Origin of the sequence: Pseudomonas sp. UYEF17 (assembly GCF_040546125.1) — a bacterium.
Lineage (GTDB): Bacteria > Pseudomonadota > Gammaproteobacteria > Pseudomonadales > Pseudomonadaceae > Aquipseudomonas > Aquipseudomonas putida_Z.
Window position 1 is genome coordinate 1 of record NZ_JBEPNE010000001.1, and the last position, 57671, is coordinate 57671.

Below are 57671 nucleotides of genomic sequence, written 5' to 3' on the forward strand. Positions count from 1 at the left end.
TGAATTCTTCGGGGTAACGCTGACGACTCATGGCACCTCCTATTTGGGCCTCATTATGAGGCTTGGAGGTGTCTAGGAAACCAGGGGCGATTCAGTTGGACGGTTCATTGGTAAAGATCCAATAGGACTGAACGGGTGCCTAAATATATATACCTACGCACCAAATCCAATAAGCTGGATTGACCGCCTTGGTTTGAAAAAAAGCAAATGCGTATGCCTCACCGGTCCGGAGTGCAAGGCGCTATTAGATAAAATCAATAGAAAAGCAATCGGTCAAAAAAGTAGCGATGGAGGGCGAGGGCTTCTTGAGCGAATCGCTCACTTAAGGCAAGATGAATATAACCTATACGATGACGCTTATGACATTCCAGCCAATTCAGGGCCAGCAGAAGGAAAAGGTATGTATAAAGGTCATATTGATGCGGCAACGGACCTGAAGCGCGGACTCAATCGTGATATAGATTCTTACCACCGTGGAAAGTGCAAAGGTTACGCAAAAATAAGCATGACTGTTCTGCAGGCTTCGTCCGCACCAATCCCCCAAAAGCCAGATGGACGATAACAAGATGATAGATAAATTTTTGCTATTCTTAAGTCTAGAGTGCTTTGCGACCTGCATTTTCCCTTTAGCCAACAAATCAGTCTTACAAATAATCTGTAAGTGCGCACAGAATGAGGCATCCAAGATACTCAAAAGCAAAGCTGGCTATTATGAGAGGGATATGAGTAACGCCAGAATAGCCAACTCCAAATCCAGCTTACTTACTTCGCTTAGAAAGCAGGGTTTGCCGAACACGGGAATAGTCTACATTTCATATCTTTGGGACTTATTTGACCACAACACAGCAGAGCGTAAAATAATTAGCTTAACTTTCGACAGTCACATTGATCGATTACTCACACTTGACGTCCTACAACCCAGCATAACTCTTTGCGATGCTGTACAAAAATTTCATTCTGAAAACATATTTTCCTCCCATCAGAACATTGGCTCGCTGATAGAGGACTCATTTAGCAACAACACAAGCGCCTGGCTTGCAAAATTGCAGGATCCGAAACTATTCGATGGAGTAGAAGACGCAATCCAAGAATTCTCACATGAAGTACTAGAAGGCTATACAGCCTTCCCATTTTTTTGCTTGGTTGCGAAGCTATGCAGCAGGGATGAAGCAACTCAAATAATAGCAAGCTTGTCCGATAGTTTTTTGCACCATGAAGCCTCGACTACAAACCTAGTCGAGATAGTAATCCCCGGATTAAACACCCAGTGTGTTCTAACGTAAATTAATCGAGAGTTCACTTACCCGGCAAGTCGGCCCGGCATGGGACATACAACACTACGACGAGTGCCGGAATCTGGAAGGCAAAGCCACGCCACTCACTATTTTTCGAGTCCGGGACCTTTGTCTGCCACCTACTCAAATCTTGAGCGCCTGAATCGCCCCGATGAAAAGTGAGGTTACAATGCACTCGAATTTTTTAACATTCGTTGAAGAAATTTCTCAAGCACTCGACAAGCAACAGCTTTTACGCGTAGAGCCCACGCATAAAAAAGAAATCTTATCAAAAATTCAATCCACCTTTATAAAAGGCAACCCACGCGCTTGGTGGACATCATTGCGATCAAAGCCCAACATACAAAATTTTGATGACAACACCGGACATCTTCACTTATGCGAATTACCCCCAAACCCACTGGAAGATGTATGGCTGATAGCGGACGAAGACAACAAAGAAAAGCTCCTCTTTAGCCTGCCACTTAAAAATATACCTTCAATACTTGATAATTGCAGATACTTCGAATACTACATAGTTGACAAACAATTAAGCTGGATGATAGCTGAAAACGATCATGGTGATCTGATCTTCTGCAGGGCACCTGAAACAAAGCATGATTAGACGGACTGAGTTACGCCTGAGATCGGCACCATGATCCGCTGGCGGGAGGGATTCGTTAGGATACGCGTACAGTCAATACTTATCTACATACGCTTACAGCCCATACAGTAGCTAGACCCATACGAATTAGCAAACCAAAGGACGTATACAAGCGCAGGGCGCAAGGCTAGAGGATTCGGCCGTTTGTAACCAAGACCAACCATAAACGTCGCAGACGGAAAGAAAAATGCCATCCAAACTAAGAGGAAGACTGAGCGCTTGAGATTTAAATAACCGGACCAAAGCGTTTGAAAAGGACCGAACGCTATATAAACGACACTTGCAAATGCGGCGGAATCAGTACGCAAGTGAGCAGATCGTTCAAGGTAAAGGACACCAAAGGCGAGCGCGTTGATATTGAGATCATTACTGGAAGTGCATTTGAGGAGTAACCACTAATGCATGACGACTACTTGACCAACCCGAAAACCTACATGGCGCTCGAGCAGTTATTTCTTGATGCATTTATGAAAATTATTAGCACCCGCAAGAACCAGGAAGAGTACACCGCACCTTTTTACAGAACCACATACAACAACGGACAGCCTTTTGGCGATGCAAACCCAATATTCTCAGCCAGAAATGCAAAACACAAAAAAATAATTCGCATCATCATAGACGAGGACGAAAGCGAGATTTCTACAGCGTACAAAAATACCGAACATGGAGTCGAGACCATAGTATTCGGCGGGATATCAAACCTCCCGGAACTTATAGCCTCCCTAGACAAGTGGGCTAAACAACCTTAGAAATTAACAGCAAACACAAGTTGCAACTCATTGCTCTCATCACGAAATATTACGCTATAACCATGAGCGCGCAGATATTGAAATAATTTTAGACCGTACCTTCACGGAGAAATTATGTTTAAAGATTACCTTAGCAACCCAGACGCATACCAAAAACTGGAGTTATTTTTCACTTCAGCGCTCAATGAACACCTTTGCTCCAAAAAAATCAACCCAGCCAAATACCGCACACCTTACTACAACACCACATGCGTTGACGGGACACGACTAATGGAGGCCAACCCGATATTTTCTGTCCGCAACACAAGCACTCAGAATATTCTGAGAGTAGTAATCCATGAAGCCGTCAAAAGTTACTCCATAACTCACAATAAAAGAGATGGAGCCAAAGAACTATGCTTGATTATTAAGATCTCCGATTTAGTTCACGCAACTAACGATATAAATAAATGGATAGATGAGCAAGAAAACCAGGGGGTAACATAAAACAAGGGCGATGCGACAGAGTAATACTCATTAGTTATCCAGCGACAACCGCACCGACATATATTGCCCTTTAAAGCCATGTTGAATATTTTAAGCAAACGACATCATCGACCGACTGGTGAAAAGCCATGGCGGCCAGCGCGGTGGCAAGGAGAGAGAAAGCGCAACACCCGCGAGCATCAGCACTTCTTATGCGGTTTTCAAATCCACAAGTCATGTAAAAACCTGACAGAGCTTACAGGAACTGCAAAAGATATTCTTGGAGAAAAAGGATTCAATCTATGATCAAGCTCAACAACATGAGAGCATGGGGCACCGAAGTCGGTAGCGATGAAACTTTGAGGCTCGATGAGATTTCATTACTTACAACGCCAGCCATGATTCGTACCTTGGGTGTATTTTTGATAACCGCAGCTTACGAAATGGAGGAAAACGATGCTGAGCATATACATCTTCAAGATCTATCTTCTAACTTCTCGCACAAAAAACATGTTGATATGGTTTTGGTTAATCAGAATAAATTTAAAAATAGATAAGACACCAACTAAGGAGCGACATGTCGGTTCTTCCCCAGCGCTGCTGGAGCGCAGTACGGATGATGGCTGCATAGGTCGATACCGAAGGTATTCAAGGAGCCATTCAAGCACTGAGGGAGTACTGGACGTATTGGATTCCGAAACTGGCGTGCGAACCATCCGAGAGGTCATAAATAAGTCATGAAGAAAGAATCTACAAAAAAAATCTTTCAGCGAGTTGCCGCCAAGTTTGGCCTTCGCGGGAGAGACAAAACCTTTTTCATGAGACATGGCGACGCTTACTTAATAGTCAATTTGCAAAAAGCTTCCGGCACCTGCAGCTTTTACATCAATGGCGGGCTAAGCTATATAGACCTGCTTTCAAGCAGTGATTTAGTGTGCTCTCCATTTTCAGCCTACAACAACCAATCCACTCAATTCCCAATCCATGTAGACTTTAGAGCAGAAAACGTTCCCAATAGCCCCATTACGCAAGCTGGAATTGATGCCGCTGCATCTAGCCACGATGCCATAGCAATAGAAAATATAATCTTTATCGCATTAGAATCCATGATACTTTTCGCCCGCAATCATGGAGACAGAAAAGAAGTCCGCAGACTAAAGCAAGCCAAACTCTTTCCAGCAATAATAAAAAAAGAGGTTTGACGCCCTTCGATTAAACTTGTATCAAAAACCAAAACTGACAGAATCGGCACGCTTTCAAAGAAATATTTATCAGCAGAATGCAATAAAACCTGGTGTCGCCCAGGCGAACTCCACTGAAGCAACAGCGCCATACTAAATATTAATTGCGTAACTGCCTAAGATTACCTCACGGGCGACAGCAATCGTGAAGAGCTCTCAATAGCCGTCATAGCTCGTAAAAATAACCGACCACTAACACTCACCCAAAAATTCCAATGAAAATTGCAAACATAAATTATATTCACCACCTATATTACCCGCTAATCTCGATGACAGACGAAGAAATTAGCAAATTCGAAATAAACAACAGGAAAGATAGATACAGACTCTTCCGCCTAATGAGCGCACTATTGAAAACATTCGGACCAATTGCAGCAGAAAATATTTCAGACTGCCTTGAGTACGTAATCTTTACGCGGAGCTACGAAAATTACTGGCGAGATCTAATACCGCACGAAATACCTTTAGACGACGTAGATGACAAAGAAGAGTACATAAACGAACTATTTTTTGCGCTTTTTCAGCGCCCACCATTACGCCAAGAAAGTGGAAGCATAACGATTTCACAGCAAGTACCGCCTCAAGGTTTGAAAACGAACGAATAGAGGTTTATCACTCGATGCTGCAAAATAATGGCACGGGCTGTGCCCGTGTTCGCGGGATCGCCCGCTCTCGTAGAACAACACATGACTCATTGGTTCAGCGAGGTTCTGTAGGAGCAGCCTTGTGCTGCGAAGAGGCCGGTACAGCCAATAGACAGGCTTTGTCAGTACCGGCCTCTTCGCAGCACAAGGCTGCTCCTACAAAGAGCGATATTTGTTCTCTGCGCGACAGCGCAGCCCAAATGGGCTGGGCAATCTCCCTCATTGCGCCCGACAGTTTCTCCCGCAGAGGCACGCACAAGCTTTCTAGCGCTTGCCCAATACCTCCGCTCAATCACGTCCGGCTTTCAGCCAACCCCACCAACGCACTGTCGCCATGAACAAATCTTCATTTTGCTGGCGAGCGCCCTGATTGCGGGCGTGGCAGCCCTCTTCGCTTCTGCAGCCGCAGGCCTTCACCTTGAGGGGGCTCACTACCTTGCGTAGCATCACCGCCCCCCGGGGCCGCTGCGCGGCCCATTCGCGGGCACGCCCGCTCCCACAGGCGCGTGCCCACAGCGCTCACACCTCACCCAGCCACACCATCAGCAGACAGAACACCGATGCCGCAACCCATACCCCTGAAGGACCACGAAAAGGAAAAGCACCTGGTCAACCGCCGGCTTCTGGCCTGCGCCGCCCTGGTCTTCAGCCTGGTCGCCGTCCTGGTGGGCCGGCTCTATGTGCTGCAGGTGCTGCAGCACGACCAGCAGACCGCCGTATCGGAAAACAACCGCGTGCACGTGCTGCCCATCGCCCCCGAGCGCGGGCTGATCTACGACCGCAACGGCGTGGTGCTGGCCGACAACAAGCCCAGCTTCGACCTGACCATGACCCGCGAGCGGGCCGGCGGTGACACGGCCAAGGTGCTCGATACCCTGGCCCAGGTGCTGAGCCTGACCGACGACGACCGCAAGCAGTTCGACAAGGACCTGCGCCGTGGCCGCAAGCCGTTCGAGCCGGTGACCCTGATGGTCGGCCTGAGCGAAGAGCAGATCGCCCTGGTGGCGGTGAACCAGTTCCGCCTGCCAGGCCTGGAGGTGGAACCACAGTTCATCCGCGAGTACCCGCTGGCCGAGCATTTCGCCCACTCGGTGGGCTATGTGGGGCGCATCAACGAGAAAGAGGCCAAGACCCTCGACAGCACCGAATACCGGGGCACCCAGTCGATCGGCAAGACCGGCATCGAGCACTTCTACGAAAGCCAGCTGCACGGCCACGTGGGCTACGAGGAGGTCGAGACCAACGCCCAGGGCCGGGTGATGCGTGTGCTCAACCACAAGGCCCCGACCCCGGGCCAGGACATCGTCCTGACCCTGGACGCCCACCTGCAACTGGCCGCGGAAAAGGCCCTGGGTGACCGCCGCGGCTCGGTGGTGGTGCTCGACCCGGCCAATGGCGACGTGCTGGCGATGGTCAGCAACCCCAGCTTCGACCCCAACTTGTTCGTCAAGGGCATCAGCTTCAAACAGTACGCCGCCCTGCGCGATTCCATCGACCGCCCGCTGTTCAACCGCGTGCTGCGCGGCCTGTATGCGCCCGGTTCGACGGTGAAGCCGGAGGTGGCCATCGCCGGCCTCGACAGCGGCGTGATCACCCCGGGCAGCCGGGTGTTCGACCCGGGCTACTACGAGCTGCCCAACTACGACCACAAGTACCGCAACTGGAACCGCAGCGGCGATGGCTGGGTGGATATGTACACCGCCATCATGCGTTCCAACGACACCTACTTCTACGACCTGGCGCACAAGCTGGGCATCGACCGCCTGCACGACTACATGGCCGAGTTCGGCCTGGGCCAGAAGGTGTCGCTGGACATGTTCGAGGAAGCGTCCGGGCTGATGCCGTCGGCCGAGTGGAAGCGCGCCACCCGGCGCCAGGCCTGGTTCCCGGGCGAGACGCTGATCCTGGGCATCGGCCAGGGCTACATGCAGGTCACCCCGCTGCAGCTGGCCCAGGCCACCAGCCTGCTGGCGAGCAAGGGCGTGTGGCACCGCCCGCACCTGGCCATGACCGTGGGCGGCGATGCGCCGGTAGACCCCAACCCGATGCCCAATATCGTGCTGCACGACAGGCACGCCTGGGACCAGGTCAGCCAGGGCATGCAGATGGTCATGCACGACCCGCGCGGCATCGCCCGCGCTGCCGCAGCCGGTGCGCAATACCGGATTGCCGGCAAGAGCGGCACCGCGCAGGTGGTGGCGATCAAGCAGGGCGAACGCTACAACCGCGACAAGACCCTGGAGCGGCACCGCGACAATGCCCTGTTCGTCGGCTTTGCCCCGGCTGATCACCCGAGTGTGGTGGTGGCGGTGATGATCGAGAACGGTGAAGCCGGCGGGCGGGTGGCAGGGCCGGTGGTGCGGGAGGTGATGGATGCCTATCTGCTGGATGAGCAGGGGCATCTGAAGCCGGAGTATGCGGGTGGGGTAGTGCCTCGCAGCGTGCCGCACACTTAGGGTCTTTGGTGCCGCTTTGCGCCCCATCGCGACACAAGGCCGCTCCTACAAGAGACCGCGTCCGCCTGTAGGAGCGGCCTTGTGTCGCGATGGGCCGCAGAGCGGCCCCTGGTTCTCAATCCCCGTACACCGCCCTCCCCGCCATACCCACCCGCCGCCGCGTCACGCACACCAGCAGAATGAATACCGTCACTCCAGCAGTCATGAGTGCTTCATAGCGGTAAGCATCACTAAGCAGCATGTACCCCAGCACCATCAGGATGGCGCCGATAACCAGCCATGTCAGCCACGGGAACAGCCACATTTTCAGCTCCAGCTGCACACCGTCGCGTTCTGCCCGTGCCCGCATGCGCAGCTGCGAAATTGCAATCACCAGATACACCAGCAAGGCAATCGCGCCTGTGGTGGACAGCAGGAAGCTGAACACCTTGCCGGGGAACACGTAGTTGACCAGGCAGCCGGCAAACCCGGCCAGGGTCGACATCAGTACCGCCACCACCGGAACACCATTCGCGGTCACCCGCCGGGTAATGGGCAGCGCCTCGCCACGCGCCCCCAGTGAATGGAGCATGCGCGAAGCGGTATAGAGCCCCGAGTTCATGCAACTGGTCACCGCCACCAGCACCACCACATCCACCACCAGCTTGGCGCCCGGCACGTTGAGCACCTCCAGCACCCGCTGGAACGAACCCACCGCGACCAACGCGGGGTCATTCCAGGCCACCAGCGACACGACCAGAAAGATTGACGCCAGGTAGAAAACGGCGATGCGATACACCACCAGGTTGGTGGCGCGGCGGATCTTGGCCTGCGGGTTGGCGGTTTCGTCAGCAGCGATGGTGACGATCTCGGCACCAAAGAACGAGAAGATGGTGATCAGCACCCCACCCAGCACCGCACCCCAGCCATTGGGCGCGAAACCGCCATTGGCCCACAGGTGGCTCACGCCTGAGGCCTCGGCCAGTGGCCAGACACCAAACAACGCCATGCCACCGATGACGATGAAGGCCAGGATGGCTATCACCTTGACCAGGGCGAACCAGAACTCGAACTCACCGAAGTTCTTCACGCTGACCAGATTGCTGGTGGCCAGTACCGCCATGATCAGGAAGGCGAACAACCAGGATGGAACCGCCGGGAACCACGCGTGCAGGATATCGGCGCCGGCAATGGCCTCGACGGGAATGATCAGCACCCAGAACCACCAGTACAACCAGCCGATGGTGAAGCCGGCCCAGGGGCCGATGGCTTCGGCGGCATAGGTGGAAAAGGAGCCGCTGGTGGGGTTGGCCACGGCCATTTCGCCGAGCATGCGCATGACCAGCAGCACCAGCAGGCCGGTCATGGCGTAGGACACGAGAATGGCCGGGCCGGCCGAGGCGATGGCCTTGGACGAACCTATGAACAGGCCGGCGCCGATGATGCCAGCGATGGAAATCATGGAAACCTGGCGCGAGGTCAGGCCGTGTTGCAGGGATACTTGCGACATCGTTAAAACCTTTGGGGGGACCTGGCCGGGGCGGACATCGGGTATGGCCTTACCGGCCTCTTCGCGGGCAAGCCCGCTCCCACAGGTACTGCACAGGTCCCAAGGGCTGTGAAATACCTGTGGGAGCGGGCTTGCTCGCGAAGAGGCCGGCAAGACAAACACCACACCCCAGGGCAGATCCTCTTGTCATTGTGAATGGATCATTCGCCCAGGTAGGCCTTCTTCACCTGGTCGTCATGCAGCAAGGTCTTGGCACAGCCTTCCAGGCTGATGCGTCCGCCATCTATCACATAGGCGCGCTGGCAGGTCTGCAGTGCCAGCCGGGCGTTCTGCTCCACCAGCAGCAATGTCACCCCGTCCTTGACCACCTCGACGATTGTCTCGAAGATCTTCTGCACGATGATCGGCGCCAGGCCCATGGACGGTTCGTCCAGCAACAGCAGCTTGGGCCGCCCCATCAGCGCCCGGGAAATGGCCAGCATCTGTTGCTCGCCACCCGACATGGTGCCGGCCAACTGGAAAGCGCGCTCCTTCAGGCGCGGGAAGATGCCATACATGCGTTCGATATCGGCGCCGATGGCATCCTTGCCGTCACGCCGGCTGAAGGCTCCCATCTCGAGGTTTTCGTGCACAGTCAGCTTGGGAAAGATGCCCCGCCCCTCCGGCACCAGCGCCAGCCCTTCGCGGATCAGGTCATGGCCCTTGATCGCCGCATGCGCCTTGCCATCGAAGGTAATGCTACCGGCGCTAGGTTTCAGCAACCCGGCCAAGGTTTTCAGGGTGGTGGTCTTGCCTGCACCGTTCGCGCCAATCAGCGCCACCATCTCGCCCTCGCCCACTGTCAGGTCGATGCCCTTGATGGCCTGGATGGCGCCATAGCTCACCTTGAGGTCGTTCACTTGCAGAATGTTTTTCATGCCACTGCCTCCGCACCGAGGTAGGCCTCGATCACTCGTGGGTCCTTGCGCACGTCGGCCGGCAGGCCGTCGGCGATCTTGCGGCCGAATTCCAGCACGGTGATGTGGTCGCACAGGCCCATCACCAGCTTTACGTCGTGCTCGATCAACAGCACCGTCTTGCCGTCCGCCTGCATCTTGCACATCAGCTGGCGCAGGCCTTCGGTTTCCGAGGCATTCATGCCCGCCGCCGGTTCGTCGAGGGCGATCAGCTTGGGCTCGGTGGCCAGCGCCCGGGCGATTTCCAGGCGACGCTGGTCGCCATAGGAAAGGCTCTTGGCCAGCTCCCCGGCCAGGTGGCCGATGCCGACGTAGTTCAACCAGTGGCGGGCGGCCTGCCGGATTTCGCGCTCTTCACGCACGCAGGCCGGGGTACGCAGGATGGCGCCGAACACACCGCTGCGAGTGCGCACATGGCGGCCGATCATCACGTTTTCCAGGGCGGTCATGTTGTGGAACAGGCGGATGTTCTGGAAGGTGCGCGAAATGCCAGCTTCCACCACCTTGTGCGGCTTGCTGATACGCAGCGGTTTGCCGTCGAACATCACCCGCCCCTGCTCGGCCCGGTACAACCCGGTGAGCACGTTGAACAGGGTGGTCTTGCCGGCGCCGTTGGGGCCCAGCAGGCCGCGGATCTCGCCACGACGAATGCTCAAGTCGATGCCATGCAGGGCCTGCAGGCCACCGAAGAACTTGCTGACCTGATGCAGCTCGAGAAGGATGTCGCTCATGCCTTGTCCGCCTCTTTGATCGGGAGTTCGAAGGATGCTTCACTGGCCGGAGCATGCACTGCGGTGCTGAGCGCCGCAGGCACCGGCTCCGCCTCTGGGTCACCATCGTGCAGTTCGGCACGGCGGCGGTCAGACGGCCAAAGGCCTTCGGGGCGAAAACGCATCACCAGGATCAACGCCAGGCCGAACACCAGCATGCGCAGCGTCGAGGCATCCAGTACGTTGCGCAGGATGTCGCGGCTGATGAAAGTGACATTGTCCATCACCCATGGCTGGACCCAGTTGACCAGGTCGCGGAACAACTCCGGCATCACCGACAGGATCAGCGCGCCCAGCACCACGCCACGGATCGAACCCATGCCACCGAGCACCACCATGGCCAGGACCATGATCGACTCCATCAGGGTGAACGACTCGGGGCTGACAAAGCCCTGGTAGCTGGAGAACAGCACGCCGGACACGCCGCCGAAAGTGGCGCCCATGGCGAACGCCAGCAGCTTGAGGTTGCGCTTGTTCAGCCCCATGGCCTCGGCAGCCACTTCGTCCTCGCGCAGGGCCATCCAGGCACGGCCGATACGCGATACTTCCAGGCGTTTGGACAGCACGATGCTGAGGATGACGATGGCCAGGAAGAACAGGTAGTAGCTGATCACCGGCGACACTTGCAGACCGAACAGGCTCCAGCTCTGCTGCAGCGACAGCAGCGGCGCTGCACCCTCCCCCGGGGCATGCGCCCATGCTGCGCCATCCACGTGCAGCGGAGCGATGTTGCTGATGCCCTGGGGGCCATTGGTGAGGTTCACCGGTTGGTCCAGGTTGTTCATGAAAATGCGGATGATCTCGCCGAAGCCCAAGGTGACGATCGCCAGGTAATCACCGCGCAGCTTGAGCACCGGCGCGCCGATCAACACCCCACAGATGGCCGCGGCTACTGCCGCCAGCGGGATGATCACCCATACCGGCCAGTCCAGCACGCCTTCGACCAGGCCGGCCATCTGCAGGTGCGGCGAGGCAAGCAAGGCGTACAGGTAGGCACCGATGGCGTAAAAGCCGATGTAGCCCATGTCGAGCAAGCCGGCGTAGCCGATGACGATGTTCAGGCCCAACGCCAGCAACACGTAGAGCATGGCGAAGCCCAGGATGCGCACCCAGGTCGGGCCGAGCATGGGGATGGCCTCGACCAGGAACGGCAAGGCAATGAAGCCGAGGATCAACAGCAAGTATTGGCTCTTGAGGTTTTTCATGGCCGACTCCTTACGCCCGGTCAGCCTGGCGTTCGCCAAGCAGGCCGTTCGGGCGGAACAGCAGCACCAGGATCAGCACCGCGAAGGCGAAGATGTCCTGATAGTTGGCACCGAGGAAGCCACCGGTGATCTGCCCGGTGTAGCCCGCTGCCAGCGACTCGATCAGCCCCAGCAACAGGCCGCCGGCCATGGCCCCGAAAAGGTTGCCAATGCCGCCGAGCACTGCCGCCGAGAATGCCTTCAGGCCCAGCAGCAGGCCCATGTAGGCATCGGCCTGGCCGTAGTTGACCGCGCGCATTACCCCGGCGATGGCGCCCAGGCTGGCACCGATGAGGAAGGTGGCGCTGATCACCCGGTTGATGTTGATGCCCATCAGCCCGGCCACCTCCTGGTTCTGGGCGGTGGCACGCATGGCCTTGCCCAGACGGGTCTTGTCCACCAGCAGCCATAGGCCGAGCATGATCACCACCGCAATCAGCATGATCGACAGCTGCACGTTGGTAATGGTGGCGCCGAACACGTCCACCGGCTGGGTCTCGACCACCTCGGGGAAGGTCTTGTAGCCGCGCCCCCAGATCATCATCGCCAGGTTCTGCAGGGCGATGGAAATGCCGATGGCGAGAATCAGCGGGGTCAGCCGCGGGGCTTTGCGCAAGGGCCGGTAGGCGTACTTTTCCATGCCCTGGGCCAGCAGCATGCACACCACCACCGCAGCCATGATCGCCAGCAGCAAGGTGATGATGCCTGGGGCAAAACCTGCGCCCGCGAGCATCGTCAGTACCGAAATGGTCACCATGGCGCCGACCATCACCACCTCGCCATGGGCGAAGTTGATCAGGCCGATGATGCCGTAGACCATGGTGTAGCCCAAGGCTACCAGGGCATAGATGCTGCCCAGCACCAGGCCGTTGAGGACCTGTTGCAACAAGATATCGAAATTACCGTCCACGCGCTGAATCCTCGAAACTGCGTTGTCGTCGGCGCGCGGCGGCTCAGCGCCACACGCCGACAGGCCTGGCAGGTGGGAAAAGTCTTCTTGTTATGTGGCAGGCCGGCGCCTGCTTGTTATGGGGGTGGCGCTCAGTCGCGCTGGACCGACAGGGTTTTCCAGCCGCCGTCGGCGAACTGGAACACGGTAGCCGCCGGGTTCTTCAGGTTGCCTTGATCATCGAAGGCGATGGTGCCGGTGACGCCTTCGTAGCTCTGGCTCTTGAGCACTGGCAGGTACACTTTGGGGTCGTCGGAGCCGGCCTTGACCATGGCGTTGATCGCTGCCCAGGTGGCGTCATACGCGGCTGGCGACGACTGCACTACGCCCACGCCGAACTTGTCCTTGAGCTTCTGCTCGAAGGCCGCGCCCTTGGGCATGTCCAGCAGCGGCGTGCCGTAGTTCCAGGCGTAGGTGCCCTCGGCGGCGCTGCCGGCCATCTGCCTGAACGAGTCGTTGGGCAGGTTGCCGATGTTCATGAAGCGCGCCTTCAGGCCAAGATTCTTCATCTGCTTGGCCATCGGTGCGGCCTGGTAGTCGAGGGCGGCGAAGAACACCGCATCGGCCTTCTGTGCCTTGGCGGTGGTGAGAATGGCGTTGAAGTCGGTGGACTTGTCGTTGGTGTACTCGCGCACCACCACATTACCGCCGGCAGCCTTGACTGCCTTGGTCACCTCGTCGGCCAGGCCCTGGCCGTAAGCGGTGCGGTCATCGAAAATGGCGATGCGCTGGGCCTTGAGCTGGCTGACCAGGTAGTTGCCAGCGTAGCGGCCCAGGGTGGCATCGTCGTTGACGGTACGGAACACCGAAGGGATGCCCTGGCGGGTCAAGGTGGGGTTGGTGGCCGAGGGCGAGATCTGCGGGATGCCGGCGGCGGCGTAAATCTTCGAGGCGGGGATACTGGTGCCGGAGTTGTAATGGCCGATCACCACCGCCACTTTCGAGTCCACCAGGCGTTGCGCGACCGCCGTGCCGGTGCGCGGGTCGGCGACATCGTCTTCGGAGACCAGTTTGAACCGGGCGACCTTGTCGCCGATCTTCAGTTGCTGTTCGTTGGCTTCATCAACGGCAATCTGGATGCCGTGCTCGACATCCTGTCCCTGGTGCGCCGAAGGGCCGGTCAGGGGGCCGGCGAAGCCGATCCTGACGATTTCACTGTCTGCTGCGTTTGCCGTCCCCATGGCCATCAGCAACGTTACCGCGGTCGCGAGGGCTGCACGCCCTCCCTTGTTGTTATTCATGCTCAGCTCCCAGTAGTGATTGGACGAACCTCGACATCGCTTACCGCATGCGAATTGGCCGGAACGCCATCGCACTTGTAAGATAACAGTCAGCAGGCAACTGTCAATGGGTGTATGCTTGAGCCGTGGTTAAAATTTACAGGCATGCGTGGAGACCTGTTCGGGGGGAAGCCCGCTCCTACAGATCAGATGTTTGATAACATATGCCTACAACATCACCGCTGGTTGGCTACGGATCCCGCCGCAAGGGGCATGAGGGCTGCGCGCAACCTGCCGGAGAATCAACCGTGATGAGCCAATCAGTTTCAGGAGCAACTCTTTTATGAATGCGTCGTTAGGCACGCGTCGCGCCAATCTGGCGGAAACCGTGATCCAGGAGCTTTCCGGCCGGATCGACAACGGCACCTACGGCCCGGGCGACAAGCTGCCGTCCGAACAGGAGCTGTGCAAGGAATTCAACGTCAGCCGCCCGGTCATCCGTGAGGCGGTAGCCTCGCTGCGCCTGGGTGGGCGCCTGATCGCCCGCCAGGGCGTGGGCGTTTTCGTGGTCGAGCAGGACGTGAAACGCATCGGCTTTGCCATCGACAGCGTGGTTGATGACGTGCGTGCCGCCGCGCAGATCCTGGAACTGCGCCTGGGGATCGAAACCGAGTCGGTGGCCCGCGCAGCGGAGCGCCGCAGCCCGGCCAGCATGGCGGCAATCACCGAGGCATTCGACCGTTTCAACTCACTGGACGGTGCCACGCAGGAGGAAGAAGCCAGGGCCGACTTCGAATTCCACCTGGCAATTGCCCGTGCCACCAACAACCCGCACTTCACCCAGCTGCTGGAAGCGTTGGGCCCGGACATCATCCTCGACCTGAACCTCAAGCATGGGCAGGTGACGGGCAAGAACCGCCAGGCGCACATCAAGAAGATCGGCCGAGAGCACGGGGCGATCCTCTCGGCAATCAGCATGGGCGATGTGGCCAGTGCGCGCACGGCGCTGCGCAAGCACCTGGAAGAAAGCTTGTCGCGGTATCAGCGGTTGCTCGACAGCAAGGCCTGATGGCTATCCTGTACCGGCCGCTGCGCGGCCAAGGCCGCTCCCACAGGGATCACGCATTACCTGAAGGAGCGGCCTTGGCCGCGCAGAGGCCAGCACAGGCAGCATCAGCGGCCCGGAATCACCTCAAAGCCCCAGGCACACATACTTGACCTCGAGGTAATCCTCGATCCCGTAGCGCGACCCTTCCCTACCCAAGCCCGAAGCCTTCACCCCACCAAACGGCGCCACCTCGGTCGCCACCACGCCGACGTTGACCCCGACCATCCCATACTCCAACGCCTCGGACACCCGCCAGATTCGCCCGACATCCCGCGCATACAGGTAGCAGGCGAGGCCGAACTCGGTGTCGTTGGCCTGGGCAATCACCTCCTCCTCGCTACCGAAGCGGAAGATCGGCGCCACCGGCCCGAAGATCTCCTCGCGTGCCACGCGCATGTCCGGCGTCACATCCGCCAGCAAGGTCGGCTCGAAAAACGCCTCGCCCAGCGCATGCCGGCGCCCACCGGCCAGCACCCGTGCCCCGGCCTCCACCGCTTCACCCACCAGCCGCTCGACACCACTGGCAGCACGCCCGTCGATCATAGGCCCGACCTGGGTCCCGGGCGCATCGCCCCGCCCCACCACCAGCTCAGCCACGCGCTCGGCAAAGCGCGCCACGAAGCGCTCGTAGATACCACCCTGAACATAGAACCGGTTGGCGCACACGCAGGTCTGCCCGCTGTTGCGGAACTTGGCGATCAGCGCCCCCTCCACGGCTTTTTCCAGGTCGGCATCATCGAACACGATGAACGGCGCATTGCCACCCAGCTCCATGGTCACCTTCTTCACCGTCGCCGCCGACTGCTGCAGCAACTGGATGCCGATGGGCGTGGAGCCGGTGAACGACAACTTGCGCACCACCGGGCTGGCCGTCAGCTCCCCGCCGATGGCCGCCGAGTCACCAGTCACCACGCCTAGCACGCCCGCAGGGATACCAGCGCGTTCGGCCAGCACGCACAGCGCCAGCGCGCTGAACGGAGTTTGCGAGGCCGGCTTGAGCACCAGCGTGCAACCCGCCGCCAAAGCCGGCGCCGCCTTACGGGTGATCATCGCCGCCGGAAAATTCCATGGCGTAATCGCCGCGCAGACGCCAATCGGCTCTTTGGTGACGATCAACCGACGATCAGCGCTCGGCGAAGGAATTACATCACCATAAATGCGCTTGCCCTCTTCTGCATAAAACTCCACATAGGCTGCCGCAAAGGCAATCTCGCCACGGGACTCGGCTAGCGGCTTGCCCTGTTCGGCCGTCATGATGCACGCCAGGTCCTCCTGGTGGGCGAGGATTTCGCGGAACCAGGCCTGCAGCCGGGCAGCACGCTCCTTGGCAGCAAGCGCCCGCCAAGCCGGCAAGGCACGTTCGGCAGCGGCGATGGCGCGACGGGTTTCATCCGCCCCCATGCGCGGCACATGGCCGAGCACTTCGCCGCTGGCCGGGTTGGTCACGGCAATGCGCTGACCACTGTCGGCCGCCAGCCATTTTCCGTCGATATAGCAAACTTCACGCAGCAGATCACGATCGGCAAGGTTCATGTCGATTGACTCGTTCGAAAAAGGAAAAAAGGTGGGGCCGTACCGCGCCCCACCTGAGGCGAATCAGCGCTTGGCTTGCATGGCCTTGTCGCGGATCTGGCTGAGGGTCATGCGCGGGGTCAGGGCTTCGGGGTCGACCTGCACTTCGATCAGCGCCGGCTTGCCAGAAGCCTGGCAACGCTCGAAAGCGGCAGCGAAGTCCTCGGTGCGGGTGACGGTTTCACCGTGCAGCCCATAGGCACGCGCCAGGGCGGCGAAGTCTGGGTTGTGCAGCTCGGTGCCGGACACCCGCCCCGGGTAGCTGCGCTCCTGGTGCATGCGGATAGTGCCGTACATGCCGTTGTTGACCACCACGGTGATCAGGCGGGCGTCGTAGTGCGCCGCCGTGGCCAGCTCCTGGCCATTCATCAGGAAGCAGCCGTCACCGGCAAATGCCACCACAGTACGTTGCGGATAGGTCAGCTTGGCTGCCACCGCCGCCGGCACGCCATACCCCATGGACCCGTTGGTTGGCCCGAGCAACGTGCGGAACACACGGTGCTGGTAACCGCGATGCACCCAGCCGGTGTAGTTGCCGGCACCGCAGGTGAGAATGCTGTCGGCCGGCAGGGTCTTGTTCAGCCAGGCAATCACTTCGCTCATCTGCACATCGCCCGGCGAGCGTGGCGTTTCGAAGTTGCCACGGTAGCCGCTGTTCAGGCTCGCGACCCAGTCGGCGAACGCCTCGGGGCGCGCGGCTGGCAACGCAGCCGCCTGGCTCAGGAAGCTGGCCGGCCCGGCATTGATGCCCAAGGTCGGCTGGTACACCCTGCCGATTTCCTCGGCACTGGCGTGCACATGCACCAGCGCCTGTTTCGGCGTCGGAATGTCGACAAGCGCATAACCGCCTGTGGTCATCTCGCCCAGGCGCGCGCCCACCACGATCAGCAGGTCCGACTGCTTCACCGCCTCGACCAGTACCGGCCCGGCAGCCAGCCCGAGGTCGCCGGCATAGTGCGAGTCGGTGTTGTCGAACAGGTCCTGGCAACGGAACGAAGCTGCCAGCGGCAGGTTCTGCACCTGCACGAAGCGCTTCAGGTCGGCCACCGCCTGGTCGTTCCAGCCGCCACCACCGGCAATCACCAGCGGCTTGCTGGCGTTGCCCAGCAGGGCCTGCAGCTCGCCCAGCGCCTGTGGCGCCGGGGCGGCTTCGACGCGTCGCGCCGGACGCGCATCGGCCACCTGCACCAGGTCGGTCAGCATGTCCTCCGGCAAGGCGATCACCACCGGGCCGGGGCGGCCGCTGATGGCACGCTGAAAGGCCTGGTTGACCAGCTCGGGAATGCGCGCGGCATCGTCGATCTGCACCACCCACTTGGCCATCTGGCCGAACATGCGTCGGTAGTCCACTTCCTGGAAGGCTTCGCGCTCGATCTGGTCGCGGGCCACCTGGCCGATGAACAGCAGCATCGGCGTAGAGTCCTGAAACGCCGTGTGCAAGCCCACCGAGGCATTGGTGGCGCCGGGGCCACGGGTGACGAAGCAGATGCCCGGCTTGCCGGTCAGCTTGCCGTAGGCCTCGGCCATGTATGCCGCACCACCCTCCTGGCGACAAACGATCAGGTCGATTTCATCCTGCACATCGTGCAACGCATCCAGCACTGCCAGGTAACTCTCGCCCGGCACGCAGAAGGCGCGCTCGACACCATTCACCCGCAGGGCATCGACCAGCACCTGGCCGCCACTGCGCTTCACTTCGGAGTTGCTCATTGTTGTTCTCCCTCAGGCGCTGCGGTCAGATGACCGAATCTTCCAGGAACGGTTTGTTGTCGATTACCCGCTGGTAACTCAGCGCACCCAGATCAAGCGAACGGTAGCCGCCATAGGTGATGAGTTCGGACAGCCCACGGCCGATGGCCGGTGCCTGCTGCAGGCCATGGCCGCTGAAGCCGTTGCAGAACAGGAAGTTGCCCACCTCGTTGTGCGGACCGACGATGGCGTTGTGGTCGAGCACGCAGAAGTCATAGTGCCCGGCCCAGAAGTTGACCACCTTGATGCCTTCGAACGCCGGCACGCGCTCCGCAAGAATCGGCCACACCTCCTCGTCGAACTCCTCGTGCAATACGTCAAAGTCTTCGAAGTCGACTTCCGGGTCGTTTTTCGGGTAGGTGCCGCCCAGGTAGAACTTGCCTTCAGGGCGGAAGAACACACCGGTCGGGTCGATGGTCAGCGGCACGGTACCTTCCAGCGGGGTGCGGCAGTCGAACACGAACAGCGAACGGCGGCGTGGCTCAACCGGAATATCCAGGCCGGCCATACGAGCGACCTTGGTGCCACGTGTGCCGGCGCAGTTGACCAGCAGGCCGCAGCCGATACGCTCGCCACTGCCCAGTTGCACACCGGTGATGCGCTCGCCTTCACGCTGGATACCGACCACTTCGTTCTCGATATACTCGATGCCCATCGAGCGCGCCTTGCGGCGGAAGCCATTGAGCATGCCCAAGCTGTCGAACCACCCTTCGCCGCTCTGGCCATAGCTGGCACCGGCCAGGCTGTCGATGTTGACCCAGGGGAACTTGCGTTGCAGTTGCTCGGGGTCGAGCAGACGTACATCGGCACCGTGGGATACCTGGGTATCGTGCAGGCGGCGCAGCACTTCATAACCTTTGTCGTCACCGAGGAACAGGTAACCGTTCTCGTGAAAGGCCAGGTCCGGGCGATCGCCGTCCACTTCCATCACCTCCGGGAAGTTGCGCACGAACTCGGCGCCGAACCTGGAGATCTCGATGTTGATCGGGTTGGAGAACTGTTGGCGGATCGAGCTGCTGGACAGCGCGGTGGCTGACTTGTTGTAGGTCCAGTCGCGCTCGATGACCAGCACCGAACCTTTGAAATCCGGGTTGTTGGCCAGGAAATAGGCGGTGGCGCTGCCGTTGACCGCGCCGCCGACGATCACCACATCGTAATTCTGTTGTTTAGCGGTGGAAGCCATGTAATGCACTCTCTGCTGATGTGGAGATATCTACTTGTCTTCGAAGTGCCCGGCACCAGCGAAGTTGCCGCCGTGGTAGCGCGCGGCCGGTTCGTTCGGGTGCAGCGGCGGGTGCTCGGCCAGGACCTTGTCGCGGTAGTCGTCAGCACTGTCCTTGGGCACGTAGCCAAGCGACGAAGCCAGGCGGTTGTCCCACAGGCTTTCGCGGTTGGCCGACATGCCATAGACGATCATGTGCCCGACCCGCGGCGCCAGCAGCGAGCGCTCGGTGAGCTGGGCGAAGTCGTCGAACGACAGCCAGGTGGCGAGCATGCGCCGGTCCAGAGGCTCGGGGAATGACGAACCGATGCGCAGGTTGACCGACTCGATGGCGAACTTGTCCCAGTAGTAGCGGCCCAGGTCCTCGGCAAAGCACTTGCTGACGCCATACAGGCTGTCGGGGCGGTGCGCAGCGGTAGCGTCGATGGTCTCGGTGCGGTCATGGAAGCCGATGGCGTGGTTGGAGCTGGTGTACACCACCCGCTTGACGCCATTGCGCCGCGCAGCTTCGTAGATGTTGTAGGTACCGACGATGTTGCCGTTGAGGATCTTCTCGAAAGTGTCCTCCACCGGCACGCCACCGGCATGCACGATGGCGTCGACACCTTCGGTCAACGGCAGCACGTCGTTGAAGTTGGCCAGGTCGCAACGCACCAATTGCTCATGGGGTGCAGCGTGGCCCATGTCAGCGATGTCGGTCAGGCGCAGCTCATCGGCGAAGGCTGCCAGGTGCTTGCGCAGCACACTGCCCAGGCGCCCGGCGGCGCCGGTGATCAGCAGGCGTTTGAAAGGCTTGCTCATGTGTTACCTCGATTGCTTGGTGGGCTCAGGACAGCGCCGCGAACGCGTCGCGCAGCTGCCCCAGGGCTTGTTCCAGTTCCTGCCGCGATGTGGCGAACGACAGACGAATGTAGGGCTCCAGGCCAAACGCCGAACCCGGCACGGTGGCGACCTTGCCGACCCGCAACAGGTAGGCCGCAAGGTCCGCATCGTTGCCAATGACCTGGCCATCTGGCGTGCGCTTGCCAATGAAGGCACTGACCTCGGGGAACGCATAGAACGCGCCCTGCGGCATCTGCAATTGCAGGCCCGGGATCTGCGCCAGCCCCTGTACCACCAGCGCACCGCGCGCCTGATACTCGCGGTTGGCGTCACGCACGAAGTCCTGCGGCCCATTCAACGCCGCCACCGCCGCCAGCTGCGAGATGCTCGACGGGCAGGTGGTCGTCTGCGACTGGGTCTTGTTCATCGCCACGATCAGGTCCTTGGGGCCTGCCGCGTAACCCAGCCGATAGCCGGTCATGGCATAGGCCTTGGAAACGCCGTTGATCAGCAAGGTGCGCTCGCGCAACTGCGGGCAGGCGGTAACGAAGGACACGAACGGCTGGTCGCCCAACACGATGTGCTCGTAGATCTCGTCGGAAATCACCAGCACCTTGGGGTGGCGCTCCAGTACCTTGCCCAGTGCTGCGAACTCTTCACGGGTGAAGATCGCCCCGCTCGGATTGTTCGGCGAGTTGAGCATCACCCAGCGGGTACGCGGGGTGATCGCCGCCTCCAGCTGCTCGGGGCGCAGCTTGAAGCCCTGCTCGGCAGTGCACGGGATGACCCTGGGCACGCCACCGTTGAGCATGGCCATGTCGGTGTACGACACCCAGTAAGGTGCCGGGGTGATTACCTCGTCACCCGGCTCGAGGGTGGCGAGGAAGGCGTTGAACAGCAGTTGCTTGGCACCGTTGCCCACACAGATTTCGTCCAACCCATAGACCAGGTCGTTTTCCCGGGCGAACTTGTCGACGATGGCTTGGCGCAACACCTCCAGGCCGTTGGGCCCGGTGTAGTGGTTGTTGCCTGCCAGCATCGCCTGGTAGGCGGCTGCGATCACATGAGCCGGTACGTTGTAATCCGGCTCGCCGAGCGCCAGGTTGATCACCGGCTCGCCCTGGGCCAGCATCTGTTTGGCCAGCACCGACACGGCCATGCTCGGTGAGCTTTTTACCGCGCGCACGCGGCTGCTTTGCACATCCATCGTCTAGCACTCCTGGGCGGCGTCGAAGCCGTAGTCGTTGCGCGCCTGCTCGGCGCTGATGTAGCCAAAGCGCAGGTCGCGCTCGACCTGCTGGCGGTCGCGTTGACGCGGGTCGCCATAGCCACCACCACCCGGCAGGCGCAACACCAGGCGGCGCTCGGCCGGCACGAACTGCTGGCCCTTGCCGCGCAGCAGGCTGCCGTCATCCAGGCCGACATAACCTTCGGCGCCCTGCTTGCCACCCTCCAGGCCGCGGGCGGCATGCTGGATGCGATCGAACATGGCGCTGAAGCGGAAGCTGTAGCCCGCGGCCGCCGACACTTCAATCTCCTGCCCCAGGCCGCCGCGTAGTTGGCCGGCACCACCGGAGCCTTCACGCAGCTCCTTGCGCCACACCACCACCGGGCCGGCGTGTTCTGTGGCTTCCACCGGCATGGTGTGCACACCACTGGGGAATGCCGTGGCGCTCAGGCCATCCATCGCTGAACGCGCCCCCATGCCGCCGCTGTTGAACATCAGCATCTCGGCATTGCGACCGTTCGGGTTGCTCTCCAGCGGGCGCACGCTCAGGTGCAGGTTCCACAAGGCGCTGGCCCCCTCGGCCGGCACCTTGCCCGGCAGGCACTTATGCAGTGCCCCCAACACCAGGTCGGGCACGAAGTGACCCAGCACATGGCGCACCGACACCGGCGCCGGGTGCTTGGCATTGAGGATGCAGCCCTCGGGCGCAGTGACCTCGAACGGCGCCAGCGAGGCAGTGTTGTTGGGGATTTCCGGCGCCACGATGCACTTGAGGCCATAACAGGCGTAGGCCTTGGCATAGCCCAGGGGCACGTTGATGCCGAACTGGCTCATGCCCGAGGTGCCAGTGAAGTCGCTCTTGATGCCATCGGGGCCTACAGTGATGGTTACCGCCAGGGTCACCGGCACATCGTAACCATCGAGGGTCATGCTGTTGCTGTAGGTGCCATGCGGCAGCGCCTTGAAGCACTCCAGCGTGGCGCGGCGGCTGTGTTCGAGGATGAAGCCACCAATGTGCTCCAGGTCATCCAGCCTGAACTCTTCGAGCATGTCGATCAGGCGCTTGTGACCAGTCTCGTTGCACGCCGACAGCGCATAGAAGTCGCCCACCACCCGGTCGTTCTCGCGTACGTTGTTGCGCAGTATGTTTATCAGGTCGCGGTTGACCTTGCCGCGCTCGAACAGCTTCATGATCGGGATGAACAGGCCTTCCTCGTATACCTCGCGGGCGTCCGGGCCAAAGCCACGGCCACCGATGTCGACCACGTGGGCGGTACTGGCAAAGTAACCAATCAGCCTGCCCTTGTAGAACGACGGCGAAACGATGGTGATGTCGTGCAGGTGGCCGGTACCCTTCCACGGGTCGTTGGTCACATATACGTCGCCTTCGAAGATGTTGTCTTCGCCGATGTCGTTGATGAAGTGCACCACCGCCTCGGCCATGGTATTGACGTGGCCGGGGGTGCCGGTGACGGCCTGGGCCAGCATGTTGCCGGCGCGGTCGAACACCCCGGCAGACAGGTCGCCGGCCTCGCGCACGCTGGTGGAGAATGCGGTGCGGATCAGGGTCAGGGCCTGCTCTTCGACCACCGAGACCAGGCGGTTCCACATCACCTGCATTTGAATGTCGATCAAAGTATCGCTCATGGTTCTGGCTTCCGAATTCAGGCGTTAGCGGCGCACGACCAACAGGCAGCCGTCTGGCTGGACCGTGGCGGTGAAGTTGGAGGTGACGAAGGTCGAGGTTTCGCGCTCGACGATGATTGCCGGGCCATCGACGCGGGCACCGACCTGCAGTTCCTCGCGCGGATGGATGCCGGCCTCGACGAAACCGCCGGCAGCCACGTCGAACACCTGGCGGCGGGCGACTTCATGGGAGCGGTAGGCGGCACCCACTTCTTCGATTTGCTGTACCGGTGGCAACGGTGAACTGGCCTTGACCGACCAGCTGACGATTTCGATATCCGGCCCCTCGATAGGGCGACCGAAGAAGCGGGTATAGGCTTCTTCGAAACGGGCCTTGAACTCCACCGTATCCGCGGCATTGAAGGCCTTGAACGGCAGGGCAACCGGAATTTCCCAACCTTGGCCGACATAGCGCATGAACGCGGTGCATTCCATTTCTGGCTCACCGGTTGGCATACCTTGACGCAGGAAGCCCAGCGACTCGGCTTTCATCTCGTCGATCAGGCCATTGACCTGCACGGCCTCGAATTCGGACAGGCGCACGAAGGCACTGCGCACGGCTTCGTAGCCGAATGGCGCACGCAGGAAGCCGATGGCCGAGCCCACACCGGCGCCGGCCGGGACAATGAAGCGCGCCACGCCCATCTTTTCGCACAGCCGTGCAGCGTGGAGCGGACCGCCGCCACCGAAGGTGATCATGGTGTAGTCGGCGATATCCTTGCCACTCTCCACCGCATGCACGCGACCAGCGTTGGCCATGTTCTCGTCGACCACTTCGCACACACCAAAGGCTGCGGTATCGGCCTGCATGCCCAGCGGCTGGCCGATGACCCGAGCCATGGCGTTGGCGGCATTGTCGGTGGAGAGGCGCAACGCGCCACCGGCAAAGTTGTCGGCGTCCAGGCGGCCGAGCAGCAGGTTGGCGTCGGTGATGGTCGGCTCCTGACCGCCACGGCCGTAACAGGCCGGGCCTGGCTCGGAAGCCGCGCTATGCGGGCCAACGCGAATCTGGCGCATGCTGTCGATGCTGGCAATGGACCCACCACCGGCGCCGATCTCGACCATCTCGACCACCGGAATGGAAATCGGCATGCCACTGCCCTTCTTGAAGCGATAGGTACGTGCAACCTCGAAGGTTTTCGCGGTTTTCGGCACCTGGTCTTCGATCAGGCAGATTTTTGCCGTGGTGCCGCCCATGTCGAATGACAGCACGTTCTCCAGCTGGTACCGGCGAGCGATATCGGCAGCGAAGATGGCGCCGCCGGCTGGACCGGACTCCACCAGACGTACCGGGAATTCAGCGGCACTCTGCACCGAGATGATGCCGCCACCGGAGTGGATCATGAAAACCGGGCAGTCGGCGCCGGCTTCCTTGAGGGTGACCACCAGGCGGTCCAGGTAGGACTTGATCAGCGGCTTGACGTAGGCGTTGGCGCATACGGTATTGAAGCGCTCGAACTCGCGCATCTGCGGCGAAACTTCGCTGGAGATGGAAATTGACAGTTGCGGCAGACGCGCCTGCAGGGCATCGCGCAGCTGGCGCTCGTGGGCACCGTTGACGTAGCTGTGGATGAAGCCGATAGCCACGCTCTGGTAGTTGCCTTCGGCGATACGCTCGACCAATGCGTCGATCTCGGCCTGCGCCGGGGCGATCAGTACCTGGCCTTTGACATCCAGGCGTTCGCGCAGGGTGTAGCGGTGTTCGCGGTCGATCAGCGGCGGCGGCAGGACGATGTTGATGTCGTACTGCTCGAAGCGGTTTTCGGTGCGCATTTCAAGGGTGTCACGGAAGCCTTCGGTGGTGATGAAGGCGGTGCGTGCGCCACGGCGCTCAATCAGCGCATTGGTGGCAAGGGTGGTGCCATGGATCAGCTGATCGATGTCCGACAGCGACAGGCCCGCCTGCTCCACCACTTGGCGCACGCCAGTGAGGATGGCCCGTTCCGGCAGCTCGTAGTCGGTCAGGATCTTGGTCGAATGCAGCACGCCGTTCACGTCCAGCGCGATATCGGTGAAGGTCCCGCCTATGTCCACGCCGACCCGGCATGATGTCGCAGTCATCGTCATATCCCCTGCAATGCTTTGTAGTTGTCTCGATCCGCTGAAGCGGTCTTCATGTAAGTTATATGTTGTCTTACAGGTGGTCAAGCACCTATTTGCTGAAATCTGCTGCGCCAGTGCCGGCCTCTTCGCGGGCGTGCCCGCGAAGAGATCTGCACAGCCAATACAACTAGCGGATCAACCGCCGGTCTTGACCATCCGCCCGCCGCCCACCGCCTGCGACGTGGGGAACACTTCCAGCCGCGACACATCCACTTGCCGCGGCATCTTCAGCGCCGCCAGCAACAGCTGTGCAATATCCTCCGGCTGGATCGACTCATAACCGTCATACAGTTCGCTGCCCGCCGCCTGCATGCCCATGGCGGTCTTGTACAGCTGGGTCTGCACCCTGCCCGGGGCAATCTCGGTCACCCGCACCCCGCTGCCCAGCAAGTCACAGCGCAAGGCATCGCAGAACAGGCTTACACCGGCCTTGGACGCCCCGTATACAGCAGCCCCCGGGTGCGGCGCGCGGCCAGCACTGGAGCCAATGAAGAACAGATGCCCCCTGCCCCGTCCGACCATGCCCGGCAGCACCTGGCGCGCCAGGTGCAGCGGCGCCTTGAGGTTGATGTCGAGCATGTTGTCGATTTCGGCTTCGTCGATGTCCTGGAACGCCGCACGGGTGGAAAGAATGCCCGCGTTGTTGACCAGCACATCCACCGCTTGCCCTTCCAACGCAACAGCCAGCGAACGGTAGTCGCGTACATCCGCCTGCAAGGTGGTCACACCCGACTCGCCAGCCAGCTCCGCGAGCGCTTCCGGGCTGCGCCCGACCGCAATCACCTGCAGGCCGGCGTCACGCAGCGCCAGTATGATGGCCTTGCCGATACCGCTGGTAGCCCCAGTCACCAGCGCGCGCTGGTAGCCCTCGGGAAATGCGACTTCAGGCATAGATGTAACCCCCGCTGACGATCACGTTTTCACCGGTGGCGTAGCTGTTGCGGCTGCTGCCCATCATCACGATCCACTCGGCGATTTCTGCTGGTTCCGCGGCGCGACCCAACGGGTTGGCCGCTGCCAGTTCACCAAGGAAACCCAGCTGCTTGGCGCGCTCGGTGGCAAAACCGGCCGGGGCCACCGAATTGACCAGGATCTGGTCCTTGGCACAGGCCTGGGCGAACGACTTGGTCAGGCTCACCACCGCAGCCTTGGTCGCCGCATAGTGGGCGTTTTGCGGGTGGGCCTTGAAGGCATCAACCGAAGTGACGTTGACGATGCGCCCGGTCACCGCCGGGGCTGCCACGTACTGCTGCATGTGGCGCACCGCAGCGACCATCATGTGGTAGGTACCCTTGATATTGACGGCGTTTTCCAGGTCCCACTCTTCGTCAGTGATCTCGAGGATATCCTTGCGCGGGTAGATCGCCGCACTGTTGACCAGGCAATGCACCCGGCCCAGGCCTTCGACGATCTGGTCGAAGGCCGCGTGGGCAGTGTCCTTGCGGGCGATGTCACCCACCGCGATCGCCACCTCCACACCCTGCCCGCGCAGCTCTTCTGCTGCTTGCAGCAACAATTGCTCGTTGCGGTCGATCAGGCCGATCTTGCCAGCGCCACGCTTGACCATCAGCCGGGCTGTTTCCAGGCCCAGACCTGAGGCGCCACCTACGATCACCACCGTTTGATTTTCCACAAAACACCTCCGTGATTGAGTCTTTACGTAAGATGCCTGTTGTCTTACATTTGGTCAAACATCAATTCGTCGACAGGTGCTGCCATGCCCGCCTCCAGCCACTCGCCCGTACCCGCCCCGCATGCCCGGGACCGCTTGCTGGAGGCGGCGAGCGCGCTGTTTGCCAGCCACGGCTACCAGGCCATCGGCCTGCGCGACCTGGCCAGCCACCTGGGGCTCCGAGCCGGGTCGCTGTACCACCATATCGAGAGCAAACAGGGCCTGCTGTTCGAACTGATCGAATCGAGCCTGACCGACCTGCTGTATGAAACCCGACAATGCCTCAAAAGCGCCCGTACCAACAGTGAACGCTTGCCGTGCTTCGTCCAGGCGTTTGTTGCGTACAGCCAGGCCAACCCGGACAAGCTGGTGCTACTGACCCGCGAAGCCATGAACCTGAACGAAGAGCAACTGTTGCAGGTTGAACAGTTGAAGGCGCAATACAGCGGACTGCTCAGCGAAATTGTCGCAGCCGAGTGCGGCTTGACGGCATCGCGCGCGCGTTCGATCGCCCAGGCGGTACTGGGGTTATTGTGCGGTCAGGCCCAGTGGGGAACGGTGATGGCCGCCAGAGAGCAACTGGTGGCGTTCGTACAAGGGATTGTCGGAACCGGTAAGGCAGCGGCATGCCCGTAAAACATAATTCGCATAAGAATATGAATTCTTATTCTTTTTTAACCATCAAGCATTGCTCTATAACTGTCCTCACTGCACAGCCGCCAACACCCGGCCAACTGTCTGCAGCGCAACACACAATCAACAGGCAACGCCCGCACGGCAACAACGCCGCAACCATCAAAAAAGCGCTAACCAGTTGAAATAAAAGAATATTCAAACTCGGCACGACGATTGCTCAAGCAAAGTCCCCCGCTCAACCAGAACCGGAGACCTGCCCATGAGCACCCCACTGAACGTCGTAGCCCTGTCCGGCGGCACTGCCCGCCCTTCGCGCACCCTGGCCCTGACCGAGGCGATCCTCGCCGAACTGGCCCAGCACCTGCACATCAAGCCGCACCTGATCGAACTGGGCGAGATCGCCCGCCCGCTGGGCAGCGCCCTGTGGCGCAGCGAACTGCCCGAGGCCGTTGAACAGCAACTGCGCCTGGTGGAAAAAGCCGACCTGCTGGTGGTGACCACGCCGGTGTACCGCGGCAGCTTCACCGGCCACTTCAAGCACCTGTTCGACCTGATCGGCCAGGACGCCCTGGTCGACACCCCGGTGCTGCTCGCCGCCACCGGCGGCAGCGAGCGCCACGCGCTGGTACTCGACCACCAGCTGCGCCCACTGTTCAGCTTCCTGCAAGCCCTGACCCTGCCCATCGGCGTGTTCGCCAGCCAGGCGGAAATGGCCGACTACCGGGTGTCCAGCGCAGCCCTGGCCGCCCGTATCCGCCTGGCCGCCGAGCGCGCCGTGCCGCTGTTCGGCGCCCATCATGCGCTGCGCAAGAGCGCCTGAGGAGCGGCCATGAATGCACCTGTGAACACCCCCCGGCGCCCTGCCCTGGCCATCGCCCGCGAACTGGCCGGGCAGTTTGCCCAGACCGCCGTCGAGCGCGACGAGCGCGGCGGCACGCCAAAAGCCGAGCGCGACGCCCTGCGTGACAGCGGCCTGCTGTCGCTGGTGATCCCGCAGGCCTTCGGCGGCCAGGGCGCCAACTGGCACGACACCTTCGCGGTGGTGCGCGAGTTCGCCCGGGTCGACAGCTCCATCGCCCACGTGTTCGGCTTCCATCACCTGATGCTGGCCACCGTGCGCCTGTTCTCGCGCCCGGACCAATGGCAACCGTGGTTCGAGCAGACCGCCCGCAAGCAGTGGTTCTGGGGCAATGCCCTGAACCCGCTGGACACCCGCACCGTGGTCAAGCACTTCGATGGCTGGTGCGAGTTTTCCGGCAAAAAAAGCTTCTGCTCCGGCGCCAGCGATTCGGAAATGCTCATCGCCTCGGCGGTGGACGAACGTGCCGGCGGCAAGCTGCTGATCGCCGCCATCCCCAGTGGCCGCACCGGCATCAGCCTGCACAGTGACTGGAACAACATCGGCCAGCGCCAGACCGACAGCGGCAGCGCCACCTTCGAGCGGGTACGGGTGGAGCACAACGAACTGCTGCTCGACCCAGGCCCCCTGAGCACGCCGTTCGCCGCCCTGCGCCCGCTGATTGCCCAGTTGCACTTTGCCAACCTGTTCCTCGGCATCGCCGAGGGGGCGTTCGAGGAGGCCCGCCAGTACACGCTCAAGGAAAGCCGGCCGTGGTTCCGCTCCAGCGCCGCCAGCAGCGCCGAAGACCCATACGTGTTGCGCCATTACGGCGAGTTCTGGGTCGGCCTGGAGAGCGTGCGCCTGCTGATCGAGCGGGCCGCGCGCCAGCTCGATGCCGCCTGGGCCAGGGAGCACGCCCTCACGGCGCAAGAGCGCGGCGACCTGGCCCTGGCCATCGGCACCGCCAAGGTTGCCGCCAGCCGCCATGGCCTGGACATCTGCAACCGCCTGTTCGAGGTCACCGGCGCCCGCGCCACCCATGCTTCGCTACGCTTCGACCGGCACTGGCGCAACCTGCGCACGCAAACCCTGCACGACCCGGTGGACTACCGCATCCACGAACTCGGCGAGTGGGCCCTCAACGACAAGCGCCCTGCCCCATCCTTCTATTCCTGAGGATTGCCCATGCAACTGCTGACCCTCCCCCCGTCCCCGACACTGGCCACCTCGATCCGGGCCACCGCACAGGTTTTCGAAGACCCCAGGTCGCAGGCGCTGCTCGCCCACCTGCAACAGGTCGCCCCCAGCGAGGCCAGCGTGCTGATCATCGGTGAAACCGGCACGGGCAAGGAGCTGGTCGCACGCCACATCCACAACCTCAGCGGCCGGCGCAACGGCCCGTTCGTCGCGGTCAACTGCGGTGCCTTTTCCGAATCGCTGGTCGAGGCGGAGCTGTTCGGCCATGAAAAAGGCGCCTTCACTGGTGCCCTGGCGGCCAAGGCCGGCTGGTTCGAGGAGGCCAACGGCGGCACGCTGTTCCTCGACGAAATCGGCGACCTGCCGTTGCCGATCCAGGTCAAGCTGCTGCGCGTGCTGCAGGAGCGCGAAGTGGTGCGGCTGGGGTCGCGCAAGAGCATCCCGATCAATGTGCGGGTACTGGCGGCGACCAACGTGCAACTGGAAAAGGCCATCAACGCCGGGCATTTCCGCGAAGACCTGTACTACCGGCTGAACGTGGTGACCTTGCAGTTGCACCCGTTGCGCGACCGCCCGGGTGACATCCTGCCGCTGGCCCGGCACTTCATCCGCAGCTACAGCGACCGGCTGGGCTACGGGCCGGTGGAGCTGAGCGCCAAGGCCCAGGCCAAGCTGGTGGAATACAGTTGGCCGGGCAACATCCGCGAGCTGGAGAACGTGATTCACCACAGCTTGCTGACCTGTGGCGACGGTACGGTGCAGGCGCAAGACCTGCGCTTGTCCAACCTGCGTATCGAACGGCAGGAGGAAGAGCCTGCGGGCAATGGCGTTGAGGATCTGCTGCAGCGGGCGTTCAGCCGCTTTTTCGAAGAGCAGTCGGGTGACCTGTACGAGAAGGTGGAAAATGCCCTGCTGCGGTCGGCGTATCGGTTCTGCCATTACAACCAGGTGCATACCGCGCAGTTGCTGGGGTTGTCGCGCAACATCACCCGCACCCGGCTGATTGCGATCGGCGAGTTGGTGGTGAACAAGCGGCGGGGGCAGGAGCAGCAGGTGCTGGATAACCGGGTGGTGCGGTTGTCGATCTGAATGCTTGTAAACCTGTGCCGGCCCCTTCGCGGGTAAACCCGCTCCCACAGGGGCCGCGCCAAGCTTGAGATCGGCACAGTACCTGTGGGAGCGGGTTTACCCGCGAAAGGGCCGGCACAGGCACCCAAACTGCTAGTTCTGGTCGCCTCCGCGATCATCCCCAACATCATGGTCAGCCCCATCATCAGCGCCATGCCCTACACCGTGGGGCTCGCCCACGTCGTGATTCGCTTCGTGATTCGCCTCATGGTTGGCTTCGTGATTTGCTTCGTGGTTGGCCTCGTGGTCGGCGCCATCATCAGCACCATTGCGCCCGCGGCCATCATGCCCTGGGCCGCCATGCCCACCTCCATCGCCACTATGCCCGCTGCCACTGCCGCCGTGGCCACCACCCGAGCCACCGCCGCCGCTACCACCACCTCCACCGCCATGACCACCGCCGCCGCCACTACCACCGCCTCCACCGCCATGACCACCGCCGCCGCCACTACCACCGCCTCCACCGCCATGACCACCGCCACCACCACTACCACCACCTCCGCCGCCATGGCCACCACCACCGCCGCTGCCTCCGCCACCACCACCGTGACCACCACCGCCTCCGCCTCCGCCACCATCCTTCGCATACGCGCTGGAGGTACCGCCAATGGAGTCAGGCACCAACACGGCCGAAGCCGACAACACTGCACCGATAGCCAAAGCCAACAAGCATTTCCTGAGCATGATGAGCCTCCGCTTGGAGTAGCACCGGGTTGCACGACGCACCCTGTGATTTCCGGCCCCCCTTGGGGCAACCTGCAAACCAGCGCGGCCTTCCATCTGCAGCGGTTGAACGAGATCCTTCAGGGCCTGCCGGCCAAATATTTCAGGATGTTTCTTGATTTTTGAGCGTAGCCACGCCGCTGCGCTTGTCACCGACCGGTCATCAGAATGGCCGGCCCGACAGGGTCAATGCGCGCAGCCAGAACATCTTATTCCCCGTCCCTCCCGTCATAGTCCCCACCCGGACGCCAATGCCATAGTGGAGAAAACAACACGGATAAAATCCCATGTACAGAAACACCTCTACCCCCGCGGACGACAACGGTTGCGGCTGGTTCCACCTCAGCCCCGGGCGCCAGCCTCGCGCCGCGCACCGGGGGCGGAGCGAGGCGCGCTGGGTGGTGCTCGGGGCAGGCTTCACCGGCCTTGCCGCCGCGCGGCAACTGGCGCTGCATCACCCTGACGACGAGGTGATCCTGGTCGAAGCCCAGGAGGTTGGCTTTGGCGCCTCGGGGCGCAACTCCGGCTTTGCCATCGACCTGCCTCACGACATTGGTGCCGCCGACTACATCGGCGACCTGCCCACCGCGCGGATGAACCTCAAGCTCAACCTGCGCGCGCAGGCGATCCTGCGCGGGCTGATCAACCAGCACGGCATCGACTGCCAGATCCGCCCGGACGGCAAGTACCAGGCGGCGGTCGAAGACAAAGGCCTGGCCGTGCTCGAGGCGTACCGCAGCGGCCTGGAAAAACTCGGCCAGCCCTACCAGATGATCGACGCCCGCGACCTGCCCGAGCACTTCGGCACCGCGTTCTACCGCAAGGCACTGTACACCCCGGGCACCCAGCTGCTGCAACCGGCCGCCCTGGCCAAAGGCCTGGCCGACAGCCTGCCGGGTAACGTGACCCTGCACGAGCGCACCACCATCACCCACATCGAGCAGGGCCGGCGCATCACCCTCAAGCATGCCAACGGCGAGATCGTCGCCGACCAGCTGCTGCTGACCAACAACGCCTTCGCCTCGCACTTCGGCTTCCTGCCCGGCCGCCTGCTGCCGATCTTCACCTACGCCAGCATGACCCGCCCGCTGACCGAGGAAGAACAGGCGCGCCTGGGCGGCAAGGCCAGCTGGGGCATCATCCCCGCCGACCCGTTCGGCAGCACCCTGCGTCGTACCCCGGACCAGCGCCTGCTGGTACGCAACAGCTTCAGCTTCAACGCCGACGGCCGAGCCAACCCGCGCCACATTGCCCGCGCCGGGCGCCAGCATCGCGAGTCGTTCGAGCGACGCTTCCCGATGTTGTCGGGCATGCCATTCGAATACACCTGGGGCGGCTCGATGTGCCTGTCGCGCAACCACCTGTCGCACTTCGGCACCCTTGCCCCCAACGTGCATGCGGCGCTGTGCTGCAACGGCCTGGGTATTACCCGTGGCACCGCCACCGGCACCCTGCTGGCCGACTGGCTGAGCGGCGAGCGCGACGAACTGATCGACTTTCTGCTCGGCTCGGCAGGCCCCAACCGCAACCCGCCGGAGCCGCTACTGAGCGTGGGCGTCAACCTCAACCTGCACTGGGGCCAGCGCCGCGCCGGCCTGGAAAGCTGACAAGGAGGCACTATGCATAGCCTGGGCATTCTCGGGGTCGGCGAGCTGACCGAAAAAGTGGTCATCGGCCTGCGCCGCAGTGGCTTCGACGGGCCCATCCTGCTGTCACCGCGCAATGCGCAACGGGCCGCCCTGCTGGCCCGGGAGCACGCTTGCGAAGTACTGGCGAGCAACCAGGCGGTGGTCGACCAGGCCGAGCTGGTGATCCTTGGCGTGCGCCCGCATTCGCTGGGCGAACTGGCAGGCGAAGTACGCCTGCGCCCCGGCCAGCGCCTGGTGTCACTGGCTGCCGGGGTGAGCCTTGGGCAACTAGCAAGCGCCTTCCCCGGCGCCCTCTGTGTGCGTGCGATGTTGTCGTATGCCGCGCAGTACAACCAGTCCACGGTGGTGGTCTGCCCGCCGGATGCGCTGACCACGCAATACCTCGGGCCACTGGGCAAGCTGGTAGTCCTGCGGGGTGAGCCCGAGTTCGAACTGGCCACGGTGGCAGCCTGCATGAATGGCTGGTTCTACTTCCTGCTGCACGACCTGCAACAGTGGCTGATGGACAAAGGCCTGCCGGCGGCCGAGGCACGCGCGCTGGTGCTGGGCAACCTGCAGGACTGCGTGGCCAGTGCCGGGCAGCAGCCAGGATACACGCTCAAGGCACTGGGGCAGGCCATTGCCACCCCCGGGACCTTTACCGCCGATGGGCTGGAGGTGCTGATGCATCAGCCGGTGAGTGCCACCTGGGGCGCGGCGTGCGAGGTGGTGCTGGATGGGTTGTTGACCCGGTCGCGGTTGGCTGAGCGATAGGTTTTCCTGCACCGGCCTCTTCGCGGGTAAACCCGCTCCCACAGGTTGATCAGTGCTGCTGAAGATAATGCAATTACCTGTGGGAGCGGGTTTACCCGCGAAAGGGCCAGCAGCCCCAGTAAAGAAACGGAAGTGTTCTACCCGCCCGACAGCAGCATCCCACGACCCGTCCCAGCCGTTATATGGCCCGCCATCAGGCCAGTGCGATAGTGCTGCGCAGTCCCTGCATGAACCAAAGGAACCCATACGTGAGCCAAGTCCTGACCGTAGTCCGCAACGCCCCCGCCTCCCCCCTGGGCACCCCGGCCCCTGCCCGCCTGCCGATCGGCGAACCCATCGCCCAGGCTGCCACCGCCCAGGACCAGACCGACCAGGCCGTCGGCGCCAGCATCGGTGTATGGGAAAGCAGCCCGGGGGTGTTCCGCCGTCACCTGAAAAACCGTGAATTCAGCCACATCGTCAGCGGCTGGTGCACCTTCACCCCCGACGGTGGCGAGCCGGTGGAGCTGCGCGCGGGCGACGCGGTGCTGTTCCCGGAAAACTGCGAGGGTGTGTGGGACATTCGCGAAACCCTGCGCAAGACCTACGTGCTGTTCTAAGGAAACTGTCGATGATCGAACGTATCAACCCCGGCCCACGGGCCAGCCAGATGGTGCTGGTGGATGGCCGCATCGAAACCTCGGGCATCGTCGCCCTGCAACCGGGCGACATCGCCGCGCAGACCCGCTGCGTACTGGCGCAACTGGAGCAGTGGCTGGCGCAGGTCGGTGCAGGCAAGGGCAACCTGACCCGCGTGCAGATCTGGCTGGCCGACATGGGCGAGTTTGCGGCGATGAACGAGGTGTATGACGCCTGGGTTGGCGATCAGCCGCCAGTGCGGGCTTGTGTAGGCGCGGCCCTGGCGACAGCGGATTACCGCATCGAGATCCAGGCCTTCGGCCAGCTCTCATAACCAGCGCGGTCCCTGTAGGAGCGGCCTTGTGTCGCGAAAGGGCTGCGCAGCAGCCCCGGCAATTTATGCATTTGCGCTGAAACCCTGGGGCTGCTGCGCAGCCCTTTCGCGACACAAGGCCGCTCCTACAGCGATCCACAGCAGGAAGAGCGCCAACCGCTCACAACTCCGGGTCCAGCCCCACCTTGTCACCGTGCCAGTCAAACCGCTCCACCTCATGCCGCCGCTTGCGGAAGCTGTACGGCGTCTCGCCATACTGCTTGCGGAACCACAGGATGAAGTGCGACGCATCGGAAAACCCGCACGCCAAGGCAATGGTGGTGATGTTCTGGCTGGTATTCACCAGCAACCGCCGGGCATGGTCCAGGCGCAGCTTGCGCCAGTAGTTGGCCGGCGGTTCCTGGGTATTGGCAACGAACTCGCGGTGCAACTGCCGGGGGTGGGTGCCCACCGCTTCGGCCACGGCCTTTAGCGTCATCGAGGCATCCAGGTTGGCCCGCATGAAGCTGATCGCCCGCTGCACCCTGTCGTTCTGGTACACGCATTCGCTGGCCGCCTTGCCCTCCTGCTCGTCGGCACGCTCGTCCACCAGCAGGTATTCCAACCCCTTCTGCGCCCGTACCGCACCGCAATGCCGGCGGATCAGGTTGGCTGCCAGGTCGATGGCGGTGCCACCCGGGCAGGTGATGATGCCGCGGTCGTCCACATAGCTCTTGTCGATCACCGCCGTGGACAGCGGGAAGCGCTCCCTGAACTCATCGCGCAAGGTGAAATGCAGGGCGCAGCGCCGGCCATCCAGCAGCCCGGCCTTGCCCAGCACGAACGAGCCCGAACACAGGGCGATGATCGGGATATTCGCGGCATGCACCTCGCGCAGCGCATCCAGCAACCAGGCCGGCGGGTTGCGGGTTTCGTCCAGCAGGCCGCCGGCCAGCACGATGTAGTCGTACTGGGCGAACAGGTTCAGCGGCTTGGTCGGCGAAATGGGCATGCCGCAGCTGGCGGTGATCGGCTGGTCGTCGAGGGTCATCCAGTCCCACTGGCAAAACACCTGCTGGCTGCGGAACGACTTGTCGGCGGCAAAGCGCAGCGAGTCCACCAGCCCGGCCACCGGCACCAGGGTGAAGTGGTTCATCAGCACGAACCCCACCCGCAGTTCCGGCTTTACCTGCGCAGCGATGACAGGGGCATGCGCCGGTTCTTCCCGTTGTTCTATTTGTTGTTGAGCAACCATGGACGCAAGCCTCATGACGTTTGCAATAGCGCCATTCTAAAGTGCGCCCAGCGTCCGTCATATCATATGCATCCCCACAAATAGGAAATCCGTGACAAAAGGCGGCACCGTTCTATCAATTGTCATGACTGTAATATCGGCCCGCCGGCCCGGCTGAGCATCATGTGCCCACAAGACAAACATGCTCAGAGGCACCCCTCATGTACCGTGGATTCTGGTATGCCCAGGCGCTTGACCTGGACAGCGACCTCGCCCCTGCCCTGCAGGACTCGATTCAAGCCGACGTGTGCATCGTCGGCGGTGGCTTCCTTGGCCTGTGGTCGGCCATCCGCCTGAAAACGGCCCACCCGGAAAAAACCATCGTCATCGTCGAGCGCGACCGCTGCGGCTCCGGTGCCAGCGGGCGCAACGGGGGCGTGGCGACCAACTGGTGGGGCAAGTACCTGTCGGTGCGCACCATCTGCGGCGACGTCGAGGCTCGGCGCATCTGCCAGGCCGCCGAGTCGGCCATCGACGAGATCGGCAGCTTCTGCCAGGAACACGGTATCGACGCCCAGTACCGCAAGGACGGCTGGCTGTGGACCGCGACCAACCAGCGGCAGATGAACTCCTGGCGCGTGCTCACCGACGGCCTGCAGAAACTCGACGTCAACCCGTTCCAGGAGCTGGACCGCCAGACCATCCGAGGCCGCGTCGGCTCGCCGCTGGTGCTGGGTGGCATCTACGACCCCAACGCCGCCACCGTGCAGCCGGCCATGCTGGCCCGCGGCCTGCGCCGCGTGGCGCTGAAGCTGGGCGTGCAGATTTTCGAGAAGTCGCCGTTCACCCACCTGGAACGCGGCAAGAACCCGGTGGTACACACCGCCAAAGGCCATGTGAAGGCCAACCACGTGGTACTGGCACTCAACGCCTGGGGTGCGCAGTTCCCCGAGCTGCGCCGGATGATCGCGATCATGTCCAGCGACATGGTCGCCACCGCGCCGGTCAAGGCCAAGCTCGACGCCATCGGCTTTAGCGGCGGCGAATGCATGACCGACTCGCGCACCGTGCTCAACTACTGGCGCAACACCCCGGACGGGCGCGTGGTGTTCGGCAAGCCGCTGGGCCAGTTCGCCTATGCCGGGCGCATCGGCAACCTGTATGAAAAGCCGTCGCCGGCCGCCGACAAGGTTGCCGCCGAACTGCGTCGCCTGTACCCGCAACTGCAGGACGTGCCAGTGGTCAGCAGCTGGACCGGGCCGATCGACCGGGCCATGAAAGGCTTGCCGAACTTCGGCTACCTCGACCATCACCAGACTGTCAGCTACGGCATCGGTTTTTCCGGCAACGGTGTGGCCACCACGGTGTTCGCCAGCCGCATCATCAAGTCGCTGGCTACCCATGCCAACGACGAATGGGCCAACTGTGGCCTGGTCAACCAGAAGATGAAACTGCTGCCGCCAGAGCCGTTCCGCTTCTTTGGCGCACACCTGGTGCGCGATGCGCTAGTGCGCAAGGAATCGCTGGAGGACCACGACCAGGACGCCGGCTTCATCACCCGCCAGCTGGTCGGCATGGCGCCCGCCGGCTACGTGCCCGCGCAGAAAAAATAAGGACAATACCGTGAGCGAACATATCGTCTTCCTCGACGACGAAGGCCTGGCGCCTTCCACCCGCCTCAAGCGCCCTGACTGCGAGCACAGCTGGCAGCAGTTTGCCTACACCCACCCCGACCAGGTGCTGGAGCACCTGCAGGACGCCACCGTGGCGCTGACCTGCAGCGTGCCGCTGCGTGAAGAGCACCTGCGCCAGCTGCCCAGGCTGAAGATGATCTCGCTGGCCCTCACCGGCCGCGACATCGTCGATGTCGCCTACTGCGAGGCCCACGGCATCGAGGTGTCGAGCGTGCCGGGCTATGCCGCCAACACGGTGGCCGAACACAGCCTGGCGATGATCCTCGAACTGTTCCGCCGCCCGGCCGCGTTCACCCGCCTGATGCGCCAGGTGCATGCCGGCGACAAGCCGCACCAGAACATCTACTTCAACCACCGCATCCGCGATGTGCGCGACAAGCAGCTGGCGATCATCGGCAGCGGCCCGATCGCCCTGCGCCTGGCGCACCTGGCGCGGGCGTTCGGCATGCAGGTGCTGTTCGAGGACCGTGGCGGCAAGCGCAAGGGCCCCGACTGCCGGCCGCTGGCCGAACTGCTGAAAAGCTGCGATGTGCTGTCGATCAACTGCCCGCTCACGCCCGAAACCTACAACCTGATCGACGCCGGGCAACTGGCGTTGATGAAGCCCGATGCCTTGGTGATCAACACTGGCCGTGGTGGCGTGGTCAACGAAGCGGCGCTGATCCAGGCACTGCAGCAAGGTCGCCTGGGCGGCGTGGCACTGGATGTGGTCGAGGTAGAGCCGCTGCACCCGAGCAACCCGTTGTTCCAGCTGATCGACCGCGATGACTTCCTGCTCAACCCGCACATCGCCTGGAGCAGCGAAGACGCCATGCAACAGTTGATGGACAGCGCCGTGGACAACATCAGCGACTTTGTCGCTCGCCAGGTTTCTGAAAAAAGGATTCGCACCGCATGACCCTCGTGACCAAGAGCAGCTACGTCGATGGCGCCTTCATCCCCCTGGGCAGCAGCGCCGACATCCTGGAGAACCGCAACCCGTCCCACCCGGGTGAAGTGGTCGAACGCTTCGAACGCGCCGACCAGGTGCTGACCGAACAGGCCATCGCCGCTGCCCGCCGGGCGCAGCCGGCCTGGGCGCGCAGCAACCCGCAGCAGCGCGCTGACGCGCTGGACTTCATCGGCACGGAAATCCTCGCCCGCCGCGAGGAGCTGGCCACGCTGCTGGCCCGCGAAGAAGGCAAGGTGGTGCGCGAAGCCCTGGGCGAAGTGGACCGGGCCGGGCGCTCGTTCAAGTTCTACGCCCAGGAAGCCCTGCGCGCCGAAGGCGAGAAGTACCAGTCGGTGCGCCAGGACGTGGCCATCGATGTGTTCAGCCAACCGCTGGGCGTGGTCGGCATCATCGCGCCGTGGAACTTCCCCATCGCCATCCCGGCGTGGAAGATCGCCCCGGCGCTGTGCTTTGGCAACTGCGTGGTGTTCAAGCCGGCCGAACTGGTGCCGTCCTCGGCCTGGGCCCTGGCCGAAATCATTTCCCGCGCCGGGTTGCCGGCGGGCGTGTTCAACATGCTGATCGGCCCGGGGCGCAGCGTGGGCGACACGATCATCCGCTCGCCACTGGTCGATGGCATCAGCTTCACCGGCTCCGAGCACACCGGCCGGCAGATCGCCCGGCTGGCGGCCGAAGGCATGAAGAAGGTGCAACTGGAGATGGGCGGCAAGAACCCGCTGATCGTACTGGATGACGCCGACCTGGAGCAGGCGGTGGAGGTGGCGCTGAACGGCTCGTTCTACAGTACCGGCCAGCGCTGCACGGCCAGCTCGCGGGTAATCGTGACCGCCGGCATTCATGACGCCTTCGTCGCGCGCCTGGCCGAGCGTACTCGCGCGCTGCAGGTAGGTGATGCGCTGCAAGCCGGCACCGACATCGGCCCGGTGGTCGACAGCCGGCAACTGGAGCAGAACCTGTCGTACGTGGCCGCCGGCCTTGAACAGGGCGCGAAGCTGGTGTGCGGTGGCGAGCGCATCGACAACCCGGCGGGGGCGTATTTCTTCACCCCGGCGCTGTTCACCGAAGTGACCGCGGGCATGCGCATCTACCGCGAGGAGATTTTCGGGCCGGTGCTGAGCGTGCTCAAGGTGCGTGATTACGAGGAAGCCTTCACCGCCGCCGAGGACACCGCCTTTGGCCTGTCTGCCGGGATCGTCACCACCTCGCTGCGCCATGCCGAGCATTTCAAGCGCCACAGTTCGGCGGGGATGGTGATGGTCAACCTGCCTACGGCCGGGGTGGATTACCACGTGCCGTTTGGTGGGAATGGGGCATCGAGCCTGGGCTCGCGGGAACAAGGCACGCATGCGCGGCAGTTCTTTACCCGGGTGAAGACTACTTACCAGTTGGCCTGAGCGGGCCCTGGGGGCCGCTTTGCGGCCCATCGCGACACAAGGCCGCTCCTACAAGGGGCCGCGATCTCCAGAACGAACAAGGGAACTACCACCCCACCTGCGCTTTCTTAAACACTGAGTGGTTCAATTACTTGGGCTTCATGCTACTGGAGATCACACCATGCGCCACCTACTCCTCGCCCCTGCGCTGCTGCTCCTGCTGCCTGCCGGTGCTGCCCTGGCTGACGTCGACGCAGGCGACGTCGCAACCTCGGCCGGTGTTTCCGCCTCGCTTTACTCGACCTTCAAGGACGACAAACGGATCATCCCGGCGCGTGACGAGCTTTCGGCCTACGTCGCCAGCGGTGGTGCAATCCGTGGCGCCTATGTGGAGTCGGCGCTGGAACAAGCCCGCAAGGACAACCCGGGCCTGCAGGCCAATGATGAAGAACTGGCCCGGGCCCTCCTCTCGCAGGATGACCGCATAGCCGATCATTGATTGAGGTAATCCTGCACCGGCCTCTTCGCGGGTAAACCCGCTCCCACAGGAACCGCACCGACCTCAAACCCAGTGCGGTCCCCTGTGGGAGCGGGTTTACCCGCGAAAGGGCCGGCACAGGCAAAACCTCAACCCCAGCCATCCATGCGCATGGTAGCCCTTACCAGCCGCTGCTCTTCCTGCTCGATCTCCCGCAAACTGTCGCAAATCCCGTTGATATGTTCGCGCGCCGCGCGCTGCGCCTGCTCAGGCAACTGCTCCATTACCGCGTGATACAACCGCGCATGCTGGCGGTCGATCTGGCGCTTCTGCGCCGGTCGGCAATACAGGTTGTTGACCGAAGCGAACACCGTGCTCAAGGTCAGGTCACTCAGCGATTGTAAGGTATGCACCAGCACCGGGTTGTGCGACGCCTCGCTGATCGCCCGGTGAAAGGCATGGTCGCGGCGGGCATGTTCACGGGCATCGATCGCTTCGGGGGTTTCGTGCGCAGCCAGCATTTCTTCATAGCGCCGACGGATCAGCAAACGGTCGACCTCGGTGGCCCGCAGCGCCGCCAGGCGCGCCGATTCGGCTTCCAGCAACGCCCGCACTTCCAGCAGGTCGAACAGCGTACGCGGCTGCGAGCCGAACAGGTGCATCAACGGCGTGGCACCCGCATGGCCCGTCAGGTCGGCAACGAACGAGCCCCGCCCCTGCTCGGTGTCGATGATGCCGCGCCCGCGCAGGATGCGCAGGCCTTCACGCAGCGCCGAGCGCGAGCAGCCCAGCTTGTCCACCAGGCGCCGCTCCGACGGCAGGGCCTGGCCCACCTTGAGCACGCCTTCGACGATCAGCCGCTCGACCCGTTCGGCCACCTGGTCGGCGACCTTGGCCTTGCCTTCAGTACCCACTGCGTACCCTCCTGCTGGTAGGACCACTTCGACCACCTGCCTCAATCTAGCCAGGCAAAGCCGTCAATAACCAGTACCCGTCGCAAAAACTGGTAGGACCAGTTCACCCCGTACTCGACCCGGGCGGCGGCCACGCGCAGGCTGCAAGGGTGAGCGCTTTGCCAACAACAACAAAAACCGTTGCCGAGTGAGCCGATGAATATCCTGTATGACGAACGCGTCGATGGCGCGCTGCCCGACGTGGACCGGGTGGCGCTGCTGCAGGCGCTGCGCGCTGCCCTGCCGGACCTCGAGATCCTGCACCGCGAGGAAGACCTCAAGCCCTATGAATGCGACGGCCTCTCGGCCTACCGCACGGTGCCGCTGCTGGTGGTGCTGCCCGAGCGCCTGGAGCAGGTGCAGGCGCTGCTCAGGCTTTGCCACCAGCGTGGTGTGCCGGTGGTGGCACGCGGCGCCGGTACCGGCCTGTCGGGCGGCGCCCTGCCACTGGCCAAAGGCATCCTGCTGGTAATGGCGCGGTTCAACCGCATTCTCGAAGTCAACCCGCAGGGCCGCTTCGCCCGTGTGCAGCCCGGCGTGCGCAACCTGGCCATCTCCCAGGCGGCCGCGCCCCACGGCCTGTACTATGCGCCGGACCCGTCCTCGCAGATTGCCTGCTCCATCGGCGGCAATGTCGCCGAGAACGCCGGTGGCGTGCACTGCCTCAAGTACGGCCTGACCGTGCACAACCTGCTCAAGGTGGAAATCCTCACGGTCGAGGGCGAACGCCTGACCCTCGGCAGCGATGCCCTGGACAGCCCCGGTTTCGACCTGCTGGCACTGTTCACCGGCTCCGAAGGCATGCTCGGCATCGTCACCGAAGTCACCGTCAAGCTGCTGCCCAAGCCCCAGGTGGCGCGGGTGCTGCTGGCCAGCTTCGACAGTGTCGAGGACGCCGGCCGGGCAGTGGCCGAGATCATCGCTGCCGGGATCATCCCCGGCGGCCTGGAGATGATGGACAACCTGGCGATCCGCGCCGCCGAGGACTTCATCCATGCCGGTTACCCGGTGGACGCGGCGGCCATCCTGCTGTGCGAGCTGGATGGCGTCGAGGCCGATGTGCATGACGACTGCGAACGGGTCGCCGCCGTGCTGGCCCAGGCCGGCGCGCGTGAAGTGCGGCTGGCCTGCGACGAGGCCGAGCGCGTGCGCTTCTGGGCCGGGCGCAAGAACGCCTTCCCGGCGGTGGGGCGCATCTCCCCGGACTACTACTGCATGGACGGCACCATTCCGCGCCGCGAACTGCCACGGGTGCTCAAGGGCATCAGCGAACTGTCAGGCGAATACGGCCTGCGCGTGGCCAACGTGTTCCACGCTGGCGACGGCAACATGCACCCACTGATCCTGTTCGATGCCAACCTGCCAGGCGAGCTGGAACGTGCCGAAGCCATCGGCGGCAAGATCCTCGAACTGTGCGTGGCCGTGGGCGGCAGCATCACCGGCGAGCACGGTGTGGGGCGCGAGAAGATCAACCAGATGTGCGCACAGTTCAACAGCGACGAAATCACGCTGTTCCATGCGGTCAAGGCCGCCTTCGACCCACAGGGCCTGCTCAACCCCGGCAAGAACATCCCCACCCTGCACCGCTGCGCCGAATTCGGCGCCATGCACGTGCACCATGGGCAATTGCCCTTCCCCGAACTGGAGCGTTTCTGATGAGCATGGACCGCGACATCAGCCAGGCCCTGCTGGAGCAGGTCAACCAGGCGCTGAACCAGGCCACGCCGCTGCGTATCCAGGGTGGCAACAGCAAGGCCATGCTCGGCTGCCCGGTGACCGGCGAGGTGCTCGACACCCGCAGCCACCGCGGCATCGTCAGCTACGACCCGACCGAACTGGTGCTGACTGCCCGCGCCGGCACGCCGCTGCGCGAGATCGAGGCGGCGCTGCACGAGGCTGGCCAGATGCTGCCCTGCGAACCACCGCACCTGGGCCCCGACGCCACCCTGGGTGGCATGGTCGCGGCCGGGCTGTCCGGCCCAAGGCGGCCGTGGGCCGGGTCGGTGCGTGACTATGTGCTGGGCACGCGGGTGATCACCGGCCACGGCAAGCTGTTGCGCTTTGGTGGCGAAGTGATGAAGAACGTTGCCGGCTACGACGTGTCGCGGCTGATGGCGGGCAGCTTCGGCTGCCTCGGGCTGCTGACCGAGGTGTCGCTGAAAGTGCTGCCACGCCCGCGCCAGTGCCTCAGCCTGCGCCTGCCGATGGGCCGCCACCAGGCGCTGGCGGAGCTGGCTGAATGGGGCCAGCAGCCGCTGCCGATCAGCGCGGCCTGCCATGACGGCGACGCGCTGTACCTGCGCCTGGAAGGCGGCGAAGGCTCGGTGCAGTCGGCACGCCAGCGCCTGGGCGGCGAGGCACTGGACAGCAGCTTCTGGAGCGACCTGCGCGAGCAGCGCCTGGCGTTCTTTACCGGCCCCGCGCCGCTGTGGCGCCTGTCCGTGCCCAACGCCACCGGCGAGCTGGAGCTGCCCGGCCAGCAGCTGATCGACTGGGGTGGCGCGCAGCGCTGGCTCAAGTCCACGGCACCGGCGCAAGAGATCCGCGAGCAGGTCGCCAAGGTCGGCGGCCACGCCACCTGCCATGCCCCTGGCGCTGCCAGCAGCCCACCGCTGCCCGCCGCGCTGATGCGCTACCACCGTGCGCTCAAGCAGCAACTCGACCCCCAGGGGGTGTTCAACCCTGGCCGTCTGTACCCGGACCTGTGAGGCCAGACCATGCAAACCAACCTGAGCGAAACCGCCCGGCAACTGGCCCGCGCCGACGAGGCCGAAAGCATCCTGCGCTCCTGCGTGCACTGTGGTTTCTGCACCGCCACGTGCCCCACCTACCAGCTGCTGGGCGATGAACTGGACGGTCCACGCGGGCGCATCTACCTGATCAAGCAGATGCTCGAAGGCGCGCCGATCACCGCCAGCACCCAGTTGCATCTGGATCGCTGCCTGACCTGCCGCAACTGTGAAACCACCTGCCCTTCCGGGGTGAAGTACCACGACCTGCTGGACATCGGCCGCGCCGTGGTCGAACAGCAGGTGCCACGCCCGCTCGGCCAGCGCCTGCTGCGCCAGGGCCTGCGTGCAGTGGTGCCACGCCCGGCGCTGTTCAAGGCCCTGACCCGCAGCGGCCAGGCCCTGCGCCCGCTGCTGCCGGCCACGCTCAAGCGCAAGCTGCCGGCGCGGGTCACCGCCCCCGGCCAACGCCCCGCACCGCGCCATGCGCGGCGGGTGCTGATGCTGGAAGGCTGCGTGCAACCGGCCCTGTCGCCCAACACCAATGCTGCCGCCGCACGCCTGCTGGACCGCCTGGGCATCAGCGTGGTGCCGATCCGGCAGGCCGGCTGCTGTGGCGCGGTGGACTATCACCTCAATGCCCAGGAACAAGGCCTGCAACGGGCGCGGCGCAATATCGATGCCTGGTGGCCAGCCATCGAAGCCGGCGCCGAGGCCATCGTGCAAACCGCCAGCGGCTGCGGCGCTTTCGTGCGTGACTACGGCCACCTGCTGGAAATGGACCCGCGCTACGCCGCCAAGGCCGCACGGGTCAGCGCCCTGTCCCGCGACCTGGTGGAGGTGCTGCGCGACGAGCCGGTCGAGCAACTGGGCCTGTGCGCCGAACAGCGCCTGGCCTTCCATTGCCCATGCACCCTGCAGCACGCGCTGAAGCTGGGGGGGGCGGTGGAGGCCTTGCTGACACGCCTGGGCTTTACCCTGACCCCGGTACCGGACGGCCACCTGTGCTGCGGCTCGGCCGGCACCTATTCGCTGACCCAGCCCGAGCTGTCGCTACAACTGCGCGACAACCGCCTCAACGCCCTGGAAAGCGGCAAACCGCAAGTCATCGCCACCGCCAACATCGGCTGCCAGGCCCACCTCGACGGGGCCGGGCGCACACCGGTGCGGCACTGGATCGAAATCGTCGAAGCAGCCTTGAACCCGGAGAACCACCATGCATAGCAAGTCCGTGATCGGCCAGGCCGAAGTCGCCCGCGTGCTGACCGCCGCCCGCCAGCAAGCCCAGGCGCAACAATGGAACGTGACCATCGCCGTGGTCGACGACGGCGGCCACCCGCTGGCCCTGGAGCGCCTGGACGGCTGCGCGCCGGCCAGCGCCTACATCGCGATGGAAAAGGCCCGCACTGCCGCGCTGGGGCGCAAGGAGACGCGGGATTACGAGGAGATGGTCAATGGTGGCCGTACCGCTTTCGTCACCGCGCCGCTGCTGACCAGCCTGGAAGGTGGCGTGCCGCTGCGGATGGATGGGCAGGTGGTGGGAGCGATCGGCGTGTCCGGGGTCAAGGCCGAGCAGGATGCCCAGGTGGCCAAGGCCGGGGCGGCTGCCCTCTGAATCCTGTGCCGGCCTCTTCGCGGGTAAACCCGCTCCCACAGGAGCTGCACAGGCCTCAGGCCTTGTGAAAGCCCTGTGGGAGCGGGTTCACCCGCGAAAGGGCCGGCAAAAGCAACATTTACCCAGAAGCCTGAACATCGAGCGAACAGACAATGCCAAACCATCCACTCCAGATCGCCCCCACCCTGCAGCGCTTCATCGAAGACGAAGCCCTCCCCGGCACCGGCATCGAAGCCCGCACCTTCTGGCAAGGCTTCAGCACCCTGGTCCACGACCTCGCACCGCAAAACCGCGCCCTGCTCGCCGAGCGTGAGCGCCTGCAAGCAGAACTGGACAACTGGCACCGCCAGCACCCCGGCCCGATCCGTGACATGGCCGCCTACCAGCACTTCCTGCAAGGCATCGGCTACCTTGTGGAGCCCCCGGCAAGCGTGCAGGTCAGCACCCGCAACGTCGACCGCGAGATCGCCGTGCAGGCCGGCCCGCAACTGGTGGTGCCACTGAGCAACGCCCGCTACGCCCTCAACGCCGCCAACGCCCGCTGGGGCTCGCTGTACGATGCCCTGTACGGCACCGATGCCATCGCCGAAACCGATGGCGCCGAACGTGGCCAGGGCTACAACCCGCGACGCGGCGCCAAGGTGATCGCCTATGGCCGGCAGTTCCTCGACACCGCTGCCCCGCTCGACGGTGCGTCGCACAACGACGCCAAGGCCTACGCGATCAGCCAGGGCACGCTGCAGGTGACCCTGGCCGATGGCCGCCAGGTGGGCCTCATGCACCCCGCGCAACTGCGTGGCTACCAAGGTGAGCCGAACACGCCAACAGCGATCCTGTTGCAGCATCACCAGCTGCATTTCGAAATCCAGGTCGACCCGGCCAACGCCATCGGCCAGCAGGACCCGGCCGGGGTCAAGGACATCCTGCTGGAGGCCGCGCTCACCACCATCATCGACTGCGAAGACTCGGTAGCCGCCGTGGACGCCGACGACAAGGTCAACGTCTACCGCAACTGGCTCGGCCTGATGAAGGGCGACCTCAGCGAACAGGTCAGCAAGGGCGGCAAGACCTTCGCACGTACCCTGGCCGAAGACCGCCACTACCACGGCGCAGACGGCCAGCCACTGACCCTGCCGGGCCGCTCGCTGCTGTTCATCCGCAACGTCGGCCACCTGATGACCAACCCGGCCATCCACGACCGCGATGGCCGGGAAATCCCGGAAGGCATCCTCGATGCCGTGGTCACCAGCCTGATCGGCCTGCATGACCTCAAGCGCCGCGGCAATTCCCGCGAGGGCAGCCTGTACATCGTCAAGCCGAAGATGCACGGGCCGGCCGAGGTGGCCTTTGCCGACCAGCTGTTCGGCCGCGTCGAAGCCCTGTTGGGCCTGCCCGCACACACGCTGAAGATGGGCATCATGGACGAAGAGCGGCGTACCAGCGTCAACCTCAAGGCCTGCATCGCCAGCGCCGCGTCACGGGTGGTGTTCATCAACACCGGCTTCCTAGACCGCACCGGTGACGAGATGCACACGGCCATGGAAGCCGGCGCCATGCTGCGCAAGGGTGACATGAAAGGCAGTGCCTGGATCCAGGCCTACGAGCGCAGCAACGTACTGGTGGGGCTGGCCTGTGGCCTGCGCGGCAAGGCGCAGATCGGCAAGGGCATGTGGGCCATGCCCGACCTGATGGCGGCCATGCTCGAACAGAAAGTCGCCCAGCCCAGGGCCGGCGCCAACACCGCCTGGGTGCCCTCGCCCACAGCCGCGACGCTGCATGCGCTGCATTACCACCAGGTGGATGTGGCGGCCGTGCAGCAAACGCTGGAACAGGTTGACCTGAATGCCCAGCGCGCCGAGTTGCTGCATGACCTGCTCAGTGTCCCGGTCAGCCCCGAGCGGCCCTGGAGCGCAGCCGACATCCAGGCCGAACTGGACAACAATTGCCAGGGTATCCTCGGTTACGTGGTGCGCTGGGTCGAGCAAGGGGTCGGCTGTTCCAAGGTGCCGGATATCCATGATGTGGGCCTGATGGAAGACCGTGCGACCTTGCGGATTTCGGCGCAGCACATTGCCAACTGGCTGCACCACGGGGTGGTCGATGCCGACCAGGTCGAGGCAACCTTGCAGCGCATGGCCCGCGTGGTCGACCAGCAGAATGCCGGGGACCCGGCGTACCGGCCGATGGCCGCCTGTTTCGAGACATCGCATGCATTCCGCGCTGCGCGGGAGCTGGTGTTCAAGGGCCGGCAGCAGCCCAGTGGCTATACCGAACCGTTGCTGCATGGCTGGCGCTTGCGCTTCAAGCAGGAGGTCGGGCGCTGATGCTGACAGGGGCCGCCATGCGGCCCTATCGCCGGCAAGCCAGCTCCCACAGGTACTGCACAGGCTTCAGGCCTGGTGTGATACCTGTGGGAGCTGGCTTGCGGCGATGAGGCCGGGCCAGGTGTAATCAACTTTGCGAATCGACCACCACCGGCTCGCCTATCGCATAAAAATGCCCACCCGCCACGTAGTGCAAACTGCGCCACTGCGGGTCGGCATTCTCGTAGGCCCAGTGGCCATCGCGGAACACCCGGTCATCGGCCCAGGCCGCCACCACCTCGCCAATGAACAGGTCGTAAGTGTTCTGGTTGTGCGGCTCGTCGATCACCCGGCACATCAACCAGGCCGAACAGCCCTCCACCAACGGCGCCGCATGCCCCTCGACCCGCGCCAGCTGCACACCAATGCTGGCGAGCTTGTCGGGCTGGTCGAACAGGCTGCGGGTACCCACCTGGTGGGTCAACTGCGCTTGCGCCGCGGTGGGCACCTGGATCACCAACCAGCCACTGCCCTCCACCAACTGCCGTGTGCGGGCGGTCTTGTCGAGTACCACGGTCACCTTGGGTGGATCGAAATCCAGCGCACAGGCCCAGGCGGCCGCCATCACATTGTCCACCCCTTCGTGGCTGGCCGACACCAGCACCGTCGGGCCGTGGTTCAGCAGGCGATAGGCCTTTTTCAGGTCGACGGCTTGGAAATGGCTGTTCATGGCAATCCTCGGCAAGGCGGGTAGCGGGCGGCAAATTGTGCCGCAGGCGCCGTCCTCCCGCCAGCTTGGGGTGTCACTCCTGCATCTTCAGAAAACTCCTACGCGTTGCTCGGATGCGTCCTACTTGTTGCCCCCTGCCCACTGAAAACATGATCGGCACTGGATGACGCAAGGTCGCGATCCAGAGGAGGTTCCGCATGCACCTGTACGCCCGCCCCACTGCCGAATTGCGCAGCACCCTGCGCGAACTGCTGGCCCATGACATGAACAACCCGGACGAAGACCCCCACCTGTCGGGGGTGATGTTCTTCTGCGCCACCGATGAACGCTCCCGCCAGCTGATCGAGCGTATCGAGTTGCTGGCCAGCGAGTTGTTCTTCGACCCGAACGGGCGGGCCATTACCGAGCATATGAAAGCGGCGGCGGTGGAAGGCGTGCGCATCAAGCGCAACCGCAAGGCGCCGGCGGACGAGACGGTGATACGTATCGCGCTGGCGGACAAGGGCTACATCACGGTGAGTACGGCACGCTTCTGAGCATCAGCTTGCGGTCTCGCTCTTGTAGGAGCGGCCTTGTGTCGCGAAAGGGCTGCGCAGCAGCCCCGGCGATATCTGCGTTGAGGCTGAATTCCCGGGGCTGCTGCGCAGCCCTTTCGCGACACAAGGCCGCTCCTACACAGCCAATCCGCTATCCTGAGCACTTCCCCGCTCCGGACCGCTCCATGGAACTGCACATTCGCCTGGAAGGCCGCAAAGGCCTGGCCGACCAGCTTTACCAGCAACTGCGCGCCGGCATCGATAGCGGCCACCTGGCCGCGGGCACCCAACTGCCGCCAAGCCGTCTGCTGGCAGAGCAGCTGGGCGTGTCGCGCAAGACCGTGGCCGAGGCCTATTCCCGGCTGACCTACGACAACCTGCTGAGCGGCGTGGTCGGCCGGGGCACCTTCATCACCCCGCGCCAGCCGTTGCGCAGCAGCGAATCGACGGCCATTCCCCTGGCCGCTGCCGCATCCCTCGAGCGCTGGCAGCAGCGCGCCACCGTGCTGAGCCAACGTCAGCTGGACGCTCCCTCACGTTACGACTTCATCGGCGGGGCCTCGAGCAAGGCGCAGTTCCCGTTCGACCAGTGGCGCAGTTGCCTGAACTATGCCCTGCGCCGCAGCCAGCGCCACCCCGAGCGGCAGTTCCCGGCCCAGGGCCTGCCAGAGCTGCGCGAGGCCATTGCCCATCACGTCGCCTACGCCCGCGGCGTGCACTGCAGCGCCGCCGACCTGCTGGTGTGCAACGGCGCCCAGCAGGCTCTGGACCTGATCGCCCGGGTATTGGTTGAGCCGGGTTGCCAGGTGGCCATGGAAGACCCGGGCTACCCGCCAGCGCGGCAACTGTTCCTGGCCCTGGGCGCGCGCCTGCAATCGGTACCGGTGGACGATGAAGGCCTGTGCGTGGAACAGATCGCCGACGGCACCCGGCTGATCTACGTGACGCCCTCGCACCAGTTCCCGCTGGGCATGCCGATGAGCGAGGCCCGCCGGCACGCCCTGCTGGCACGGGCCGCCGAGCTGGGTGCGTTGATCATCGAAGACGACTACGACTGCGAGTTCCGCTACCACGGCCCAGCCGCGGAGGCGTTGCAGCGACTCGACCGCCATGGCCTGGTGGCCTATGTGGGGACCTTTTCCAAGACCTTGCTGCCCGAGTTGCGCCTGGGCTACGCCGTACTGCCGCCCGCCGTGTTGAAGGCCGCTTGCGTGGCCAAGCACCTCAGCGACTGGCACAGCCCGACCCTGTTGCAGTGGGCACTGGCGCGGTTTCTCGGCGAAGGCCACCTGAACAAACACATCCGTCGTTGCCACGAGGTCTACAGCGCCCGTTGCGAACGCATCCTCGCGCGGCTGGGCGGCGACCTGTCACCGTGGTTCAGCGCCATCCCCGCCAGCGCCGGGTTTCACCTCAGCGCCCTGGCCAAACCTGGGGTCGATGTCGAGCTGCTGGCCAACCTCGCACGCAAGGTGGAGGTCGGCCTGTACTCGCTGGCGCCGTTCTTCAGCGAAGCGCCAGTGCGCCCGGGGTTGTTGCTGGGCTTCGGCGCCATCGAGCTGCTGGACATCGACCCGGCGCTGGACCGGGTGCGCGACACCCTGCAGCGCCTCAGTTGACCGGTGCGGCCTTGCCCGCCACTACCGGGCGGGCAATGGCCGCGGCATAACCGCGTGGGTTGAAGCAGGCGGTAACCAGCAGCATTGCCACCACGGTCACGGTCAGCAGCGTCCACGAGGCCTGGAAATCACCGCTGATGTCGCGCAACCAGCCGGTGACGTACGGCACGATGCCGGTGATGATGAAGCCGATGCCCTGCACGAACGCCGCCAGGCTGCCAGCCTCGGCAGGCGTCTTCAGGTGCTCCAGGGTCAGCGTCAGGCTCTGGCTGAAGCAGGCGCCCAGGCCGAAACCGATCATCGCCACCCAAAGCCCCGAGGCCAGCGTGGGTGCCAGCAGCAGGCCGAGGAAACCCACCAGCTGGATCGCCAAGGCCAGCCACAGGCCCGGGCGCCGGTCTGCCCAGCGCCGCAGCAACAGCGGCAGGCCCAGTGCGCCGGCCACCTGGAAGATGGTCATCAGGCCCACCAGGTCGGCACCGCCCTGGGCGCTGCCGCCATGCTCGATGTGATAGGCCGGCAACCAGGCCACCATGCTGGTGTAGCCGCCGTTGATCAAGCCGAAGTACAGCGCCAGCAACCAGGCCCGGCGCGTGCCGAACCAGTGGCCGCCGGTGGCACCGGCCAGCTTCGGCGCCTGCTGGCGTGGCCGCAGCACGGCCCAGGCCAGCACCGCCAGCACAGCCGGGATCGCCCACACGCCCAGGCCGACCTGCCAGTGGCCGAAGTAGCCACTGATGTGCGGCCCGAGCACGGCGGCCAGGCCGCCGCCGCTCATCAGCGCTGCCGAATACAGGCCCATCGCCCCCGCCAGGCGGCCGGGGAACCAGCGGTTGACCAGCCCCGGCATCATGCCCTGCACTACCGCCACCCCCAGGCCGGCGACCACCGCACTGGCAATCAGCGCCCAGGCGCTGTCCAGTTGCAGGCGCCACAGGCAGGCCAGGGCGATGGCAGACAGGCCAGCGAGCATGCCGCCATGTTCGCTGATCCAGCGCCGCAACCAGGGCTGCAGCAGGGGCACCAGGCCCATGCACAGCACCGGCAACGCCGTCAGCAAGGCCGCCTGCTGGTAACCCAGGCCGGTGCTGGCGCGCATGGGTTCGAGCAACGGGCCGATACTGGTCAGGATCGGCCGCAGGTTCAGTGCCAGCAGCATGACCAGCAACAGGTTCAATGCCGCTCTCATTGTGCGTTGGCCTGTTTCCATTCAAGGTACAGACCGGCTTCGCCGCTGGGCTTCAGTGCGCGCAGCGGCAGGCTCTGCTGCTGGGGCGGGCGAGCCATCTGCGCGTACACCGCCGCGGTGGACAAGCCATAGGGTTCGCCCTCGGCGTTGTCGTAGGCAAACCAGGCCCGCTCGATGCCGCACAGGTGCATGGCCGCCAGGCACATCGGGCACGGGTGGCCGCTGGCGTAGATTTCGGCGCCATCCAGGCGCGCCTGGCCCAGGGCGTGGCTGGCCTTGCGGATGGCCTGCATCTCGGCGTGGGCGGTCGGGTCCTGGGTGCTGTGGATCTCGTTGACCGCACGTGCCAGCACCTGCCCCTGGTACACCAGCACGGCGCCGAAGGGCCGGCCACCGGCCTTGATATTGGCGCGGGCCAGGTCGAGCGCTTCGCGCATGTAGCGTTCTTCGGACATGAATCGGTTCTCCTGTTGCAAGACCTGGTCATTATCCGGGCTTGGGCGGCCTGGCAGAAATGAAGAGATTGGATGCCTGTCAGTGGCCTCCCGAATGGCCGATTGGCCTCCCGCTGATGCGCGTGATTGGCTATCGAGGAGGACCTGGGCCGGCGCTACCATCAGCTCACTTTCAACCAGCAACGCATTTCCCTGTAGGAGCAGCCTTGCGCTGCGAAAGCGCCATGCGCCCGTACGGGCGCTTTCGCAGCGCAAGGCTGCTCCTACAGGGACGATGCCAGCCTCGAATACTGGAGATAAACATGCACAACCGTATCGAATGGGCCAAGCACGCCCCCGAGGCCTACAAAGCCATGGTCGGCCTGGAGCAGGCCCTGGCCAAGAGCGGCCTGGAGAATTCCCTGCTGGAACTGGTGCGCCTGCGGGCCTCGCAGATCAACGGCTGCGCCTACTGCGTCAACCTGCACGCCAACGATGCGCGCAAGGCCGGTGAGACCGAGGCACGCCTGCAGACCTTGTGCGTCTGGCAGGAAACCGCCTACTTCACCCCGCGCGAGCGTGCTGCGCTGGCCTGGGTGGAGAGCCTGACCCGGCTGCCCGAACACGGCGCGCCGCAGGACGAATATGAAGCCTTGCAGGAACACTTCGAGCCGGCCGAGGTGGCCAACCTGACCTTGGCAATTGCCACCATCAATGCCTGGAACCGCTTCGGGGTCGGGTTTGCCATGGTGCCGGCCTGATCATTGATCGGTAGCCTGTACCGGCCTCTTCGCGGGTGAACCCGCTCCCACAGGTACAGCACATTTTTCAGATTCTGTGAGTCCCCTGTGGGAGCGGGTTTACCCGCGAAGAGGCCCGCACAGGCAACATCTCAACGCCCGGCCAACCGCGCCCGGTAGCTCCCGGGGCTCTGCCCGGTCCACTTCTTGAACGCCCGGTGAAACGCACTGGGCTCCTGGAACCCGGTCTGCTCGGCAATCTCGGCAATGCTCAGCTCCCCTTCGCGCAACCGCTCGAAGGCCATTGCCCGGCGCACCTCATCCTTGATCTGCTGGTACGAACGCCCTTCCCGCTCCAGCTGCCGACGGAAAGTACTGGCACTGACCCCCTGCTGCTGCGCCAGCGCCGCCAGCGTCGGCCACTGCCCATAGCGCCGCGCCCGCAGGTGCCGGTACACCTCGGCCACCAGCCCGTTCTGGTTGCGAAAGCGAATCACCAGCCCCTGCGGCGCGCTGCGCAGGAAGGTTTTCAGGGCCGCCACGTCCTGCACCACCGGCAGGCGCAGGTAGGCGCTGTCGAACTCCACCTCGGTGCGCCCGCTGCCCAGGCGCAGGTCCGGCCCCCACAGCAGCAGGTCGTCCTCCTGGGCCGGGCGCGACACCGCCAGCTCGGTGCGGTCGATGGCGATCCGCCGCCCGGCCAGCCAGCACAGCATGCCGATCATCAACACCAGGTAGGTTTCCTCGGCATACACCCGGGTCAGCGGGTCGGCGATGCTCGACTGCACGCTGATCAGCGCCCGCCCGCCACGCAGCGTCAGGCTGCCGCGCAAATCGCGCAGGAACAGGCCAAAACCGCCCATGCACTGGCGCAAGGCCTTCTCCAGGTTCGGCTCCAGGATCAGGCCCCGGCAGATCAGGGCGAAACTGCCCGGCGGCATGCCGTGGCTGTCGAGGCGGAAGAACTCGTCGTCCAGGCGCTGGATCAGCGCCAGCCACAGCTGGGCGAAGGCCTTGGCCGGTACACGGGCCTGGGGCTGTTCGAGCAGTTGCGGGTCAATGCCCACCGCACGCAGCTGCGCATCGCGTTCGGCGGGGCAGTCGCGCAGGGCGTGGAGCATGGCATTGAGGAAGTACACGGCGACCGAATCGCTATCGCGCATGGCGGTTTTCGCTGTCTATGCTGAGTGGCAAAAAGTGCCAGGTTGTCTGAACAGTTCCGGCATAGGCTGCAACAGAGCCTTTGCCTAGACTCGGTCCCACTCCGGGATCGCCGGCCATTCTCGCAGAGCCTGGCCCGGTCCCGCCATGCCTTCGCAATCGGAGCCCCTATGAGCAGCGCAGAAATCTACGTCGTCAGTGCCGTCCGTTCAGCCATTGGTGGCTTTGGCGGTTCCCTCAAGGACCTGCCGCTGGCCGACCTGGCCAGCGCCATCACCCGCGCCGCCATCGAGCGCTCGGGCGTGGCCGCCGAGCAAGTCGGCCACCTGGTGATGGGCACGGTGATCCCCACCGAACCGCGTGACGCCTACCTGGCCCGCGTAGCGGCAATGAACGCCGGCATCCCCAAGGAAACCCCGGCATTCAACGTCAACCGCCTGTGCGGCTCGGGCCTGCAGGCCATCGTCTCGGCAGCCCAATGCCTGCTGCTCGGCGACACCGATGTGGCCGTGGCGGCCGGTGCCGAATCCATGAGCCGTGGCCCGTACCTGCTGCCGCAGGCACGCTGGGGCGCTCGCATGGGTGACCTGCAAGGCATCGACTACACCGTCGGCGTGCTGCAGGACCCGTTCGAACACTTCCATATGGGCATCACTGCCGAGAACGTTGCGGCCAAGCACGGCATTACCCGCGAAATGCAGGACGAACTGGCCCTGACCAGCCAGCGCCGCGCCGCCCGCGCCATTGCCGAAGGCCGCTTCGCCAGCCAGATCGTCCCGCTGGAACTGAAAACCCGCAAGGGCAGCGTGCAGTTCAGCACCGACGAGCATGTGCGTGGCGAGGTGACCGCCGAGCAACTGGCGGGGATGAAGACCGTGTTCAAGAAAGACGGCACCGTTACCGCCGGCAACGCCAGTGGCATCAACGACGGCGCTGGCGGCCTGGTGCTGGCCAGTGGTGATGCGGTGCGCCGCCTGGGCCTGAAGCCGCTGGCACGCCTGGTGGGCTACGCCCATGCTGGCGTCGAGCCTGAACTGATGGGCCTGGGCCCGATCCCGGCCACCCGCAAGGTGCTGGAAAAGACCGGCCTGAAGGTGCAGGACCTGGATGTGATCGAGTCCAACGAAGCCTTCGCCGCCCAGGCCTGCGCCGTGGCTCGCGAACTGGGCTTCGACCCAGAAAAGGTCAACCCCAACGGCTCGGGCATTTCCCTGGGCCACCCGGTGGGCGCCACCGGCGCGATCATCGCCACCAAGGCCATCCATGAGCTGCAGCGCATCCAGGGCCGCTACGCCCTGGCCACCATGTGCATCGGCGGTGGCCAAGGCATCGCCGTGGTCTTCGAGCGCGTCTGAGGGAGCCTGACACATGAGCATTGAACAGATTGCCGTGATCGGCGCCGGCACCATGGGCAACGGCATTGCCCAGGTGTGTGCGGTGGCCGGCTACCAGGTACTGCTGGTGGATGTTTCCGACGCTGCACTGGAGCGCGGCGTGGCCACCTTGAGCAAGAACCTCGAGCGCCAGGTCGGCAAAGGCACCCTCGACGCCGACAAGGCGGCAGCCGCCCGCACGCGCATTCGCACCAGCACCGACTACACCCAGTTGAGCGGCGCGCAGCTGGTGATCGAGGCCGCCACCGAGAACCTGCAGCTCAAGCAGCGCATCCTGCAGCAGGTGGCGGCCAACGTCGCCGCCGACTGCCTGATCGCCACCAACACCTCGTCGCTGTCGGTCACCCAGCTGGCGGCCAGCATCGAGCACCCCGAGCGCTTCATTGGCGTGCACTTCTTCAACCCGGTGCCGATGATGGCGCTGGTCGAGATCATTCGCGGCCTGCAGACCAGCGACAGCACCTACGCCCAGGCGCTGGTGGTGACCGAAAAGGTGGGCAAGACCCCGATCACCGCCGGCAACCGCCCGGGCTTCGTGGTCAACCGCATCCTGGTGCCGATGATCAACGAAGCGATCTTCGTGCGCCAGGAAGGCCTGGCCAGTGCCGAGGACATCGACACCGGCATGCGCCTGGGCTGCAACCAGCCGATCGGCCCGCTGGCCCTGGCCGACCTGATCGGCCTGGACACCCTGCTGGCGATCATGGAGGCCTTCCATGAAGGCTTCAACGACAGCAAGTACCGCCCTGCCCCGTTGCTCAAGGAAATGGTCGCGGCCGGTTGGCTGGGGCGCAAGAGCGGCCGCGGTTTCTTCACCTACTGAGGAGCGAACACCATGCCCCCGGTCAATGCCGCGATGCGCTGTGCCAACTTTGAAGAGCGACGTGACCGGGCCATGGCGCTGTTTGCCGAAAAGGGCTTTGGCCAGGTCAGCATGCGCGAGCTGGCGGCCCATGTGGGGCTTACCGCAGGCTCGCTGTACCACCACTTTCCCAGCAAGCAGGACTTGTTGTACGACCTGATCGAGGAGTTGTACGAGGAGTTGCAGGCCACCCTGGACCAGGGGCGCCGGGCCATGGCGCGCGGGGCGTCGGCGTTGAGCTGCCTGATTGCCGCGCACTGGCAGCTGCATGCCGAGCGGCCCATGCAGTTTCGCCTGGCAGAGCGCGACTTCTGTTGCCTGAGCGAAGACCAGCAGGCGCGCCTGGCCTTGCTGCGCAAGCGCTATGAGGCGGGGTTGCTGAGGTTGATCGCACCGCAGGCGAAGTTGCAGGGGCAGGCCCTGGTGGCCACGGCGCATGTGGTGGCGACGCTGCTGAACCAGTTGCCGGGGTTGTTGAAGGCCTTGCCCGAAGAACAGGGGCTGGGGTTGATGGAAAGCATGCTGGTGGGTGGG

52 protein-coding genes and 1 pseudogene (1 of these 53 running past the window's edge) are annotated in these 57671 nt (G+C 63.4%); 32 read left to right on the plus strand and 21 right to left on the minus strand.

Annotated elements, in window-relative coordinates:
• Positions 1-103 precede the first annotated feature (103 nt).
• The 7 genes and pseudogenes from ABIB24_RS00005 to mrdA all read left to right on the plus strand — a co-directional run.
• Positions 104-184: pseudogene (locus ABIB24_RS00005) on the plus strand (RHS repeat-associated core domain-containing protein); the annotation flags it as partial.
• Between the two features lie 9 nt (positions 185-193).
• Positions 194-562: a hypothetical protein gene (locus tag ABIB24_RS00010; RefSeq protein WP_354315949.1), complete on the plus strand. Its 369-nt coding sequence runs from the start codon at positions 194-196 to the stop codon at positions 560-562.
• A gap of 884 nt (positions 563-1446) precedes the next feature.
• Positions 1447-1899, plus strand: coding sequence for a DUF6756 family protein (locus tag ABIB24_RS00015; RefSeq protein ID WP_354315950.1), 453 nt, complete (start codon positions 1447-1449; stop codon positions 1897-1899).
• 437 nt (positions 1900-2336) lie between these two features.
• Positions 2337-2687, plus strand: a complete 351-nt coding sequence (locus ABIB24_RS00020; RefSeq protein WP_354315951.1) for a hypothetical protein — start codon at positions 2337-2339, stop codon at positions 2685-2687.
• Positions 2688-3454: 767 nt separating this feature from the next.
• On the plus strand, positions 3455-3709 hold the full coding sequence (locus ABIB24_RS00025; RefSeq protein ID WP_354315953.1) for a hypothetical protein: 255 nt from the start codon (positions 3455-3457) through the stop codon (positions 3707-3709).
• Between the two features lie 180 nt (positions 3710-3889).
• Positions 3890-4354, plus strand: a complete 465-nt coding sequence (locus ABIB24_RS00030; protein WP_354315954.1) for a hypothetical protein — start codon at positions 3890-3892, stop codon at positions 4352-4354.
• Between the two features lie 1243 nt (positions 4355-5597).
• Positions 5598-7493 (plus strand): penicillin-binding protein 2, encoded by a 1896-nt coding sequence (mrdA, locus tag ABIB24_RS00035; protein ID WP_025338725.1) that lies wholly within the window; start codon positions 5598-5600, stop codon positions 7491-7493.
• A gap of 115 nt (positions 7494-7608) precedes the next feature.
• Here the strand turns inward: mrdA and ABIB24_RS00040 are convergent, their stop codons facing one another.
• The 6 genes from ABIB24_RS00040 to ABIB24_RS00065 all read right to left on the minus strand — a co-directional run bounded on the left by ABIB24_RS00040 (position 7609) and on the right by ABIB24_RS00065 (position 14142).
• Positions 7609-8982 (minus strand): amino acid permease, encoded by a 1374-nt coding sequence (locus tag ABIB24_RS00040; RefSeq protein WP_274079042.1) that lies wholly within the window; start codon positions 8980-8982, stop codon positions 7609-7611.
• A gap of 200 nt (positions 8983-9182) precedes the next feature.
• The gene (locus tag ABIB24_RS00045; RefSeq protein WP_441344402.1) at positions 9183-9890 is read right to left on the minus strand and encodes an ABC transporter ATP-binding protein; all 708 of its coding nucleotides are present in this window, start codon (positions 9888-9890) and stop codon (positions 9183-9185) included.
• 5 nt (positions 9891-9895) lie between these two features.
• A complete protein-coding gene (locus tag ABIB24_RS00050) occupies positions 9896-10669 on the minus strand; it encodes an ABC transporter ATP-binding protein (RefSeq protein WP_085615268.1) in 774 nt (257 codons plus the stop codon).
• Complete coding sequence (locus ABIB24_RS00055; RefSeq protein WP_274079041.1) at positions 10666-11913, minus strand: ABC transporter permease subunit; 1248 nt, start codon at positions 11911-11913, stop codon at positions 10666-10668. The genes ABIB24_RS00050 and ABIB24_RS00055 overlap by 4 nt, the downstream gene beginning before the upstream one ends.
• Before the next feature lie 10 nt (positions 11914-11923).
• The gene (locus tag ABIB24_RS00060; protein ID WP_108481449.1) at positions 11924-12862 is read right to left on the minus strand and encodes a branched-chain amino acid ABC transporter permease; all 939 of its coding nucleotides are present in this window, start codon (positions 12860-12862) and stop codon (positions 11924-11926) included.
• A 131-nt stretch (positions 12863-12993) separates the two neighbouring features.
• Positions 12994-14142: a branched-chain amino acid ABC transporter substrate-binding protein gene (locus ABIB24_RS00065; RefSeq protein ID WP_230386331.1), complete on the minus strand. Its 1149-nt coding sequence runs from the start codon at positions 14140-14142 to the stop codon at positions 12994-12996.
• Between the two features lie 322 nt (positions 14143-14464).
• On the opposite strand from ABIB24_RS00065, the gene ABIB24_RS00070 reads away from it, so the two are divergent.
• Positions 14465-15190: a FadR/GntR family transcriptional regulator gene (locus ABIB24_RS00070; protein WP_085615260.1), complete on the plus strand. Its 726-nt coding sequence runs from the start codon at positions 14465-14467 to the stop codon at positions 15188-15190.
• Between the two features lie 123 nt (positions 15191-15313).
• Here ABIB24_RS00070 and ABIB24_RS00075 read toward each other — a convergent pair whose 3' ends face one another.
• From ABIB24_RS00075 to ABIB24_RS00115, 9 genes are all read right to left on the minus strand, one after another.
• Entirely contained in the window at positions 15314-16762 is a 1449-nt protein-coding gene (locus ABIB24_RS00075) for an NAD-dependent succinate-semialdehyde dehydrogenase (protein ID WP_274079040.1), read from the minus strand.
• Positions 16763-16825: 63 nt separating this feature from the next.
• A complete protein-coding gene (locus ABIB24_RS00080; RefSeq protein WP_274079039.1) occupies positions 16826-18511 on the minus strand; it encodes a thiamine pyrophosphate-binding protein in 1686 nt (561 codons plus the stop codon).
• A 25-nt stretch (positions 18512-18536) separates the two neighbouring features.
• Entirely contained in the window at positions 18537-19733 is a 1197-nt protein-coding gene (locus ABIB24_RS00085) for an NAD(P)/FAD-dependent oxidoreductase (RefSeq protein WP_108480890.1), read from the minus strand.
• A gap of 30 nt (positions 19734-19763) precedes the next feature.
• Entirely contained in the window at positions 19764-20573 is an 810-nt protein-coding gene (locus ABIB24_RS00090) for an NAD-dependent epimerase/dehydratase family protein (RefSeq protein WP_108480889.1), read from the minus strand.
• Between the two features lie 25 nt (positions 20574-20598).
• Positions 20599-21801, minus strand: a complete 1203-nt coding sequence (locus tag ABIB24_RS00095) for a pyridoxal phosphate-dependent aminotransferase (RefSeq protein WP_274079038.1) — start codon at positions 21799-21801, stop codon at positions 20599-20601.
• 3 nt (positions 21802-21804) lie between these two features.
• Positions 21805-23469, minus strand: coding sequence for a hydantoinase B/oxoprolinase family protein (locus tag ABIB24_RS00100; RefSeq protein WP_085615248.1), 1665 nt, complete (start codon positions 23467-23469; stop codon positions 21805-21807).
• Between the two features lie 24 nt (positions 23470-23493).
• Complete coding sequence (locus ABIB24_RS00105) at positions 23494-25569, minus strand: hydantoinase/oxoprolinase family protein (RefSeq protein ID WP_274079037.1); 2076 nt, start codon at positions 25567-25569, stop codon at positions 23494-23496.
• A 177-nt stretch (positions 25570-25746) separates the two neighbouring features.
• The gene (locus ABIB24_RS00110; protein ID WP_274079036.1) at positions 25747-26502 is read right to left on the minus strand and encodes an SDR family oxidoreductase; all 756 of its coding nucleotides are present in this window, start codon (positions 26500-26502) and stop codon (positions 25747-25749) included.
• Complete coding sequence (locus ABIB24_RS00115) at positions 26495-27244, minus strand: SDR family NAD(P)-dependent oxidoreductase (protein ID WP_085615242.1); 750 nt, start codon at positions 27242-27244, stop codon at positions 26495-26497. Before ABIB24_RS00115 ends, ABIB24_RS00110 begins: the two co-directional genes overlap by 8 nt.
• 84 nt (positions 27245-27328) lie before the next feature.
• Here ABIB24_RS00115 and ABIB24_RS00120 point away from each other — a divergent pair, with 84 nt between their 5' ends.
• The 9 genes from ABIB24_RS00120 (at position 27329) to ABIB24_RS00160 (ending at position 35162) form a co-directional block, all read left to right on the plus strand.
• Complete coding sequence (locus ABIB24_RS00120) at positions 27329-27919, plus strand: TetR/AcrR family transcriptional regulator (RefSeq protein WP_354315955.1); 591 nt, start codon at positions 27329-27331, stop codon at positions 27917-27919.
• Between the two features lie 259 nt (positions 27920-28178).
• Positions 28179-28739, plus strand: a complete 561-nt coding sequence (gene msuE / locus ABIB24_RS00125; protein ID WP_025338724.1) for an FMN reductase — start codon at positions 28179-28181, stop codon at positions 28737-28739.
• 9 nt (positions 28740-28748) lie between these two features.
• Positions 28749-29936, plus strand: a complete 1188-nt coding sequence (locus ABIB24_RS00130; RefSeq protein ID WP_085615236.1) for an acyl-CoA dehydrogenase family protein — start codon at positions 28749-28751, stop codon at positions 29934-29936.
• Between the two features lie 9 nt (positions 29937-29945).
• On the plus strand, positions 29946-31046 hold the full coding sequence (gene sfnR, locus ABIB24_RS00135; RefSeq protein WP_274079035.1) for a sigma54-dependent transcriptional activator SfnR: 1101 nt from the start codon (positions 29946-29948) through the stop codon (positions 31044-31046).
• A 168-nt stretch (positions 31047-31214) separates the two neighbouring features.
• On the plus strand, positions 31215-31934 hold the full coding sequence (locus ABIB24_RS26745) for a hypothetical protein (protein WP_394519617.1): 720 nt from the start codon (positions 31215-31217) through the stop codon (positions 31932-31934).
• A 161-nt stretch (positions 31935-32095) separates the two neighbouring features.
• Positions 32096-33415 carry an NAD(P)/FAD-dependent oxidoreductase gene (locus tag ABIB24_RS00145; protein ID WP_137163643.1) on the plus strand — a complete coding sequence of 440 codons (1320 nt, stop codon included), beginning with the start codon at positions 32096-32098 and terminating at the stop codon, positions 33413-33415.
• A gap of 12 nt (positions 33416-33427) precedes the next feature.
• Positions 33428-34210, plus strand: a complete 783-nt coding sequence (locus ABIB24_RS00150) for an NAD(P)-binding domain-containing protein (protein ID WP_137163642.1) — start codon at positions 33428-33430, stop codon at positions 34208-34210.
• 227 nt (positions 34211-34437) lie between these two features.
• On the plus strand, positions 34438-34809 hold the full coding sequence (locus ABIB24_RS00155) for a cupin domain-containing protein (RefSeq protein ID WP_049866758.1): 372 nt from the start codon (positions 34438-34440) through the stop codon (positions 34807-34809).
• Positions 34810-34820: 11 nt separating this feature from the next.
• The gene (locus ABIB24_RS00160; RefSeq protein ID WP_137163640.1) at positions 34821-35162 is read left to right on the plus strand and encodes a RidA family protein; all 342 of its coding nucleotides are present in this window, start codon (positions 34821-34823) and stop codon (positions 35160-35162) included.
• Positions 35163-35322: 160 nt separating this feature from the next.
• Here the strand turns inward: ABIB24_RS00160 and ABIB24_RS00165 are convergent, their stop codons facing one another.
• Entirely contained in the window at positions 35323-36396 is a 1074-nt protein-coding gene (locus ABIB24_RS00165) for a GlxA family transcriptional regulator (RefSeq protein ID WP_025338715.1), read from the minus strand.
• A gap of 200 nt (positions 36397-36596) precedes the next feature.
• Here ABIB24_RS00165 and ABIB24_RS00170 point away from each other — a divergent pair, with 200 nt between their 5' ends.
• From ABIB24_RS00170 to ABIB24_RS00185, 4 genes are all read left to right on the plus strand, one after another.
• Positions 36597-37988 carry an NAD(P)/FAD-dependent oxidoreductase gene (locus ABIB24_RS00170; RefSeq protein WP_085591055.1) on the plus strand — a complete coding sequence of 464 codons (1392 nt, stop codon included), beginning with the start codon at positions 36597-36599 and terminating at the stop codon, positions 37986-37988.
• 10 nt (positions 37989-37998) lie between these two features.
• Positions 37999-38967, plus strand: a complete 969-nt coding sequence (locus tag ABIB24_RS00175; protein ID WP_025338713.1) for an NAD(P)-dependent oxidoreductase — start codon at positions 37999-38001, stop codon at positions 38965-38967.
• Positions 38964-40415: an aldehyde dehydrogenase family protein gene (locus ABIB24_RS00180; RefSeq protein ID WP_354315956.1), complete on the plus strand. Its 1452-nt coding sequence runs from the start codon at positions 38964-38966 to the stop codon at positions 40413-40415. The genes ABIB24_RS00175 and ABIB24_RS00180 overlap by 4 nt, the downstream gene beginning before the upstream one ends.
• A 160-nt stretch (positions 40416-40575) precedes the next feature.
• Positions 40576-40893, plus strand: coding sequence for a DUF2388 domain-containing protein (locus ABIB24_RS00185; protein ID WP_003260922.1), 318 nt, complete (start codon positions 40576-40578; stop codon positions 40891-40893).
• Positions 40894-41021: 128 nt separating this feature from the next.
• Here the strand turns inward: ABIB24_RS00185 and glcC are convergent, their stop codons facing one another.
• Entirely contained in the window at positions 41022-41786 is a 765-nt protein-coding gene (gene glcC / locus ABIB24_RS00190) for a transcriptional regulator GlcC (RefSeq protein WP_274079032.1), read from the minus strand.
• Positions 41787-41981: 195 nt separating this feature from the next.
• On the opposite strand from glcC, the gene glcD reads away from it, so the two are divergent.
• From glcD to ABIB24_RS00215, 5 genes are all read left to right on the plus strand, one after another.
• Complete coding sequence (gene glcD, locus ABIB24_RS00195) at positions 41982-43481, plus strand: glycolate oxidase subunit GlcD (protein ID WP_354315957.1); 1500 nt, start codon at positions 41982-41984, stop codon at positions 43479-43481.
• Complete coding sequence (gene glcE, locus ABIB24_RS00200; protein WP_274120939.1) at positions 43481-44533, plus strand: glycolate oxidase subunit GlcE; 1053 nt, start codon at positions 43481-43483, stop codon at positions 44531-44533. Before glcD ends, glcE begins: the two co-directional genes overlap by 1 nt.
• 9 nt (positions 44534-44542) lie before the next feature.
• The gene (glcF, locus tag ABIB24_RS00205) at positions 44543-45778 is read left to right on the plus strand and encodes a glycolate oxidase subunit GlcF (protein ID WP_274120938.1); all 1236 of its coding nucleotides are present in this window, start codon (positions 44543-44545) and stop codon (positions 45776-45778) included.
• The gene (locus ABIB24_RS00210) at positions 45771-46169 is read left to right on the plus strand and encodes a heme-binding protein (RefSeq protein WP_274079029.1); all 399 of its coding nucleotides are present in this window, start codon (positions 45771-45773) and stop codon (positions 46167-46169) included. The genes glcF and ABIB24_RS00210 overlap by 8 nt, the downstream gene beginning before the upstream one ends.
• 152 nt (positions 46170-46321) lie before the next feature.
• Positions 46322-48493, plus strand: a complete 2172-nt coding sequence (locus tag ABIB24_RS00215; RefSeq protein ID WP_289515340.1) for a malate synthase G — start codon at positions 46322-46324, stop codon at positions 48491-48493.
• Between the two features lie 127 nt (positions 48494-48620).
• Here the strand turns inward: ABIB24_RS00215 and ABIB24_RS00220 are convergent, their stop codons facing one another.
• On the minus strand, positions 48621-49202 hold the full coding sequence (locus ABIB24_RS00220) for a flavin reductase family protein (protein ID WP_137163631.1): 582 nt from the start codon (positions 49200-49202) through the stop codon (positions 48621-48623).
• Between the two features lie 197 nt (positions 49203-49399).
• Here ABIB24_RS00220 and ABIB24_RS00225 point away from each other — a divergent pair, with 197 nt between their 5' ends.
• Both ABIB24_RS00225 and pdxR read left to right on the plus strand, forming a co-directional pair.
• Positions 49400-49738: a hypothetical protein gene (locus ABIB24_RS00225; RefSeq protein WP_085591035.1), complete on the plus strand. Its 339-nt coding sequence runs from the start codon at positions 49400-49402 to the stop codon at positions 49736-49738.
• Positions 49739-49923: 185 nt separating this feature from the next.
• Positions 49924-51357 (plus strand): MocR-like pyridoxine biosynthesis transcription factor PdxR, encoded by a 1434-nt coding sequence (gene pdxR / locus ABIB24_RS00230; protein WP_137163630.1) that lies wholly within the window; start codon positions 49924-49926, stop codon positions 51355-51357.
• Here pdxR and ABIB24_RS00235 read toward each other — a convergent pair.
• The gene (locus ABIB24_RS00235) at positions 51350-52546 is read right to left on the minus strand and encodes a CynX/NimT family MFS transporter (protein ID WP_085615214.1); all 1197 of its coding nucleotides are present in this window, start codon (positions 52544-52546) and stop codon (positions 51350-51352) included. The two genes, pdxR and ABIB24_RS00235, sit on opposite strands and share 8 nt — an antisense overlap.
• Entirely contained in the window at positions 52543-53001 is a 459-nt protein-coding gene (locus tag ABIB24_RS00240) for a nucleoside deaminase (RefSeq protein WP_025338701.1), read from the minus strand. The genes ABIB24_RS00235 and ABIB24_RS00240 overlap by 4 nt, the downstream gene beginning before the upstream one ends.
• Positions 53002-53303: 302 nt before the next feature.
• Between ABIB24_RS00240 and ABIB24_RS00245 the strand changes: the two genes are divergently transcribed.
• Positions 53304-53741, plus strand: a complete 438-nt coding sequence (locus ABIB24_RS00245) for a carboxymuconolactone decarboxylase family protein (protein ID WP_274079026.1) — start codon at positions 53304-53306, stop codon at positions 53739-53741.
• Between the two features lie 131 nt (positions 53742-53872).
• Here ABIB24_RS00245 and ABIB24_RS00250 read toward each other — a convergent pair whose 3' ends face one another.
• Positions 53873-54883, minus strand: a complete 1011-nt coding sequence (locus tag ABIB24_RS00250; RefSeq protein WP_025338699.1) for an AraC family transcriptional regulator — start codon at positions 54881-54883, stop codon at positions 53873-53875.
• Between the two features lie 168 nt (positions 54884-55051).
• Between ABIB24_RS00250 and ABIB24_RS00255 the strand changes: the two genes are divergently transcribed.
• The 3 genes in view from ABIB24_RS00255 to ABIB24_RS00265 are tightly spaced (at most 13 nt apart) and all read left to right on the plus strand, a layout consistent with a single transcriptional unit that may run on beyond the window.
• Positions 55052-56236 (plus strand): acetyl-CoA C-acyltransferase family protein, encoded by a 1185-nt coding sequence (locus tag ABIB24_RS00255; RefSeq protein WP_025338698.1) that lies wholly within the window; start codon positions 55052-55054, stop codon positions 56234-56236.
• Between the two features lie 13 nt (positions 56237-56249).
• Complete coding sequence (locus ABIB24_RS00260; RefSeq protein WP_025338697.1) at positions 56250-57098, plus strand: 3-hydroxybutyryl-CoA dehydrogenase; 849 nt, start codon at positions 56250-56252, stop codon at positions 57096-57098.
• A 12-nt stretch (positions 57099-57110) separates the two neighbouring features.
• A protein-coding gene (locus tag ABIB24_RS00265) for a TetR/AcrR family transcriptional regulator (protein WP_075044895.1) crosses the window boundary here: on the plus strand, positions 57111-57671 show its 5' portion. 21 nt of this gene lie beyond the right edge of the window; 561 of the gene's 582 nt are visible here — the first part of the coding sequence; the start codon lies at positions 57111-57113; the stop codon falls past the right edge of the window.

Bases quoted from the DNA above. Each gene is read 5' to 3' on its own strand.
- ABIB24_RS00015 (WP_354315950.1), top strand. From the start codon at position 1,447: ATGAAAAGTGAGGTTACAATGCACTCGAATTTTTTAACATTCGTTGAA.
- ABIB24_RS00020 (WP_354315951.1), top strand. From the start codon at position 2,337: ATGCATGACGACTACTTGACCAACCCGAAAACCTACATGGCGCTCGAG.
- ABIB24_RS00025 (WP_354315953.1), top strand. From the start codon at position 3,455: ATGATCAAGCTCAACAACATGAGAGCATGGGGCACCGAAGTCGGTAGC.
- ABIB24_RS00030 (WP_354315954.1), top strand. From the start codon at position 3,890: ATGAAGAAAGAATCTACAAAAAAAATCTTTCAGCGAGTTGCCGCCAAG.
- mrdA (WP_025338725.1), top strand. From the start codon at position 5,598: ATGCCGCAACCCATACCCCTGAAGGACCACGAAAAGGAAAAGCACCTG.
- ABIB24_RS00040 (WP_274079042.1), bottom strand. From the start codon at position 8,982: ATGTCGCAAGTATCCCTGCAACACGGCCTGACCTCGCGCCAGGTTTCC.
- ABIB24_RS00050 (WP_085615268.1), bottom strand. From the start codon at position 10,669: ATGAGCGACATCCTTCTCGAGCTGCATCAGGTCAGCAAGTTCTTCGGT.
- ABIB24_RS00055 (WP_274079041.1), bottom strand. From the start codon at position 11,913: ATGAAAAACCTCAAGAGCCAATACTTGCTGTTGATCCTCGGCTTCATT.
- ABIB24_RS00065 (WP_230386331.1), bottom strand. From the start codon at position 14,142: ATGAATAACAACAAGGGAGGGCGTGCAGCCCTCGCGACCGCGGTAACG.
- ABIB24_RS00070 (WP_085615260.1), top strand. From the start codon at position 14,465: ATGAATGCGTCGTTAGGCACGCGTCGCGCCAATCTGGCGGAAACCGTG.
- ABIB24_RS00075 (WP_274079040.1), bottom strand. From the start codon at position 16,762: ATGAACCTTGCCGATCGTGATCTGCTGCGTGAAGTTTGCTATATCGAC.
- ABIB24_RS00080 (WP_274079039.1), bottom strand. From the start codon at position 18,511: ATGAGCAACTCCGAAGTGAAGCGCAGTGGCGGCCAGGTGCTGGTCGAT.
- ABIB24_RS00085 (WP_108480890.1), bottom strand. From the start codon at position 19,733: ATGGCTTCCACCGCTAAACAACAGAATTACGATGTGGTGATCGTCGGC.
- ABIB24_RS00090 (WP_108480889.1), bottom strand. From the start codon at position 20,573: ATGAGCAAGCCTTTCAAACGCCTGCTGATCACCGGCGCCGCCGGGCGC.
- ABIB24_RS00095 (WP_274079038.1), bottom strand. From the start codon at position 21,801: ATGGATGTGCAAAGCAGCCGCGTGCGCGCGGTAAAAAGCTCACCGAGC.
- ABIB24_RS00100 (WP_085615248.1), bottom strand. From the start codon at position 23,469: ATGAGCGATACTTTGATCGACATTCAAATGCAGGTGATGTGGAACCGC.
- ABIB24_RS00105 (WP_274079037.1), bottom strand. From the start codon at position 25,569: ATGACTGCGACATCATGCCGGGTCGGCGTGGACATAGGCGGGACCTTC.
- ABIB24_RS00110 (WP_274079036.1), bottom strand. From the start codon at position 26,502: ATGCCTGAAGTCGCATTTCCCGAGGGCTACCAGCGCGCGCTGGTGACT.
- ABIB24_RS00120 (WP_354315955.1), top strand. From the start codon at position 27,329: ATGCCCGCCTCCAGCCACTCGCCCGTACCCGCCCCGCATGCCCGGGAC.
- msuE (WP_025338724.1), top strand. From the start codon at position 28,179: ATGAGCACCCCACTGAACGTCGTAGCCCTGTCCGGCGGCACTGCCCGC.
- ABIB24_RS00130 (WP_085615236.1), top strand. From the start codon at position 28,749: ATGAATGCACCTGTGAACACCCCCCGGCGCCCTGCCCTGGCCATCGCC.
- sfnR (WP_274079035.1), top strand. From the start codon at position 29,946: ATGCAACTGCTGACCCTCCCCCCGTCCCCGACACTGGCCACCTCGATC.
- ABIB24_RS26745 (WP_394519617.1), top strand. From the start codon at position 31,215: ATGGTCAGCCCCATCATCAGCGCCATGCCCTACACCGTGGGGCTCGCC.
- ABIB24_RS00145 (WP_137163643.1), top strand. From the start codon at position 32,096: ATGTACAGAAACACCTCTACCCCCGCGGACGACAACGGTTGCGGCTGG.
- ABIB24_RS00150 (WP_137163642.1), top strand. From the start codon at position 33,428: ATGCATAGCCTGGGCATTCTCGGGGTCGGCGAGCTGACCGAAAAAGTG.
- ABIB24_RS00155 (WP_049866758.1), top strand. From the start codon at position 34,438: ATGAACCAAAGGAACCCATACGTGAGCCAAGTCCTGACCGTAGTCCGC.
- ABIB24_RS00160 (WP_137163640.1), top strand. From the start codon at position 34,821: ATGATCGAACGTATCAACCCCGGCCCACGGGCCAGCCAGATGGTGCTG.
- ABIB24_RS00165 (WP_025338715.1), bottom strand. From the start codon at position 36,396: ATGGTTGCTCAACAACAAATAGAACAACGGGAAGAACCGGCGCATGCC.
- ABIB24_RS00170 (WP_085591055.1), top strand. From the start codon at position 36,597: ATGTACCGTGGATTCTGGTATGCCCAGGCGCTTGACCTGGACAGCGAC.
- ABIB24_RS00180 (WP_354315956.1), top strand. From the start codon at position 38,964: ATGACCCTCGTGACCAAGAGCAGCTACGTCGATGGCGCCTTCATCCCC.
- ABIB24_RS00185 (WP_003260922.1), top strand. From the start codon at position 40,576: ATGCGCCACCTACTCCTCGCCCCTGCGCTGCTGCTCCTGCTGCCTGCC.
- glcD (WP_354315957.1), top strand. From the start codon at position 41,982: ATGAATATCCTGTATGACGAACGCGTCGATGGCGCGCTGCCCGACGTG.
- glcE (WP_274120939.1), top strand. From the start codon at position 43,481: ATGAGCATGGACCGCGACATCAGCCAGGCCCTGCTGGAGCAGGTCAAC.
- glcF (WP_274120938.1), top strand. From the start codon at position 44,543: ATGCAAACCAACCTGAGCGAAACCGCCCGGCAACTGGCCCGCGCCGAC.
- ABIB24_RS00210 (WP_274079029.1), top strand. From the start codon at position 45,771: ATGCATAGCAAGTCCGTGATCGGCCAGGCCGAAGTCGCCCGCGTGCTG.
- ABIB24_RS00215 (WP_289515340.1), top strand. From the start codon at position 46,322: ATGCCAAACCATCCACTCCAGATCGCCCCCACCCTGCAGCGCTTCATC.
- ABIB24_RS00220 (WP_137163631.1), bottom strand. From the start codon at position 49,202: ATGAACAGCCATTTCCAAGCCGTCGACCTGAAAAAGGCCTATCGCCTG.
- ABIB24_RS00225 (WP_085591035.1), top strand. From the start codon at position 49,400: ATGCACCTGTACGCCCGCCCCACTGCCGAATTGCGCAGCACCCTGCGC.
- pdxR (WP_137163630.1), top strand. From the start codon at position 49,924: ATGGAACTGCACATTCGCCTGGAAGGCCGCAAAGGCCTGGCCGACCAG.
- ABIB24_RS00235 (WP_085615214.1), bottom strand. From the start codon at position 52,546: ATGAGAGCGGCATTGAACCTGTTGCTGGTCATGCTGCTGGCACTGAAC.
- ABIB24_RS00240 (WP_025338701.1), bottom strand. From the start codon at position 53,001: ATGTCCGAAGAACGCTACATGCGCGAAGCGCTCGACCTGGCCCGCGCC.
- ABIB24_RS00245 (WP_274079026.1), top strand. From the start codon at position 53,304: ATGCACAACCGTATCGAATGGGCCAAGCACGCCCCCGAGGCCTACAAA.
- ABIB24_RS00250 (WP_025338699.1), bottom strand. From the start codon at position 54,883: ATGCGCGATAGCGATTCGGTCGCCGTGTACTTCCTCAATGCCATGCTC.
- ABIB24_RS00255 (WP_025338698.1), top strand. From the start codon at position 55,052: ATGAGCAGCGCAGAAATCTACGTCGTCAGTGCCGTCCGTTCAGCCATT.
- ABIB24_RS00260 (WP_025338697.1), top strand. From the start codon at position 56,250: ATGAGCATTGAACAGATTGCCGTGATCGGCGCCGGCACCATGGGCAAC.